The 57,671-nt window shown below is 64.4% G+C and carries 49 protein-coding genes and 1 pseudogene (2 of these 50 only partly in view); 26 read left to right on the top strand and 24 right to left on the bottom strand.

Features of this window, described 5'->3' with window-relative positions; translation table 11 throughout:
* Positions 1-2,177, top strand: partial view of an RND family transporter gene (locus K359_RS0127185; RefSeq protein ID WP_029082144.1) — the 3' portion only. It extends 208 nt beyond the left edge of the window; the window shows 2,177 of its 2,385 coding nt (coding positions 209-2,385); its start codon lies beyond the left edge, outside the window; its stop codon occupies positions 2,175-2,177.
* A gap of 93 nt (positions 2,178-2,270) precedes the next feature.
* Here K359_RS0127185 and K359_RS0127180 read toward each other — a convergent pair whose 3' ends face one another.
* Positions 2,271-2,774 (bottom strand): hypothetical protein, encoded by a 504-nt coding sequence (locus tag K359_RS0127180; RefSeq protein WP_029082143.1) that lies wholly within the window; start codon positions 2,772-2,774, stop codon positions 2,271-2,273.
* A 404-nt stretch (positions 2,775-3,178) separates the two neighbouring features.
* Between K359_RS0127180 and K359_RS0127175 the strand changes: the two genes are divergently transcribed.
* The 10 genes from K359_RS0127175 to K359_RS0127130 all read left to right on the top strand — a co-directional run bounded on the left by K359_RS0127175 (position 3,179) and on the right by K359_RS0127130 (position 13,795).
* Complete coding sequence (locus K359_RS0127175; RefSeq protein ID WP_029082142.1) at positions 3,179-3,415, top strand: hypothetical protein; 237 nt, start codon at positions 3,179-3,181, stop codon at positions 3,413-3,415.
* Between the two features lie 203 nt (positions 3,416-3,618).
* The gene (hpnC, locus tag K359_RS0127170) at positions 3,619-4,497 is read left to right on the top strand and encodes a squalene synthase HpnC (protein ID WP_029082141.1); all 879 of its coding nucleotides are present in this window, start codon (positions 3,619-3,621) and stop codon (positions 4,495-4,497) included.
* Positions 4,494-5,330 carry a presqualene diphosphate synthase HpnD gene (gene hpnD / locus K359_RS0127165; RefSeq protein ID WP_029082140.1) on the top strand — a complete coding sequence of 279 codons (837 nt, stop codon included), beginning with the start codon at positions 4,494-4,496 and terminating at the stop codon, positions 5,328-5,330. Before hpnC ends, hpnD begins: the two co-directional genes overlap by 4 nt.
* Positions 5,330-6,580, top strand: a complete 1,251-nt coding sequence (gene hpnE, locus K359_RS0127160) for a hydroxysqualene dehydroxylase HpnE (protein ID WP_029082139.1) — start codon at positions 5,330-5,332, stop codon at positions 6,578-6,580. The genes hpnD and hpnE overlap by 1 nt, the downstream gene beginning before the upstream one ends.
* Before the next feature lie 66 nt (positions 6,581-6,646).
* Positions 6,647-8,608: a squalene--hopene cyclase gene (gene shc, locus K359_RS0127155; RefSeq protein ID WP_029082138.1), complete on the top strand. Its 1,962-nt coding sequence runs from the start codon at positions 6,647-6,649 to the stop codon at positions 8,606-8,608.
* A gap of 26 nt (positions 8,609-8,634) precedes the next feature.
* Positions 8,635-9,339, top strand: a complete 705-nt coding sequence (locus tag K359_RS0127150) for a phosphorylase (protein WP_029082137.1) — start codon at positions 8,635-8,637, stop codon at positions 9,337-9,339.
* A 372-nt stretch (positions 9,340-9,711) separates the two neighbouring features.
* Positions 9,712-10,356: a TetR/AcrR family transcriptional regulator gene (locus K359_RS0127145; protein ID WP_029082136.1), complete on the top strand. Its 645-nt coding sequence runs from the start codon at positions 9,712-9,714 to the stop codon at positions 10,354-10,356.
* Positions 10,353-12,041, top strand: coding sequence for an acyl-CoA dehydrogenase family protein (locus tag K359_RS0127140; RefSeq protein ID WP_029082135.1), 1,689 nt, complete (start codon positions 10,353-10,355; stop codon positions 12,039-12,041). The genes K359_RS0127145 and K359_RS0127140 overlap by 4 nt, the downstream gene beginning before the upstream one ends.
* 126 nt (positions 12,042-12,167) lie before the next feature.
* The gene (locus K359_RS53140) at positions 12,168-12,896 is read left to right on the top strand and encodes a class II aldolase/adducin family protein (RefSeq protein ID WP_245284727.1); all 729 of its coding nucleotides are present in this window, start codon (positions 12,168-12,170) and stop codon (positions 12,894-12,896) included.
* A complete protein-coding gene (locus tag K359_RS0127130) occupies positions 12,893-13,795 on the top strand; it encodes a Rossmann-like and DUF2520 domain-containing protein (RefSeq protein ID WP_029082134.1) in 903 nt (300 codons plus the stop codon). Before K359_RS53140 ends, K359_RS0127130 begins: the two co-directional genes overlap by 4 nt.
* 60 nt (positions 13,796-13,855) lie before the next feature.
* On the opposite strand, the gene hpnH is transcribed toward K359_RS0127130, so the two are convergent.
* Positions 13,856-15,016: an adenosyl-hopene transferase HpnH gene (gene hpnH / locus K359_RS0127125; RefSeq protein WP_029082133.1), complete on the bottom strand. Its 1,161-nt coding sequence runs from the start codon at positions 15,014-15,016 to the stop codon at positions 13,856-13,858.
* Positions 15,017-15,061: 45 nt separating this feature from the next.
* Positions 15,062-15,988 carry a 4-hydroxy-3-methylbut-2-enyl diphosphate reductase gene (gene ispH / locus K359_RS0127120; protein WP_029082132.1) on the bottom strand — a complete coding sequence of 309 codons (927 nt, stop codon included), beginning with the start codon at positions 15,986-15,988 and terminating at the stop codon, positions 15,062-15,064.
* A gap of 452 nt (positions 15,989-16,440) precedes the next feature.
* Here ispH and K359_RS0127115 point away from each other — a divergent pair, with 452 nt between their 5' ends.
* Positions 16,441-19,056, top strand: coding sequence for an MMPL family transporter (locus K359_RS0127115; RefSeq protein ID WP_029082131.1), 2,616 nt, complete (start codon positions 16,441-16,443; stop codon positions 19,054-19,056).
* 171 nt (positions 19,057-19,227) lie between these two features.
* Here the strand turns inward: K359_RS0127115 and K359_RS0127110 are convergent, their stop codons facing one another.
* A complete protein-coding gene (locus K359_RS0127110; RefSeq protein ID WP_051346438.1) occupies positions 19,228-19,872 on the bottom strand; it encodes a DUF2147 domain-containing protein in 645 nt (214 codons plus the stop codon).
* A 102-nt stretch (positions 19,873-19,974) separates the two neighbouring features.
* On the opposite strand from K359_RS0127110, the gene hpnO reads away from it, so the two are divergent.
* Positions 19,975-21,366 carry an aminobacteriohopanetriol synthase HpnO gene (gene hpnO / locus K359_RS0127105; protein ID WP_029082129.1) on the top strand — a complete coding sequence of 464 codons (1,392 nt, stop codon included), beginning with the start codon at positions 19,975-19,977 and terminating at the stop codon, positions 21,364-21,366.
* A gap of 128 nt (positions 21,367-21,494) precedes the next feature.
* On the opposite strand, the gene K359_RS0127100 is transcribed toward hpnO, so the two are convergent.
* From K359_RS0127100 to K359_RS0127085, 4 genes are all read right to left on the bottom strand, one after another.
* On the bottom strand, positions 21,495-22,265 hold the full coding sequence (locus K359_RS0127100) for an anti-sigma factor (RefSeq protein WP_029082128.1): 771 nt from the start codon (positions 22,263-22,265) through the stop codon (positions 21,495-21,497).
* The gene (locus K359_RS0127095) at positions 22,262-22,819 is read right to left on the bottom strand and encodes a sigma-70 family RNA polymerase sigma factor (RefSeq protein WP_029082127.1); all 558 of its coding nucleotides are present in this window, start codon (positions 22,817-22,819) and stop codon (positions 22,262-22,264) included. The genes K359_RS0127100 and K359_RS0127095 overlap by 4 nt, the downstream gene beginning before the upstream one ends.
* 94 nt (positions 22,820-22,913) lie before the next feature.
* Complete coding sequence (locus K359_RS0127090; RefSeq protein WP_029082126.1) at positions 22,914-23,237, bottom strand: cupredoxin family copper-binding protein; 324 nt, start codon at positions 23,235-23,237, stop codon at positions 22,914-22,916.
* Positions 23,238-23,248: 11 nt separating this feature from the next.
* Positions 23,249-24,199 carry a metallophosphoesterase gene (locus K359_RS0127085; RefSeq protein WP_029082125.1) on the bottom strand — a complete coding sequence of 317 codons (951 nt, stop codon included), beginning with the start codon at positions 24,197-24,199 and terminating at the stop codon, positions 23,249-23,251.
* A 262-nt stretch (positions 24,200-24,461) separates the two neighbouring features.
* Here K359_RS0127085 and K359_RS0127080 point away from each other — a divergent pair, with 262 nt between their 5' ends.
* Positions 24,462-24,821 (top strand): GFA family protein, encoded by a 360-nt coding sequence (locus K359_RS0127080; RefSeq protein WP_245284726.1) that lies wholly within the window; start codon positions 24,462-24,464, stop codon positions 24,819-24,821.
* Between the two features lie 96 nt (positions 24,822-24,917).
* Here the strand turns inward: K359_RS0127080 and K359_RS61575 are convergent, their stop codons facing one another.
* The 4 genes from K359_RS61575 to K359_RS61570 all read right to left on the bottom strand — a co-directional run bounded on the left by K359_RS61575 (position 24,918) and on the right by K359_RS61570 (position 28,055).
* Positions 24,918-25,184: a hypothetical protein gene (locus K359_RS61575; protein WP_029082123.1), complete on the bottom strand. Its 267-nt coding sequence runs from the start codon at positions 25,182-25,184 to the stop codon at positions 24,918-24,920.
* A gap of 71 nt (positions 25,185-25,255) precedes the next feature.
* Positions 25,256-26,158, bottom strand: coding sequence for an alpha/beta fold hydrolase (locus K359_RS0127070; protein ID WP_029082122.1), 903 nt, complete (start codon positions 26,156-26,158; stop codon positions 25,256-25,258).
* 7 nt (positions 26,159-26,165) lie between these two features.
* Positions 26,166-27,797: a GMC family oxidoreductase gene (locus K359_RS0127065; protein WP_029082121.1), complete on the bottom strand. Its 1,632-nt coding sequence runs from the start codon at positions 27,795-27,797 to the stop codon at positions 26,166-26,168.
* A gap of 99 nt (positions 27,798-27,896) precedes the next feature.
* Entirely contained in the window at positions 27,897-28,055 is a 159-nt protein-coding gene (locus K359_RS61570; protein WP_156928687.1) for a hypothetical protein, read from the bottom strand.
* Positions 28,056-28,160: 105 nt separating this feature from the next.
* Between K359_RS61570 and K359_RS0127055 the strand changes: the two genes are divergently transcribed.
* Complete coding sequence (locus K359_RS0127055; RefSeq protein WP_029082120.1) at positions 28,161-29,495, top strand: amidohydrolase; 1,335 nt, start codon at positions 28,161-28,163, stop codon at positions 29,493-29,495.
* Positions 29,496-29,498: 3 nt separating this feature from the next.
* On the opposite strand, the gene K359_RS61565 is transcribed toward K359_RS0127055, so the two are convergent.
* On the bottom strand, positions 29,499-29,714 hold the full coding sequence (locus K359_RS61565) for a hypothetical protein (RefSeq protein WP_156928686.1): 216 nt from the start codon (positions 29,712-29,714) through the stop codon (positions 29,499-29,501).
* A gap of 28 nt (positions 29,715-29,742) precedes the next feature.
* Here K359_RS61565 and K359_RS0127045 point away from each other — a divergent pair, with 28 nt between their 5' ends.
* Positions 29,743-30,366, top strand: coding sequence for a pyridoxamine 5'-phosphate oxidase family protein (locus tag K359_RS0127045; protein WP_156928685.1), 624 nt, complete (start codon positions 29,743-29,745; stop codon positions 30,364-30,366).
* 16 nt (positions 30,367-30,382) lie between these two features.
* Here K359_RS0127045 and K359_RS0127040 read toward each other — a convergent pair whose 3' ends face one another.
* Complete coding sequence (locus K359_RS0127040; RefSeq protein ID WP_029082118.1) at positions 30,383-30,808, bottom strand: hypothetical protein; 426 nt, start codon at positions 30,806-30,808, stop codon at positions 30,383-30,385.
* A gap of 264 nt (positions 30,809-31,072) precedes the next feature.
* On the opposite strand from K359_RS0127040, the gene K359_RS0127035 reads away from it, so the two are divergent.
* Complete coding sequence (locus tag K359_RS0127035) at positions 31,073-32,245, top strand: M20 aminoacylase family protein (RefSeq protein ID WP_029082117.1); 1,173 nt, start codon at positions 31,073-31,075, stop codon at positions 32,243-32,245.
* Positions 32,246-32,393: 148 nt separating this feature from the next.
* Here K359_RS0127035 and K359_RS0127030 read toward each other — a convergent pair whose 3' ends face one another.
* From K359_RS0127030 to K359_RS0127020, 3 genes are read right to left on the bottom strand one after another with little or no spacing between them, the layout of a single operon-like run.
* Positions 32,394-33,083, bottom strand: coding sequence for an L-2-amino-thiazoline-4-carboxylic acid hydrolase (locus K359_RS0127030; RefSeq protein WP_029082116.1), 690 nt, complete (start codon positions 33,081-33,083; stop codon positions 32,394-32,396).
* A gap of 38 nt (positions 33,084-33,121) precedes the next feature.
* A complete protein-coding gene (locus K359_RS0127025; protein ID WP_029082115.1) occupies positions 33,122-33,508 on the bottom strand; it encodes a RidA family protein in 387 nt (128 codons plus the stop codon).
* Position 33,509: 1 nt separating this feature from the next.
* The gene (locus K359_RS0127020) at positions 33,510-34,379 is read right to left on the bottom strand and encodes a VOC family protein (protein WP_029082114.1); all 870 of its coding nucleotides are present in this window, start codon (positions 34,377-34,379) and stop codon (positions 33,510-33,512) included.
* 130 nt (positions 34,380-34,509) lie between these two features.
* On the opposite strand from K359_RS0127020, the gene K359_RS0127015 reads away from it, so the two are divergent.
* The gene (locus K359_RS0127015; RefSeq protein WP_029082113.1) at positions 34,510-35,139 is read left to right on the top strand and encodes a LysR family transcriptional regulator; all 630 of its coding nucleotides are present in this window, start codon (positions 34,510-34,512) and stop codon (positions 35,137-35,139) included.
* 50 nt (positions 35,140-35,189) lie between these two features.
* Here the strand turns inward: K359_RS0127015 and K359_RS0127010 are convergent, their stop codons facing one another.
* Complete coding sequence (locus tag K359_RS0127010; protein WP_029082112.1) at positions 35,190-36,371, bottom strand: cytochrome P450; 1,182 nt, start codon at positions 36,369-36,371, stop codon at positions 35,190-35,192.
* Between the two features lie 138 nt (positions 36,372-36,509).
* Between K359_RS0127010 and K359_RS0127005 the strand changes: the two genes are divergently transcribed.
* On the top strand, positions 36,510-37,418 hold the full coding sequence (locus tag K359_RS0127005; protein WP_029082111.1) for a LysR family transcriptional regulator: 909 nt from the start codon (positions 36,510-36,512) through the stop codon (positions 37,416-37,418).
* Positions 37,419-37,540: 122 nt separating this feature from the next.
* Here the strand turns inward: K359_RS0127005 and K359_RS0127000 are convergent, their stop codons facing one another.
* The gene (locus K359_RS0127000; protein WP_029082110.1) at positions 37,541-39,169 is read right to left on the bottom strand and encodes an inorganic phosphate transporter; all 1,629 of its coding nucleotides are present in this window, start codon (positions 39,167-39,169) and stop codon (positions 37,541-37,543) included.
* 452 nt (positions 39,170-39,621) lie between these two features.
* The gene (locus K359_RS0126995; RefSeq protein WP_029082109.1) at positions 39,622-41,085 is read right to left on the bottom strand and encodes a UdgX family uracil-DNA binding protein; all 1,464 of its coding nucleotides are present in this window, start codon (positions 41,083-41,085) and stop codon (positions 39,622-39,624) included.
* A gap of 257 nt (positions 41,086-41,342) precedes the next feature.
* Between K359_RS0126995 and K359_RS0126990 the strand changes: the two genes are divergently transcribed.
* From K359_RS0126990 to K359_RS0126980, 3 genes are all read left to right on the top strand, one after another.
* Positions 41,343-42,137 (top strand): ImuA family protein, encoded by a 795-nt coding sequence (locus K359_RS0126990; protein ID WP_029082108.1) that lies wholly within the window; start codon positions 41,343-41,345, stop codon positions 42,135-42,137.
* 136 nt (positions 42,138-42,273) lie between these two features.
* A complete protein-coding gene (locus K359_RS0126985) occupies positions 42,274-43,890 on the top strand; it encodes a DNA polymerase Y family protein (protein ID WP_371261189.1) in 1,617 nt (538 codons plus the stop codon).
* Positions 43,887-47,354, top strand: a complete 3,468-nt coding sequence (locus K359_RS0126980) for an error-prone DNA polymerase (RefSeq protein WP_029082106.1) — start codon at positions 43,887-43,889, stop codon at positions 47,352-47,354. The genes K359_RS0126985 and K359_RS0126980 overlap by 4 nt, the downstream gene beginning before the upstream one ends.
* A gap of 200 nt (positions 47,355-47,554) precedes the next feature.
* On the opposite strand, the gene K359_RS0126975 is transcribed toward K359_RS0126980, so the two are convergent.
* Positions 47,555-48,325 carry an SDR family NAD(P)-dependent oxidoreductase gene (locus K359_RS0126975; protein ID WP_029082105.1) on the bottom strand — a complete coding sequence of 257 codons (771 nt, stop codon included), beginning with the start codon at positions 48,323-48,325 and terminating at the stop codon, positions 47,555-47,557.
* Between the two features lie 217 nt (positions 48,326-48,542).
* Between K359_RS0126975 and K359_RS53135 the strand changes: the two genes are divergently transcribed.
* On the top strand, positions 48,543-49,079 hold the full coding sequence (locus K359_RS53135) for a heme-binding protein (RefSeq protein WP_051346436.1): 537 nt from the start codon (positions 48,543-48,545) through the stop codon (positions 49,077-49,079).
* A gap of 686 nt (positions 49,080-49,765) precedes the next feature.
* On the opposite strand, the gene K359_RS0126965 is transcribed toward K359_RS53135, so the two are convergent.
* Positions 49,766-50,053, bottom strand: coding sequence for a hypothetical protein (locus K359_RS0126965; protein WP_029082104.1), 288 nt, complete (start codon positions 50,051-50,053; stop codon positions 49,766-49,768).
* Positions 50,054-50,212: 159 nt separating this feature from the next.
* On the opposite strand from K359_RS0126965, the gene K359_RS0126960 reads away from it, so the two are divergent.
* The 3 genes from K359_RS0126960 to K359_RS0126950 all read left to right on the top strand — a co-directional run bounded on the left by K359_RS0126960 (position 50,213) and on the right by K359_RS0126950 (position 56,240).
* Positions 50,213-51,619, top strand: coding sequence for a CoA transferase (locus tag K359_RS0126960; protein WP_029082103.1), 1,407 nt, complete (start codon positions 50,213-50,215; stop codon positions 51,617-51,619).
* Positions 51,620-51,770: 151 nt separating this feature from the next.
* Positions 51,771-53,018 (top strand): efflux RND transporter periplasmic adaptor subunit, encoded by a 1,248-nt coding sequence (locus tag K359_RS0126955; protein WP_029082102.1) that lies wholly within the window; start codon positions 51,771-51,773, stop codon positions 53,016-53,018.
* Positions 53,019-53,105: 87 nt separating this feature from the next.
* The gene (locus K359_RS0126950) at positions 53,106-56,240 is read left to right on the top strand and encodes an efflux RND transporter permease subunit (protein ID WP_029082101.1); all 3,135 of its coding nucleotides are present in this window, start codon (positions 53,106-53,108) and stop codon (positions 56,238-56,240) included.
* Here the strand turns inward: K359_RS0126950 and K359_RS0126945 are convergent.
* Both K359_RS0126945 and K359_RS0126940 read right to left on the bottom strand, forming a co-directional pair.
* Positions 56,233-57,200, bottom strand: a pseudogene (locus K359_RS0126945) (amidohydrolase family protein). The gene K359_RS0126950 and the pseudogene K359_RS0126945 overlap by 8 nt on opposite strands.
* 138 nt (positions 57,201-57,338) lie before the next feature.
* A protein-coding gene (locus K359_RS0126940) for a TolC family outer membrane protein (RefSeq protein WP_029082099.1) crosses the window boundary here: on the bottom strand, positions 57,339-57,671 show its 3' portion. Its footprint extends 1,086 nt past the window's final position; 333 of the gene's 1,419 nt are visible here — the last part of the coding sequence; its start codon lies off the right edge, out of view; the stop codon is at positions 57,339-57,341.

Raw genomic sequence — 57,671 nt, 5'->3', positions numbered from 1 at the left:
TCCGTTCCAATTCCAAGGACTACAAGCAGTACGAAGCGGTCACCAAACGCTTCCCGGCAACCGAGTTCGACGTGCTCGTAGTGGTCGAGGGCAAGACGCTCCTTGCGCGCGAGAACCTCGAAAAGATCCGCGACATGGTCACCGACCTGCAACTGGTCGAGGGCGTGCGCGGCCTGGTCTCCCTTTTTTCGGCGCGCCAGGCGCCCGAGCCCGGCAAATTGCCGGCCGCCCTGTTCCCGTCCGAGCTTCCGCAAGGCGCCGCCTACGACAAATTCGTCGAGACCGTCAAATCCAACGAGATCATTCGCGGCAAGCTGCTGTCCGAGGATGGAACGCTCGCGCTGATCGTGTTGTCGCTCGAGCCCGAGGTTGTCGGCAGCAACAAGCTCTCCAAGGTCGTCGCGGACATGAGAAAGATCATGGCCGATGATCTCAGCGGTAGCGGGCTCAACGCCCAGCTCTCCGGCGTTCCGGTCATGCAGCTCGAAATCCGCAACGCGGTCAAGCGCGACGGGCTGACCTACAATATCCTCGGCATTCTGGCTGGCTGCATCATCGCCATCATCTTCTTCCGCAAGATATCGTTCATGGTGATCGCTGCGTTCCCGCCGATCATTGCGATCCTGCTCGCGCTCGGCGGCCTCGGCTGGGCCGGCTTCAATCTCAACATGTTCCTGAACGTGATGACGCCGCTCATCATGGTGATCAGCTTCTCCGACTCGATGCAGCTGACGTTTGCGGCACGCGACCGCCTGATCGCCGGCCAGGACAAATACACTGCGTTCAAGAACGCGGTGATGGTGGTCGGTCCGGCTTGCGTGCTTACTCATGGCACCGCCGGCATCTCGTTCATCGCGCTGCAATTCTCGAATTCCGAACTGATCCGCAAATTCGGCGAGGCCGGGCTCGCAGCTACCATCATCGCGCTGATCGCGGTGCTCTCGCTGGTGCCTGCGTTCGGAGTGCTTCTGGTACGCAACGAAAAAGTGTTCGCGGTCAAATTCCAGGGCGCCGACGCCGGTGTCCAGGCGCTGCGCAATTTCTGCTACTGGATCGCGGTGCGCATGGTGGGACGTCCCGGGCTGTTCAGCCTGCTCGCGCTGATCGTGGTCGGCGGCCTCGGCATCATCTACGCCAATCTCGAGCCGCGCTACCGGCTCGCAGATCAGGTGCCGGACAAGCGGCAGGCGGTGGCAGCCTCAAGCCGGCTCGACGCCAAGCTGACCGGCGCCAATCCGGTCGATGTGCTGATCGAATTCCCCAAGGGCCAATCGCTGTACTCGCCGGAGACCTTGAAGACGATAGCCGACGTCCACGCGATGGTCGAAACTGCGGCGGGCGTCGGCAACGTCTGGTCGCTGGAAACCTTGCGGCGCTGGCTCGCCGAAAAGGCCGGCAGCAATGACGTCGCGACGCTGAAGGAATATGTCGGCGTGATTCCCGAGCATCTGGTGCGCCGCTTCATCTCGGCGGATCAGGATGCGGTCGTGGTGTCGGGCCGGGTCCCGGATCTTGACTCGAGCGAGCTGCTTCCGGTGGTGAACAAGCTTGATAGCTCGCTGGACAAGGTGCGCGCCGAGCATCCCGGTTACGAGATCGCAGTCACCGGCCTGTCGGTGATCGCCGCGCGCAACAGCGCCAACATGATCGAAAAATTGAACCGTGGCCTGACCGTCGAATTTCTGCTGGTGGCGGTTTTCATCGGACTGGCGTTCCGCTCGGTCGTGGTGATGTTCTCCTGCATCCTGCCCGGCATCTTCCCGGTGGTGCTGTCAGGCACCGTGCTGTGGCTGCTCGGGGAGGGGCTGCAATTCGCCAGCGTGGTGGCATTGACGGTGTCGTTCGGCCTCGGGCTGAGCGCCACCATCCACTTCCTCAACCGGTTGCGGCTCGAGACCAAGCCGGGGGTCTCGCCGGAGCTTGCGGTGGAGCGCGCCACTGTGCTTGTCGGCCCCGCACTGATCCTCACTACGGTAGTGCTGGCCTGCGGCCTCGTCGTCACCGTGTTCTCCGACCTGCCGTCGCTCCGCCTGTTCGGCTGGCTCAGCGCGTTCTCGATGGTCGCAGCGCTGGTCGCGGACCTCTTCATCCTGCGGCCGACCTCGATGTTCCTGATCAACCTGTCGCAGAAGCTCCGCGGCAAGGGCGGGCAACCGGCGCCGATCGAAAAGGCTTGATCGGCGGACAATAAAAGGCCGCAACAAAAGGCCCGGTTCCGAGTGTTCGGAACCGGGCCATTTTTGTTCGCCGGAGAAATCGGTCGGGGAGCGTCAGCTCTTCGTCATCGTGATCGAGACGCCGCGGATCTCACCCTTGGAGTCGATCTGTACGACCTGCTTGGAGCCGTTGGTCTGCAGGTTCAGGTTTGCGGCAAAGCCGGACGCCTCGACGAACACGTCGATCCGCCCGCCGCCGGCGGTGCCCTGCAAATTGCCGAAGATATTGCGGCTGGCCTCGCTCCAATTGCCGGAGATCCGGTCGCCCTGGCTGGTGACGTCGCTGGAAAGGTCGAACTTGTAGCTGTCGCTCGCGCAATGCAGGCTCTGCTTCAGGCTCAGACCCGAGGGCGCGACCTTGTAATCCGCCTTGCAACGAATGCGTTCGGTGGTGCCGTTGGACAACGCCACCGTGCCGGTTCCGCTCCAGGAGCCGGCAAAACCGGCGAACGGGCCGCTGGCCTGGGCATGGACTGCGGAGGCGGACAGCATGAGTGCGGCGCCGACGCCCACAGCCCTGAGAGCCTGCCCAGAAAGGCTGGAACCAAACAGTGTCATTGTGAATTTTCCCATCAAAATCAACGCTTCCTTCGTAAGAAAGCGTCTCGCCGCATCGAAAGTTTAGTGTCACCGAAGAATGTTAGGTTCAAACGACAGAACGGCGTGCGCAACGCCGATATTGTCATCGAACAGAATCAGAAGCCTCCGGCTCGTGTGGCATCTAGCTACGCGCAAGCGCGATCCGCAATTGCCAAACGCGACAAAGTGATGGCACAAATCGTCGTTTGGAATCAATAGTTTATGCGGGGGTTTACAGCGCCGCAAATTTAGCCGCATTTAACAGTGCTTGTCGTCAATCCGTTGCCGCGTTACGTGGCGTCTGCAATCCCCAAAATCCGTCCCGGCCATGCCGAACCGCTTTTCGGGAACAGATTTTCTGCTGTCGGAAATGAAGGAATACGATGCGTAAATTTCTCCTGGCACTTGCCCTGTTGTCGATCCCGCTCTCATCCGGCGCCTCCGCCCAGCAGCAGCAGCGCGGTACGCCCGACGAGCAGAAGGCCTGCACGCGCGACGTGCAGCGTCACTGCCGCTCCGTGATCGATCAGGGCGATTTCACCATTCTCGCGTGCCTGCAGCAGAACCGCACCAAGATCAGCGCGGCCTGCGACCAGGTGCTGAAGATCCACGGCCAATAAGGTCCTCAAGGCCGCTTCAGGTCTCTTGGACCGCCGCAAGGCCCGTGAACGGCATTCCTGCCGGCCACGGGCCGGATATGCTGGCGGTCACAGATAGCATTGGTTTTGGTGGCGTATTCCCCTATATGGGGCTCGCAAATCCCCGCATGCGCCTGACCATTCGCGCCTGCGTCGTGCCATGACCAGTGTAGCCCAAATTTCCCATGACCACCGCGAGCGACCTGCGATCCGGAAAGACCCACCGCGACGAGAATTTCCCGGTCGCGTCGTGGATCATTCATCCGCGGCATCGCGCCCTGATTCTGGCCTTCTATAACTTCGTCCGCACCGCCGACGATATCGCCGATCACGCGACGCTGCCGGCCGAGGAGAAGCTGCGCTACCTCGACCTCATGGAGGCCGAGCTGCTCGGCAATGGCGATACCCAGAAGGAGGCGGTCAATCTGCGCCGGGCGCTTGCCGAGCGCGGCATGCCGCCGCGGCATGCGCTCGACGTGCTGGTGGCGTTCCGCCTCGATGTCACCAAGCTGCGCTACGAAAACTGGGATGATGTGATCGACTATTGCCGCTACTCGGCGATGCCGGTCGGGCGGTTCATGCTCGACGTGCACGGCGAGGACATTTCGACCTGGGCGGCGTCGGACGCGCTCTGCGCCGGTCTGCAGATCAACAATCATCTGCAGGACTGCGGCAAGGACTACAGGAATCTGAACCGCGTCTATCTGCCGCGCGACGCGCTGGCCGCGGCGGACGCGACCGTCGAGATGCTCGGCGAGGCGAAATCACCGCCGGCCTTGCTCGGATGCCTGCAGGCGCTCGCGGTGCGCACCGCGGCGCTGCTCGACGAGAGCAAGTCGCTCGCCGCCGAGGTGAAGGACTTCAGGCTCGGGCTCGAGATCTCGGTGATCCAGGCCTTCGCCGACAAGATCGTCAACATGCTGAAGGTGCGCGATCCGCTCAGCGAGCGGGTGCATCTCGGCCCGGTCGAACTGCTGCTGCAGAGCCTTGGCGGCGTCGCTGGCGAGACCACCCGGCGCGCGATCGGACGGCGTGCGGTCTCAAGGACGGCGGCAGGCGCATGAGTGTCGAGGCGGCGGCCAACGCAAATTACGGAAGCACCGCATCGGGCAGCTCGTTCTATGCCGCGATGCGCGTCCTGCCGCGCGCGCAGCGCGAGGCGATGTTCCAGATCTACAGCTTCTGCCGGCAGGTCGACGACATCGCCGATTCCGATGGCCCGCGGCCGGAGCGGCTGGCCGCGCTGCAGCAGTGGCGCGACGACATCGACGCGCTCTATGCGGGGCATCCCCCGGAGCGGCTGAAGGATTACGTGGCCTCGGTGAAGACCTTCGGGCTCAAGCGCGAGGATTTCGTCGCGATCGTCGACGGCATGGAGATGGACGTGCCGCAGGATATCCGCGCGCCGGATCTCGCGATGCTCGACCTGTATTGCGATCGCGTCGCGAGCGCGGTCGGCCGGCTGTCGGTGCGCGTGTTCGGCCTGCCCGAGGACGACGGCATCGAACTCGCTTATCACCTCGGCCGCGCGCTGCAGCTCACCAACATCCTGCGCGACATCGACGAGGACGCCGGCCTCGGCCGCCTCTATCTGCCGCGCGAATGGCTCTGGCACGCCGGCATCACCAATAACGACCCGGCCCGCGTCACCGCCGACCGCGCGCTGCCGAAAGTGTGCGCGCCGCTCGCCGAGCGCGCCAAGATGCATTTCCAGAAGTCTGACGAGATCATGAAGCGCAATTCGCGGCGCGCCGTGCGCGCGCCGCGAATCATGTCGAAATACTACCGCGCGATCCTCGATCTCCTGATCGCGCGCGGCTTCACTGCCCCGCGTGCGCCGGTGCGTGTGTCCAAGGCGGCCAAGATCGGCATTCTTCTTCGTTACGCGATCATCTGATGCAAAAGACCGTTCATATCATCGGTGCCGGCATTTCCGGCCTCTCCGCGGCCATGCGGCTTGCCAATGGCGGCTACAAAGTGTGCGTCCACGAGGCGACGCAGCAGGCCGGTGGCCGCTGCCGTTCCTATTTCGACGCCGCTACCAATCTGACTATCGACAACGGCAACCATCTCTTGCTGTCGGGCAACCGCCATGCGTTGAGCTACGCACGCTCGATCGGGACCGAGGCCGGTCTCGTGGGACCCGCGCGCGCGCAGTTTCCGTTCGTCGATCTTGCCGGCGGCCAGCGCTGGCAGCTCGACCTTGGCGACTCCCGCTTGCCGCTGTGGGTGTTCGACGAGGCGCGCCGCGTCCCGGACACTACCCTGCGCGATTATCTCGCATTGGCGCCGCTGGCCTGGGCCGGCACCGGGGCGCTGGTCGGCAACACCATTCCCTGCAAGGGCACGCTGTATGACCGCCTGGTGCAGCCGCTGCTGCTGGCTGCGCTGAACGTCGATCCGCCGGAGGGCTCGGCCGGGCTTGCCGGCGCCATCGTGCGCGAGACGCTGCTCGCGGGCGGGCAGGCCTGCCGTCCGCTGATCGCGCGCGACGGCCTGAGCTCGGTCCTGATCGAGCCGGCCGTGAAGCTGCTGCAGGAGCGGGGCAACAGCGTCCAGTTCAGTCACGAATTGCGTGCACTCGTCATGTCGGGTGATCGCGTCGGCGAGCTCGACTTCGGCGGCGGCGACAAGATCGCGCTGGCGGCCGGCGATGCCGTCGTGCTGGCGGTGCCGCCGCGCGCTGCTGCCACGCTGCTGCCCGGCCTGAAAACGCCGACCAAATTCCGCGCCATCGTGAACGCGCACTTCCGCATCGATCCGCCGCGCGATGCCGCGCCCATTCTTGGCGTGGTCGGCGGGCTCGTGGAATGGCTGTTCGCCTTCCCGCAACGGCTGTCGGTGACGATCAGCAATGGCGATCGCCTGGTCGACATGCCGCGCGAGGAGCTCGCGCAGGCGATCTGGCGGGATATCTGCAAGGCATCGGGCGTGTCCGGTGACCTGCCGCCCTGGCAGATCGTGCGCGAGCGCCGCGCTACATTCGAGGCGACGCCGGAGCAGAATGCCCTGCGTCCGGGGCCCGCGACGGCGCAAAAAAACCTGTTCCTTGCCGGTGACTGGACTGCTACCGGGTTGCCGGCAACCATCGAGGGATCGGTGCGATCGGGGGATCGCGCCGCCGATCTGGTTTTGGCCAGGCGCTAGATTCGACCTATTGGAGCGACGCCGGCCAGCGTGGGCCGGCCCGCGATGAAGAGGATATCGAGCGAAATGCTTTCGAGAGATCACAGCGTCGCAGTCGATCCGGTCGCGCTGGAGAAGAGTATCTCCAAGGCAACCGAAGCGCTGCTCGGCTATCGCCAGTCCGACGGACACTGGGTGTTCGAGCTCGAGGCCGACAGCACCATTCCGGCCGAGTACGTTCTGCTGCGTCACTACCTTGCCGAGCCGGTCGACGCCGGGCTCGAGGCCAAGATCGCCAACTATCTGCGCCGCACCCAGGGTGCGCATGGCGGCTGGCCGCTGGTGCATGACGGCCCGTTCGACATGAGCGCCAGCGTGAAATCGTACTTCGCGCTGAAGATGATCGGCGATTCCGTCGACGCGCCGCATATGGTGCGTGCGCGCGAGGCGATCCGTTCGCGCGGCGGGGCGTCGGGCAGCAACGTGTTCACGCGCTTCCTGCTCGCGCTCTATGGCGTCGTGACCTGGCGCGCAACGCCGGTGCTGCCGATCGAGATCATGCTGCTGCCGATGTGGTCGCCGTTCCACATCAACAAGATCTCCTACTGGGCGCGCACCACCATGGTGCCGCTGATGGTGCTCGCTGCGTTGAAGCCGCGTGCGAAGAATCCGAAGGGCGTCGGCATCGACGAACTGTTCCTGGAAGATCCGAAGTCGGTCCGGATGGCGCCGAAGGCGCCGCATCAGAGCGCGGGCTGGTTCTATCTGTTCCGCTCGCTCGACGCCGTGCTGCGCGCGATCGAGCCGATGTTTCCGAAGCGCCTGCGCCGGCGCGCCATCGACGCCGCGCTCGCCTTCACCGAAGAGCGGTTGAACGGCGAAGACGGCATGGGCGCGATCTATCCGCCGATGGCCAACATCGTCATGATGTATGAGGCGCTCGGCATGGACGAGAATTTCCCGCCGCGCGCCATCACCCGCCGTGGCATCGACAAGCTGCTCGTGATCGGCGACGGCGAGGCCTATTGCCAGCCCTGCGTCTCGCCGGTGTGGGACACCGCGCTGGCCTGCCACGCGCTGCAGGAGGCCGGCGGCGACGACACCCTTGCCAAGGCCAAGCAGGGCCTCGACTGGCTGAAGCCGCGCCAGGTGCTGGAGCTGAAGGGCGATTGGGCGGTCAAGGCGCCGGACGTCCGTCCCGGCGGCTGGGCGTTCCAGTACAACAACGACCACTATCCCGATCTCGACGATACCGCCGTGGTCGTGATGGCGATGGATCGCGTGCGACGGCAGAGCGGGACCAGGGAATATGACGAGGCGATCGCGCGCGGCCGCGAGTGGATCGAAGGGCTGCAGAGCCGCGACGGCGGCTGGGCCGCGTTCGATGCCAACAACCTCGAATATTACCTCAACAACATCCCGTTCTCCGATCACGGCGCGTTGCTCGATCCGCCGACCGAAGATGTCACCGCGCGCTGCATCTCGATGCTGGGCCAGCTCGGCGAGACCGCCAAGAACAGCAAGGCGATGGCCGACGGCATCGCCTATCTGCGCCGCACCCAGCTGCCTGAGGGCTCCTGGTACGGCCGCTGGGGCCTGAATTACGTCTACGGCACCTGGTCGGTGCTCTCAGCGCTAAATGTCGCAGGGATCGATCGCAACGACCCGATGATTCGCAACGCGGTCGACTGGCTGGCGTCGGTCCAGAATCAGGACGGCGGCTGGGGCGAGGACGCCGTCAGTTACCGGCTGGATTACAAGGGTTATGAAGCTGCGCCATCGACTTCCTCGCAAACGGCATGGGCTTTGCTTGGATTGATGGCAGCCGGAGAGGTCGAAAATCCCGCAATTGCGCGGGGGGTGGAGTACCTAAAGGCAACACAGACGGAAAAAGGGCTGTGGGACGAGCAGCGATACACCGCTACGGGGTTTCCGCGGGTATTTTACTTGCGATATCATGGCTACTCGAAGTTCTTTCCGCTCTGGGCGCTGGCGCGGTATCGGAATTTGAGAAGCACCAATAGCAGGGTGGTAGGGGTCGGGATGTGATTGTTGAGGCGGGGGCCGCCGAGACCGTGGGCAATAGAATTGATCCTCGGCCGGTATTGATCGTGACTGGATTGGTGCAGGAGGCCCGCATCGCGGCGGGGCCCGGCATGATCGTGATCTGCAGTTCGAGCGATCCGCAGCAGCTGCGTGCATTGCTGGCGACGCTGGATCCCATGACGTTCCGCGGCGTGATCTCGTTCGGCGTGGCCGGCGGGCTCGATCCGTCGCTCAAATCCGGCGATGTGGTGGTCGCGACCGAGGTGATGGCCGGCGATACCCGTTTCCTGGCGGCATCCGCGCTGAACGAGGAGATGATCGCCAGCGCCGCGCTGAAGCGCCGCAGGATCGTCCGTGGCGGCCTCGCTGGTGTGGAAGAGGTGATTGCGGCGAAGGCCTGCAAGGCCGCCCTGCGCTCGATTACGGGTGCGGCTGCGGTCGATATGGAGAGCCATATCGCGGCAGCCTATGCCGCAAAGGCAGGCATTCCGTTCGCCGCGCTGCGCGTGATCAGCGATCCCGCGCACCGGGCGCTGCCAGAGCTTGCGAAATCCGCGGTGAAGCCGAACGGCGACATCGACCTGCGCAAGGTGCTGAGGGGCATTGCGCGCAATCCGCGGACGCTGCGGGCGCTGGTGTCGACCGGTATCGACTTCAACCGCGCGCTGCGCTCGCTGCGCAGCTGCCGCGGCTTCCTGCTCGGCAGCGACGTGCTGGTGCCGGTGGAGGCCTGACAAGCCCCGGCAAGGCCTCGCCAGACACGGCGGGCCGCACTGGACCAATGCTGACAACAAAGAGGCCCAGTCGCATCGCGATCGGGCCTTTTGTTTTGGGTGCGCCTGATGACCGGCTTGGTGCCGGGCCGGTCCCGTGCAGTCAGCGCCGGGATTTGCCAGCCACATAGTTGTGAGCTGTGGGTGGTGCCCCCCGCGCGTCCGAGTTCCTGCCGGTCGCGTGCGGCGCTGGCCTCCGACGACGCGGCATGTGCAGCGTCCGGGCGGCCGAGGCCCTGCTGCGGGCGCAGGGCGCCCTCGTGGACGCTTGACAGTCAGGGCCATTCAACCGAATATGAATTATGATCCTGTATTCATGAATTAAGGTTCACTATGGCAATCGCTGCGGTTCGCCTCAATCAGCTCGTCGAAACCAAGGCGCGCATCCTGGACGCTGCCAGGGAGGCGGTGGCGCTGAGTGGCTGGAAGGATGCCCAGATCGCCCTGATCGCCTCACGGGCCGGCGTGGCCACGGGCAGCGTGTACCGCTACTTCGACTCGAAGGCGGACCTCTACGCGCAGGTGCTTGGGCTCGTTTCCGAGCGCGAAGTGGCCGTGGTCGCCGCGATCGTCGAGGCCGAAGGATCTGCGTCGCAGTGTCTGGTGGACGCGATCTACACCTTCTCGGTCCGGGCGATGCGCGGCCGCCGTCTGGCCTACGCGCTGATCGCCGAACCCTGCGAACCCGAGATCGACGCGGCGCGCCTGAAATACCGCGCGGCGCTGGCCGACCAGATCGCACGGCTGGTCCGGCGCGGCATCGCCAGCGGTGAGTTCGTCGAGATCGACGCCAACGTCGCAGCTTCCTGCGTAACCGGCGCTTTCATGGAGGCGCTGGTTGGTCCTCTGGCGCCCGAAGCGGCCGCGGATTCCGACGCGGCCAAGGCGATCGCGCAATCGATCGCCGGGCTTTCCGCGCGCATGCTGTTTCGCCACGCCACGCCTGAATTGACCCCTGTATCGCGAGTCTCCGCATGAATGCGCGTGTCCAGCCGGTTGCCGTCGCGGCAACGAAAGCCAGTTCGTTTGCGACCCACGAAGTCCGCAATCAGGCGCGGCCGGCGACAGGCTTCAACGCGTTCGACGATGATCGCGCGTTGAGCGGCCTCATCGCAACGTTCACGCCGTGGGCAAAGGATAAGCTCTCTGCGCTCGGAGCCCATGCCGGCTGCGAAGCCGTGCAGGAGGCGGCGAGGCTTGCCAACGAGCACGAACCAAAACTCTTGACCCATGACCGGTATGGCAACCGGAACGACTGGGTCGAATTTCATCCGGCGTGGCATCAGTTGATGGCGCTGGCGTTCCAGAGCGAGGTCCACAGCCTGGCCTGGTCGACCAGTGAACCGCACGGACATCTTGCGCGCGCGGCGCTGAGCTATCTCTGGAATCAGATCGAGAACGGCGTCGGTTGCCCCACGGGAATGGCTTACGCCGCGATCGCGGGGTTTACCGGCAAGCCGCAATTCAGCCTGTGGCGGGAACGCACGCTGGCCGCCGACTACGATCCGCGGCGGCTCCCGATCGAGGACAAGCGAGCGGCTGTCATCGGCTATGCGATGACCGAGAAGCAGGGCGGCTCCGATCTGCGCGAAACCCAGACCACCGCGCGCCTCGTCGAGCGCGGCGCGCATGGCGAGATCTATGCGATCACCGGCCACAAATGGTTCTTCTCGGTGCCGGTCGCCGATGGGTTCTACACGCTGGCGCAAACCCAATCCGGTGTCAGCTGCCTGTTCGTACCGCGCCTGCTGCCGGATGGGAGCGCCAACCGCCTCCACATCCAGCGCCTGAAGGACAAATGCGGCAACCGTTCCAACGCCTCGAGCGAGATCGAATATCACGACACCTGGTCGATCCTGGTCGGTGAAGAAGGACGCGGCATCCGGGAAATTCTTTCGCATGCGCATCTGACCAGGCTGGATTTCGCGGTCGGCTCCGCCGGCCTGATGCGGCAGGCGTTGAGCCTGGCCTTGAACCACGCGCAAACGCGAACGGCGTTCGGCAAGCCGATGGCCGAGCTTCCGATGCAGCGCAACGTGCTCGCCGACCTCGCGCTCGAGAGCGAGGCGGCGATGCTCGGCGCATTCCGGGTCGCGCGTGCGACCGACGGCCTGCAAACAAGCGACCACGAACGGCTGCTGGCGCGGGTTGCCACTCCGGTGGTGAAGTTCTGGAATTGCCAGCGCGCCCCTTCTTTCACCTACGAGTGCCTGCAGGTGCATGGCGGCAACGGCTTTATCATGGAGAACCCGATGGCGCGGCTCTATCGCGAGGCGCCGCTGAACTCGATCTGGGAAGGCACCTCGAACATGATGTGCATGGACGTGCTGCGGGCCATGCAACGCGATGCAAACTGCCGCGACGCATTCGTCGACGAACTGCGCGCGAGCAGGGGCCTCAACCCGATCTATGACAAGAGCACGGACGATCTCGCCGATCGACTGCGCGCGCGATATCCTGACGACGGGCATGCGCGGGCACTGGTCACCCGCATGGCGCATGCGTTGCAGGCTGCCGAAATGTTGCAGCATGGCGACGCCGCTGCCGCCGATCTGTTCGTGCAATCCAGGCTTGGCGCAGACGGCGCGCACGTGTTCGGCGCGCTGCCATCGTCGGAAGCCCTCAGCCGTATCGTCGCGCGCGCCTCCGTCATCCATCACTAGGGAAGCCCAGTCACATGCGTCAGAGCGAAGTTTGTGCCGTCAACGACATCAGGGCCGTTGTGGGCGAAGAGGAATGGGCGACCCGGGTCGATCTCGCCGCGTGCTACCGTGGTCGCGCTCTATGGAATGACCGACCTGATCTACAACCACATCAGCGCGCAAATCCCGGGGCATGACGATCAGTACCTGATCAATCCGTATGGCATGCTGTATGAGGAGATCACGGCGTCGAGCCTCGTCAAGATCGACATCGAGGGCCGCACCCTGTTGCAGCCCGATCACGGCTACAATGTCAACGTCGCCGGTTTCTATCTGCATGCTCCGATCCATCGCGCGCGGCCCGACGTGAAGTGCGTTCTGCATACCCACACCAGGGCGGGCACGGCGGTCAGCACGCTGGCCGAGGGGCTGCTTCCACTGTCGCAGACGGCGATGCGGTTTCACGGGCGGATCGGCTATCACGATTTTGAGGGGCCGGCGATCGATCGTGACGAATGCGATCGGGTCGTCGCCGATCTCGGCCGCAACAACGTGCTGGTGTTGCGCAATCATGGCCTCTTGGTCTGCGGCAACACGATTCAGCAGGCGTTCAACGCGATCTACTGGCTGGAGCAGGCCTGCCGGATCCAGGTCGATGCGCTCGGTTGCGGCCGGCCGCTGCACACGCCCACCGAACTTGCGATCGATAACACGGTGACCTGCTTTGCCGGCACCGAGATCACGCTCGACAATGAGCGCGACACCAATCCGGTGCTGAATGAAACAGCGCAAAATCTGCAAGCCGGTTACGGCCTGCTGGAATGGCCGGCGCTGCGGCGCAGGCTCGACCGCATCGACGGGAGCTATGCGCAATGAGCACGTCGCTAACGGCGCTGCGGATCGGCTTCATCGGTGCCGGCCGCGTCGCGCAAACGCTCGCGCCGGCGTTCGCCCGCGCGGATCTGAACGTTGCGGCCTTCTACAACCGCGGCGGTGATGCCGCGCAGCAGCTCGGATCCCGCGTGCCGTCGGCACGGCCGATGACGCACGCGCAACAGGTCGTGGACAGCTGCGATATGGTTTTCCTGACGGTGAGCGACGACGCGATCCTGCCGGTCTGCCGCGATTTGCGCTGGGAGCCGCGTCACCGCGTGGTCCATTGCAGCGGCGCGACCGAGCTTTCGGCACTCGATCATGCGAAAGCCGCGGGCGCAGCAACCGGCGGATTTCATCCGATGCAGATGTTTGCCAATCCCGACGTCGCGCTCGAGGGGTTGCGCGGATGCACCGTCGGCATTGAGGCAGAGCCCGATTTCAGGCGCGACCTCGAACAACTCGCTGTCAGCATCGGCTGCGAACCGCTGGCGCTGCCGGCCGGCGCGCGGGCGCTCTATCATGCCTCGGCCTATTATGTCGGTCCGTTCCTGATCGCGCTGCTCAAGGAGGGCGTCGAGCTCTGGAAGAGTTTTGACGCCAGCGAGGCCGACGCACTGCGTGCGATGATGCCGCTGCTGCGCGGGACGGTCGCGGCCGTTCTCGACGGTGGCCTCGCCAACGGCATGGGCGGCTGCGTGGCGCGCGGCGACGTTGGAACGATCCTCAAGCACCTCAAGGCCCTGGACGAGCGTTTTCCTCCCTCGGGCGCGTTGTATCGCGAGCTCGCCCTGCGCAATGTCCCGCTCGGGATCGAGCGCGGCACACTCAGCGCACCGCGCGCGGCAGAGATCGAGAAGGTGCTTCGACGGAGTAGCCGGGAAGAGCAGGCGGTCCCCTGATCGAAAAAAGGCCCCGGTTCGCTGAACCGAGGCCTTTCATCATTCTGCTCACACAAAGCCTTAGGCCGCAGTGGAAGCCTTCTGCTGCTTCTTGGCGGCGGCAGCGTCCGCCTCGTCGCGGCGGATCTCCGAGAGCTTCTTCTGGACCTGCTCGGCGAAGATGTACTGCGCTGGACGCTGCTTCGACATGTCGATCTCCGGCGCCATCGGGCCGGTCGTCCTGATGCCGCGCAATGCCACCCACATCGCCTTCAGCGGATTGTTGATCGCAGCGGTCGCTGCGGTCGGCTCGTAGCCGCAATGCGCCATGCAGTCGGCGCACTTCTCATACTTGCCGGTGCCGTAGGTCTCCCAATCGGTGGTGTCCATCAGCTCCTTGAAGGTCTTGGCGTAGCCTTCACCGAGCAGATAGCAGGGCTTCTGCCAGCCGAAGATGTTGCGTGCCGGCATGCCCCAGGGCGTGCACTCGTATTCCTGGTTGCCGGCGAGGAAGTCGAGGAACAGGCCGGAATGCATGAAGTTCCACTTCTTGCCCTTGCCGAGCGCAAAGACGTCGCGGAACAGCTTCTTGGTCTTGGTGCGGTTGAGGAAGTGCTCCTGGTCGGGCGCACGCTCATAGGCGTAACCCGGCGACATCGAGACGCCGACGCCGAGCTCGGTGGTGAAGTCGAGGAACTTTGCGATCTCCTCGGCCGGATGGCCGTCGAAGATGGTGGCGTTGACGTTGACCGTGAAGCCGCGGGCCTTCGCCGCCTTGATCGCGGAGACGGCGCGATCGAACACGCCCTTCTGCGACACTGCCTTGTCGTGATGATCCTTCAGGCCGTCGAGATGCACCGAGAAGAACAGGTAGGGCGACGGCTCGAACAGATCGAGCTTCTTCTCGAGCAGCAGCGCGTTGGTGCACAGCGAGACGAACTTCTTGCGCGCGACGAGGCCGCGCACGATCTCGCCGATCTCCTTGTGGATCAGCGGCTCGCCGCCGGGAATTGCCACCATCGGCGCGCCGCATTCATCGGCTGCGTCCCAGCATTCCTGCGCAGTCATGCGGCGATTGAGGATCGCATCCGGATAGTCGATCTTGCCACAGCCGACGCAGGCGAGGTTGCAACGGAACAACGGTTCCAGCATCAGCACGAGCGGATAGCGTTTGCGGCCAAGCAGCTTCTGCTTGATCAGATAACCGCCGATACGCATTTCCTTGAAGAACGGTATAGCCATTAGACGATTTTCTTTCTGCACTTATCAAAGGGAAGTGGGTTCAGATCAGCCCGCAGTCAGTTCGGCCGGCAGCCGGAATTCGATATTCTCTTCGCGGCCCGGAACGACCGAGACCGACACCGGTCCGATGCGCCGCAGGGCCTCGATCACATCGTCGACCAAAACCTCGGGCGCTGAAGCGCCCGCGGTGATGCCGACGGCCTTCGCATCCTTCAGCCAATCCGGGTTGAGCTCGCTCCCATCGGCAATCAGATAACTCGCGACGCCGACCTCGGTGCCGATTTCGCGAAGTCTGTTCGAGTTGGAACTATTGGCGGCCCCCACCACCAAAATGACGTCCACCAGCTTGCTTAGGTCCCTTACCGCAGATTGGCGGTTCTGTGTCGCATAGCAGATATCCCTGATGTCCGGGCCTTGAATATCTGTAAATTTTGCCTGAAGAGCCGCGATTATGTCCCTGGTGTCGTCCACGGACAACGTGGTCTGGGTGATGTAGGCAACCGGGGCGTCGGTCGGCAGCCTCAGTTCCGCCACATCCTGAACGCTCTGGACCAGCAGGACCGGCCCCGGAACCTGCCCCATGGTGCCCTCGACCTCGGGGTGGCCGGCATGCCCGATCAGGATCAGGGCGCGGCCCTTCGCGATATAGCGTTTGCCCTGGTTGTGGACCTTGGTGACAAGCGGGCAGGTGGCATTGAGCACGGGCAAGTCGCGCTCGGCAGCCTCCTGCTCGACGCTCCTCGCCACGCCATGGGCGCTGAAGACGGTCACCGCCTTGGCCGGCACTTCCGACAGGTCCTCGACGAAGATCGCGCCCTTCTTCTTCAGGCTTTCGACCACGTATTTGTTGTGAACGATCTCGTGGCGGACATAGACCGGCGGGCCATACTTCTGCAACGCGCGTTCGACGATCTCGATCGCGCGTACAACGCCCGCACAAAAGCCGCGCGGCTGAGCAAGAAAAACTTCCATCGGACTTTCGCTACGCAAATTGCACCAATCTCATTCAATGCCCTGCGGCCGTTTCGGCAACGCACTCCACACGTCGGACGCCGCAACGTCAGTTGCAATGTCCGCACCATCACAGGTCCTGCACGGGATCCGTGCCCCAAACGCATGGAAATACAGGCTTTTGTGGCAAAAAGGTAGCGCCTCGCGCGGGTGGGCGGTCAACCAGGAGGGGTGTATGAGGTAATATGGTGTGGATTTCGGGCCCTGCGACCCTCAGTCCCCCTCACTTGTTCGTCACTTTATCGCCCTCTGATGCGGTTTATACCGGCCACTCGTGGCCGTTTCCTGTCGTTTGGAACCTCCTCGCCATCGCGTCGAGGAAGGTAACCAAAACAACATTAGATCGGTCCCGGGAACTCCGCTACAGAGCGGGCGTTTTCGGCCATGCTTCCCCGAGATTAGAAAGAAACGAAGTGCTGACAAATATTGTCGTCTCCGTTGTTCGAACCTGTACGCGTTTTGCCCTTCCGGTTGTGATTTTCGCTGTGCTGCTGTCGATCGGCGCCGGCTTCTATACGGCCCGCAACTTCTCGATCAACACCGACATCAACAAGCTGATCTCGCCCGATCTGGATTGGCGCAAGCGCGACAACCAGTTCGAGGAGGCGTTTGATCGCGAGCGGCTGATCCTGGCCGTGGTCGAGGCCGCGACGCCGGAGCTGACCAGCTCGGCCGCGAAGGCGCTCACCGCGAAGCTGCAGGCCGACAAGAAGAACTTCGAGGCGATCACCGCGCTCGGCTCCGGCGAGTTCTTCGAGAAGAACGGCTTGCTGTTCCTGCCCACCGAAGAGGTCGGCAAGGTCACGGGCCAGCTCGGATCGGCCGCGCCGCTGATCGAGATCATGGCGGGCGATCCTTCGATTCGCGGGCTGACCGGCGCGCTCGAGACCGGCCTTGCCGGCGTCAAGCGCGGGCAGGTCAAGCTCGACAATGCCGCTCCGCCCTTCAACCTGATCTCCCAGACCGTCGAGACCATCCTCGCCAAGGGCAACGCGACCTTCTCCTGGCGCGAGCTCACCAGCGACACGCCGCTGACTGATTCGGACAAGCGCGCCTTCATCGAGGTCAAGCCGATCATCGACTATTCGGCGCTGGAGCCGGGCAAGGCCGCAACCGACGCGATCCGGCAGGCGGCCGCCGATCTGAAATTCCCGACCGAGTATCACGCGCGCGTCCGCCTGACCGGACCCGTGCCGATCGCCAACGAGGAATACGCCACCGTGCAGGACGGCGCGATCACCAACGGCATCGGCACCGTGGTGATCGTGCTGGTCATCCTCTGGCTGGCGCTGCATTCCGGCAAGATCATCTTCGCCGTGTTCGTGAACCTGTTCATCGGCCTTGCGCTCACCACGGCGGTCGGTCTGATGATGGTCGGATCGCTGAACCTGCTCTCGATTGCCTTCGCGGTCCTGTTCATCGGTCTCGGCGTCGACTTCGGCATCCAGTTCAGCGTCCGCTACCGCTCCGAGCGCTTCAAGAACGATAATCTCACGCTGGCACTTGAGAACGCGGCGCGCCGCTCGGCGGTGCCGCTGTCGCTTGCGGCGATGGCGACCGCCGCCGGCTTCCTGTGCTTCCTGCCGACCGACTACAGGGGCATCTCCGAGCTCGGCAAGATCGCCGGCGCCGGTATGCTGATCGCATTCCTCACCAGCATCACGGTGCTGCCGGCGCTGCTCGATCTGCTCAACCCGCCGGGCGAGAAGGAGCCGGTCGGCTATGCCTTCCTGGCGCCCCTCGACCATTTCCTTGAAAAGCACCGCATCCCGATCATCGTCGGCACGATCTTGATCTCCGTCGCTGGTCTGCCGCTGCTCCACTGGATGAAGTTCGACTTCAATCCGATCAACCTGCGCAGTGCGAAGGTGGAATCGATCGCGACGTTCCTCGACCTGCGCAAGGACCCGAACACCGGCGCCAACGCCATCAATGTGATGACGCGCTCGGAAGCCGACGCCAAGAAGATCGAGGCCAAGCTCGAGAAGCTGCCGGAAGTGTCGCGCGTGATGTCGCTCGACAGCTTCGTGCCGGACGACCAGCCGGCCAAGCTGAAGCTGATCGCGCAGGCGGCCAAGACGCTCAATCCGGCGCTCAATCCGGATTCGGTCGATCCTGCGCCGTCCGACCAGGAGAACATTGAGTCGCTGAAGAGCTCGGTCGACAGCCTGCGCAGGACCGCCGGCGACAACAAGGGGCCGGGTGCGGTTGCGGCGCGCCGGCTGGCCGACGCGCTGCAGAAGCTTGCCGATTCGAACCAGGCGACCCGCGACAAGGCGCAGGAGGTGTTCGTCGCGCCGATGAAGATCGTGTTCGACCAGCTCAAGAACACGCTGCAGGCCCAGACCGTCACGCTGCAGAGCCTGCCGCCGGAACTGGTCGCGAGCTGGAAGACCAAGGATGGCCTGATGCGCGTCGAGGCGGAGCCGAAGGGCGATCCGAACGACAACGACAATCTGCGCCGCTTTGCCGACGCTGTGCTCGTTGCCGAGCCGACCGCGATCGGTGGACCGATTTCAATTCTGAAATCTGGCGATGTCGTCGTGGACGCCTTCATTCACGCCGGCATTCTGGCGCTTGTGGCGATCAGTGTGCTGCTGTGGCTGGCATTGCGCCGTGTCGTCGACGTGCTGCTGACGCTGGTGCCGCTCCTGGTCGCCGGCATCGTCACGCTGGAGATCTGCGTGCTGATCGGGCTGCCGCTCAACTTCGCCAACATCGTCGCGCTGCCGCTGCTGCTCGGCGTCGGCGTGGCGTTCAAGATTTACTATGTCACGGCGTGGCGCCAGGGCAGAACGAATCTGCTGCAGTCGAGCCTGACGCGTGCGATCTTTTTCAGCGCGCTGACCACGGCGACCGCGTTCGGCAGCCTGTGGCTGTCCAGCCATCCCGGCACTGCGAGCATGGGCAAGCTGCTGGCGCTGTCGCTGGTCACCACGCTCGCCGCGGTGTTGCTGTTCCAGCCGGCGCTGATGGGCAAGCCGCGCGAGGTCGGCAAGGAGGAAGATATCGCCAACGACGTCACCTGACGTCTTCGGCGCCTGACGCCCTGGCGGTCTGCTTTCGATCAGGCTCCGGCGGCAGCGCCGCCGAGCCCGTGATTTCGGCGCTAAGCGCGCCAGTCAATCCTGGCGCGCTCGAGCATTGGAGTGCTCTCGCGCGCGACCACACCGCTTGACGGTGTGGCCGGCTCGCTGCCGCTAACGCGTCGGCTTTGCGATGTCCGGGAGCAGGCAGATATCGCCCACGAGATCGGCCGACGCATTGGCGTTGGCTGGCGGGTTGACCGCCTGCTTTTGAGCCGGCTTGGTGGCAGGCGCCACGACGCCGGTGGTTTTTGGCGCTTGAGGCGCTGCCGATTTGGGCAGGGCGCCCTTCGCAGCAGGGTTGCCGGCGACGCTGACCGGGATCGGCGGACTGACGCGGGTCCAGGTCTCGCCGCCGCACAGGAAGCCGAGCACGCAGCCCTGGATCTCGAGCTGATCGGTGCCGACGGGCTTGATGGTCGAGCTGTAGAGCTGGCCATCCTTGGCGTTGTAGACCTGACCTTCCCACGCATCGACGCCGGCCTTCTTCTTCATGTCGATCAGGATCGGCATGCCGAGCGTCGGCCGGCTCTGCTTCGCGGGATCAGGATTGTTCTTATCCTTGCCGCCGGGGGTTTTTTCCCAGGACACCGCACCCCACATGCTGCCATTACACTGGGCGACGCGGATGGTTGCGACACCGTCTGCGACCTTCCAGTCGCCGGTGGGGTCCGCAGCAAGTGCCGGTGATAATACGGTGGCCAAAAATAAACCTGAAAAGGCTATTGTACGCGCGAAAGTTCTTGGGCAGTGCAACATGGTCCAAACCTGTGCTTAACTGGACGATCCGAGCGGGGGTCAAAACGCCGCGAGCGAGCGTTTTAAGTTGACGAGATGGCCATCAACCGACGTATGTAACGAATGGTAAGTTCCAATTTAGACGTTTCCGAGATTTTTGTGGAGCGGGAGGGGCAGCGCGGTGCCATGCACACGCGTCACCTCAACGAGCAGCTCGTTCGCGTCCTCAAGACCATCGGCTACGACGTCGGCTTCCAGAAGGGGCAAGGCCAATACCTCTTCGATCGTCAGGGGGCTCGTTACCTCGATCTATTGAGCGGATTTGGCGTTTTTGCGATCGGCCGTAATCATCCGGACCTGCGCAAGGCGCTGAAGAGCGTGCTCGACGCCGATCTGCCGAATCTGGTGCAGCTCGACGTCTCCACGCTCGCCGGCGTCCTCGCGGAACGGCTTCTGGAATATGTTCCATATCTGGACAAGGTGTTTTTCGCCAATTCCGGCGCCGAAACCGTCGAAGCCGCGATCAAGTTCGCGCGCGGCGCCACCGGCCGTCCCGGCATCGTCTATTGCGGGCATTCGTTCCATGGCCTGTCCTACGGCGCGCTGTCGCTGACCGATGATTCGAATTTCCGCAGCGGCTTCGAGCCGCTGCTGCCGGGCTGCACCCCGATACCCTACAACGATCTCGAGGCGCTGGAGAAGGCGCTGTCGTCGCGCCAGGTTGGCGCGTTCATCGTCGAGCCGATCCAGGGCAAGGGCGTCAACATGCCCACCGACGAGTTCCTGCCCGGCGCGCTGGCGCTGTGCCGCAAATACGGCACGCTGTTCATCGCCGACGAGATCCAGACCGGCATCGGCCGCACCGGAAAGTTCCTCGCAGTCGAGCACTGGGGCATCGAGCCCGACATGGTGCTGCTGGCGAAGGCGCTCTCCGGTGGTCACGTGCCGATCGGCGCGCTGCTGACGCGCAAGAACATCTTCGACAAGATCTTCAACCAGATGGACCGCGCGGTCGTGCATGGCTCGACCTTTGCGAAGAACGATCTGGCGATGGCCGCCGGCATCGCCACGCTCGACGTCATCAAGGCCGAGAAGCTCGTCGAGAACGCCGCCAAGCGCGGCGCCGAGCTCCGCCTTGCGCTGACCCGCATGGTGCCGGGCTACGAATTGATGAAGGAAGTCCGCGGCAAGGGCCTGATGATCGGCGTCGAGTTCGGGCCGCCGAAATCGCTGCGCCTGAAGGCATCGTGGAATCTGCTGGAGACCGCCAACAAGGGTCTGTTCTGCCAGCTCATCACGGTGCCGCTGTTCAAGGATCACAAGATCCTGACCCAGGTCGCCGGCCACGGCCTCCACACCATCAAGCTGCTGCCGCCGCTCGTCATCACCGAACAGGACTGCGCCTGGATCGAGAAGTCGTTCGACGAGGTGATCGCCGGCAGCCACAAGGTGCCCGGCGCGATCTGGTCGCTCGGCAAGACGCTGGTCGACAACGCGGTGCGCAAGTCGGCGTAAGCCTGAAGCTGACTCATCCGACATTGCGAGCTGGGTAAGGCGGATTAGCCGAAGGCGCAATCCGCCGACGGTTGCAACCGACGAGGGACTGACGGCGGGTTACGCTGCGCTAACCCGCCCTACGTATCTCACCCCTCCTTGTTGGCGCGCATCGCGCTCTCGAACTTGTCGCCGAATTCGGTCAGCTCGTCGGCGCCGAGATCGCTGACGGCCCAGTAATTCAGGCCGCGGTCGCTCCAGCGGCGGATGTTGAAGCCCTGCAAGGTCGAGATCTTCGCCGGGTGCCGTTCGGTGTTCGCCGTCTGCGCCACGAACAGGTTGATGACGTGCTGGCGCCGCTTGTAGACCACGGCGCCGATCTCGCGGGTGTTGACGTAGTCGAGCCGGCCGCCGATCAGGGTGAAGCCCTGCGCGGTGAGGTCGATCACCGGTGGCGAGACGTCGAGCTTGCCGTTGAACCAGGGCTTGACCGTGTGCTGATCGGTCGAGATCACGTCGGTGAGGTGGCCGGCCTGCAGCGAACGCAGATGCGCCGACACCACCTCGCTCTCGATGCGCTGCTCGTCGTCATTGCGCAGCACGACCGCGACAAGGCCGGTCGCGGCCATCGCCGATACCGCGGAGCCGAGAGCGAAACCACGCAGCACCGAGCGCCGGCTCGGCGCCGCCTGCACCTGCACCTGCGGCAATGCCTTCTCGATCTTGCGGCGCAGCTCGAGCGGCGCCTTGTAGCGCACGTCGCTCTCGGCGATCGCCTGGCGGATCTCCTGATACTCCTTCATCAGGGCGGCGCAATGCGCGCAACCCTCGATGTGGGCTTCCACTTCGCGTGCATGGCCGGCGTCGAGTTCACCGTCGATCAGCGCGTGGACCAGCACTTCGGCTTCCTCGCAGGTCATTTCACTTGCTCCTGTTCCGCAAGCCAGGCCGATCGCAGCATGGCGCGGGCGCGCGCGAGGCGGGACATCACGGTGCCGACCGGCACCGCGGCGACATCGGCGATCTCGCGGTATGAAAGATTCTGGATTTCCCTGAGCACGAAAGTCTCGCGGAACGGTTCGGCGAGCGCCGCGACCAGCTTGCGCACGGTGTCGCCGTCGAAACGGCGCAGCAGCTGCTTTTCCGGTGTCTCCGGGGCTTCGTTCCAGAGCGGGGTCTGCTCGCCGCCTTCGGGCAGCTCCTCGACCGCGGTGGGGGCGGTCTTGCGCCTTGCATATTCGGCGCGGCAGACATTGCGCAGGATCGCGAACAGCCACGGCTTCATGGCAGGTCCCCGGTAACTGTCGAAATGCTTGTAGGCGCGCAGATAGCATTCCTGCACCGCATCTTCGGCGTCGGCGGCATCGCGCAGCAGGTAGCGCGCCAGCGTGTAGGCGTCGTCGAGATACGGCAGCGCGGCCTCGCGGAAGCGCCGCGCCTTCTCGGGATCGTCTTGCGACGCTTTGACAACCATCGTGTCCTGTCCGGCTGGTCGAGAGACGGCTTGTGCCCGGCCGGGGGCGGAGGGCCACCGGCCAGGTATGGCTGTGATTGTACGGGTGGTCACGTTACCCAACCTTGATATTGCCTGTCATGTGCGGATGCAGCGAGCAGAAATACTTGTACTCGCCGGCTTCCGTGAAGGTGAACGAGAAGGTGCCGTCAGTATCCATGGTCTTGGAGCGGAATTTGCCCGCACACACCACGGTGTGCGGGATGTCGTCTCGATTGGTCCAGGTCACGGTGGTGCCGACCTTCACGTCGAGCGGGTTCGGCGTGAACGAAAAGTTGTCGATATGGACCGCGGTGTCTTCGGCGCGGGCCGCCGTGACCGGCAGCAGCATGGTCGCGACCACGGCTATACCGAAGTCGCGTCGATTGATCGAACTCATCGGTCTCTTCCTCAACCCTGCAGCGGCGTGTCGATGATCGCCAGCGGCTGGCTGTTCTGCTTGAAGTTGATGCTGGCGACGCCGAGCATGCTGCGCAGCTTGGCATCCTCGACCTTCATCGGGCCGGGCGAGGGCGCGGAACCGGGCGCCGGCTGCGGGAAGGCGGTCGAACGCGCGGTGTGGAAGGTGACGTTGCCCTCGACCTTCTGCATCACCTGGTGGATGTGGCCGTTGAGCACGGTGACCGAGCCGAAGCCCTTGACGTATTCGAGCGCGCGGGCGCCGTCCTCGGTGCCCCAGCCCCATTGCGGATAGACCGTCCACAGCGGGATGTGGGCGAACAGCACGATCGGCGTCGACTTCGAACGGCCCTTGAGGTCGTTCTCCAGCCATTCCAGCTGCTCGTTGCCGAGATTGCCGAGGCCGCCGCCCTTGAGGTCGACGACGTTGACGAGGCCGATGAAATGCACGCCGCCGGCATCGAACGAATAGTAGCCCGGACCCTTGGTGCCGCGGCCGTAACGTTCCTTGTAGAGCTTGACCTCCTCGTCGATGAAGTCGTGCTCGCCCGGCACGTAGTGCACGTCGAGCTTGGCCTGCGAGATGATGCGATCGGCGTCATCGAATTCGGACGCCTTCGACAGATGCGTGATGTCGCCGGTGTGGATCATGAAGGACGGCTTGACCTGCATCGCGCGGACCTTGTTGATTGCCTCTTCCAAGGTGCCGATAGCGTTCGGGTTGGCCGGCTTGTCGAAGCCGACATGGCTGTCGCTGATCTGCATGAAGGTCATGCCGGTGGGCTCTGCAGCCTGGGCCGAGCCGATGATGCCGAGCGAATGCGGCACGCCGCCGGTGACGGTCCACAGCACGCCGGTTCCGGCCCAGGTCATGCATTCCAGTACCTTGCGTCGGCTGACGCCTTTTTCCTCATCGTGGTGGTCGTGATCGTGTCCGCTCATGGCAAGTCTCCCGTGGGCCCCAGGGATTGGGTTTCCGGGTAGGTGATCAGGGGTGCCGGGGCTTTATTCCCGGGGCTGCGGCGGTGCGTCGGGACGCGATGACGATTTCGTGAGGGCCCGCGCGACAGGTGGACGCAAGGGCAAGATGCGTCATTGCCGCCCAACGGCTTGCGGCGCTATCGACCCATCAAACCACTGATCGGCCGGAGGAAACCATGGCGACGTGACCGGCGGCTGTCACTGCGGCGCGATTCGTTATGAGGTGACCGGGGAACCGATCGTCCATGCGCTGTGTCATTGCAGCGATTGCCGGCGTCATGCCGGCGCGCCGATGGTCGGCTGGGTGATGGTCGCCGAGGACATGGTCAAGCTGACCAAGGGGCAGCCCAGGATCTACCAATCCTCGGAGCACGGCCGGCGGCACTTCTGCGCGGATTGCGGCACCGGGCTTTTCTACACCAATGGCAACATGTTGCCCGGGTTCATCGACATTCAGAGCGGCACCTATGACGACCCCGGCGGGGTGCCGGCCGTCGTGCATATCCAGGTCGCCGAGCGGCTGCGCTGGATGGAAGATGCGCATGAGCTGCCGACCTTCGACCGCTTTCCGCCGCCGGCATGACCGGCGATCGGCGATGATGCGTGCCGCAACATGGAAACGCTGCGCAACATAGATGAACGGCCGCAACAAAGCTGTTTTGCAGCCGTCAGCATAATGTCAGCGCTGCTGCGTAATGATGCCGGACTTCATTCGCCACACCGGGAGATCACCATGAGCGACCACGCAGGCGTTGAGCATCACCACAAGGCAGCTGAACATCACGAGCACGCGGCGCGTCATCACCGCGAAGCCGCCAAGCACCACGAAGCCGGCGACCATCACAAGGCGGCGCATCACGCCCACAGCGCCCATGGTCACGCCAGCCATGCCCAGCATCACCACACCGAGGCGAGCCGGCATCACGCCGAGCACCACGGCAAGCACTAATAACCGTTCCAGTACTGCGTGCGTGGCTTCCGCCGTCCCCGCCAGGGGACGGCGCTTTTCTTTTTGATCTACTCCGCGCGTCTTGCAAACGTCCTGACCGCGGCAACCTTCAGCTCCGGCGCCTCCTGCGCGACGCAATGCCCGACGCCGTCGAACGTCCAGCGGCTCGCGTGCGGGATCAGCGCCGCGGCTCGGTCGGCCATCAGCTTGTAGACCGATCCTGACTGCTCGGTGGTGGCGATGCAGACCGGGCAGGTGATCTCGGAGAGCCACGGGAATGGATTGCCGCGGGCATCGCCGGTGTAAATCTGTTCCATCGCCTGGACGATCGGCAGCAGCAGCGCGGACTCGATCTCCGGCGTGCAGCGCAGCCGCACGCGGCCGTCGTCGAGCTTAGCAAACCCGTGATGGACATAGGCCCAAAGCGATCGCTCGGTCCATGGCGCGAACGCGGGCGCGGTGCGCAGCCGCTGGAACAGCGCATCCGCGCTGTCGAACTCGGCCCGGCGGCGCAGCGCGCCCTGCACGGACGCGCTCGACATCTCGCTCAAGCCGGCGGTCCGCGGCGCGTGCGGGTCCATCACGGTCGGCTCCGTCACGAACAGGCGTGCGAAGCGGTCCGGCATCAACTTCGTGGCAAGCAGCAGGTCGGTCGCGCCGGCGCTGTGGCCTATGCCGTAGATGTTATGCAGGTCGAGGCGTTCGGCCACCATGCAGATATCTTCGGCGAAATCCTGGAAGTGATAGCGATCGGCTGATGGCTTGTGGCTCAGGCCGTGGCCGCGACGGTCGAGCGCATAGACCGTATAGTCGGCGGCGAACGCCTCGGCCACTTCGGTCCAGACCTCGGCGACGAAGCCGGTGCCGTGCAGCAGCAGCGCGGGCGGCTTGCCGGAAGCGGGCTCGCCCCATCGCGCCACCGCGATCGCGGTGCCGGCATCGCCAACGAGAATTCGCTGCGGCTGCGTCATCGTCGCTCTATCGCGCATCCTGCAAAATCATCGTGGCGGCCTTCTCGGCGATCATCGCGGTCGGCGTGTTGGTATTGCCCGAGGTGATGGTCGGCATCACGGAAGCATCCGCGATGCGCAGGCCGTTGAGGCCGTAGAAGCGCAGGCGCTCGTCGACCACGGCCATCGGATCGCTGGCCATGCCCATCTTCGCGGTGCCGACGGGGTGGAAGATCGTGGTGCCGATGTCGCCGGCGGCCTTGGCCAGCGAGGCGTCGTCGTCGCCGACCGCCGGACCGGGCAGGAATTCCTCGGGCTGATATTTCGCAAGCGCCGCCTGCTTCATCAATTTGCGCGTGGTGCGGATCGCATCGGCTGCGACCTGGCGGTCATCTTCGGTCGACAGATAGTTCGGCGCGATCGACGGCTTGTCGTCGGGCGCGGTCGATTTGATCCGCACGGTGCCGCGCGAGGTCGGCTGCAGATTGCAGGCGCTCACCGTGATCGCCGGGAAGCGGTGCAGCGGATCGCCGAACTTGTCGAGCGACAGCGGCTGCACATGGAACTGGATGTTGGCGCGCGAGCGCGTCGCGTCCGAGCGGGTGAAGATGCCGAGCTGCGACGGCGCCATGGTCAGCGGCCCGCGGCGGCGGAACGCATAGTCGAGGCCCATCAGGCCGCGGCGGACCAGGTTGTAATAGGTCTCGTTCAGCGTGCGCACGCCCGACACCTTGTAGATCGCGCGCTGCTGCAGATGGTCCTGCAGATTATGGCCGATGCCCTGCACATCGGCTACGATGTCGACGCCGAGCGGCGACAGCCATTCGGCCGGGCCGATGCCGGAGCGCTGCAGCACCTGCGTGGTTCCGATCGAGCCGGCGCAGAGAATCACTTCGCCCTTGGTGCGGGCCTCCACCACCTCGTTGCCTTGCTCACTTCCCTGGCGGAACAGCACGCCGGCGGCGCGGCCGCTCTCGATGATCAGGCGGTCGACCAGCACGTCAGTCTCGAGCCGCAGATTGCTGCGGTTCAGCACCGGCTTGAGGAAGCCGCGCGCCGACGACCAGCGCCGGCCGCGCTTCTGGTTGACGTGGAAATAGCTGGTGCCCTCATTGTCGCCGGTGTTGAAATCGGGAATGCGCTTGATGCCCATCTCTTCCGCGGCATCGCCGACGGCGTCGAGGATCTGCCATGACAGCCGCGGCGCCTCGATGCGCCAGCCGCCGCCGACACCGTGATGCTCGCTTTCCCCGAGAAAATGATCCTCGAGCCGCTTGAACGCCGGCAGCACGTCGCTGTAGCTCCACCCCGTGAGGCCGAGCTGCCGCCAGTGATCGTAATCCGCGGCCTGGCCGCGCATCGAGATCATGGCGTTGATCGCCGACGAGCCGCCGATCACCTTGCCGCGCGGATAGGCGAGCGCGCGGCCGTTGAGGCCGGGCTCCGCCTCGGTCTTGAACATCCAGTCCGAGCGCGGATTGCCGATCGCAAAGAGATAGCCGACCGGGATGTGAAACCAGATCCAGTTGTCCTTGCCGCCGGCTTCCAGCAGCAGCACGCGCTTCTTCGGATCGGCCGACAGGCGGTTGGCCATGATGCAGCCCGCCGTGCCTGCGCCGACGATAATGTAGTCGTAATCACCCTCGAGCCTTCGCGGCATGTCCTCGTTCCCGGCAAGCGTCTCTTGTTGGTCCCTATTAGTCAGACGCAGCCGGTCGAGACAAGCCCGGCGAATGACGCCGGGCATGCGCTGGATTGATCAGGGACGGGTGGGTTCGGCGAGTGTGACCTCGGGGCCGGGCCGCGGCACACAGAGGATGAGGGTCAGCATACCGATCGCGAGCAGCGCGCCGACGAGCGCGAGCGGTGCGTAGATGCTCCCGGTTGCCCACTGACCGACGCGCTCCGGATAGGCCATTGTTTCCGGTCGCCTTGCCTGCTTAGATCGTGCAGCCGAGCCCGGCCGGGCGATGCAGCAAGTTCCTCGGGATGCCGTATCCGGATTTCGGCTGGAGCGATTGCCATGAACAAAATTGTTCTAACGCTGCTTGCCTCCGCGGCGCTCTGCGCTTCGCTGCCGCACAGCGCGCATGCTGAACTTGATGTCGTGAAGCTGAAGGGCGCGATCGAGAAGTCGGTCGAGACCGACTATCCGAAGCTCGACGCGCTTTACAAGGACATTCACGCCCACCCGGAGATCGCTTTTCAGGAGGAGAAGACCGCGGCCAAACTGGCTGCCGAAATGCGGGCGCTGGGCTTCGACGTGACCGAACACGTCGGCAAGACCGGGCTGGTCGCGATCTACAAGAACGGCGAGGGCCCCGTCATCATGGTGCGCACCGAGCTCGATGCGCTGCCGATGGAAGAAAAGACCGGCCTTCCCTATGCCAGCCACGACAAGACGATCTGGCAGGGACGGGAAACCTTCGTGGCCCATAGTTGCGGCCACGACATTCACATGGCGAGCTGGGTAGGGACGGCCAAGGCGCTGATCGGCCTGAAGGACCAGTGGCGCGGTACGCTGATGTTCATCGCCCAGCCGGCTGAAGAGATCGTGGCGGGCGCCAAGGCCATGCTGGCGGATGGCCTCTTCACGCGATTTCCAAAGCCCAATTTCGGCTTCGCCTTGCACGACCCGTTCGCATATGGAAACGTGCGCTATCGCGTCGGGATCGGCTCATCGGCTGCCGATGGCCTCTATGTCAAATTCCGTGGCCGCGGCGGGCACGGCGCGGTGCCGCAGGCGACCATTGATCCCGTGATGATGGCCGCGCGCTTCGTCGTCGATGTTCAGAGTGTGATCAGCCGCGAAAAGGACCCGACCGAATTCGGCGTGGTCAGCATCGGCTCAATTCACGGCGGCACCGCGGCAAACATCATCCCCGACGATGTGGTGCTGTTCGGCACCATTCGTACCTTCAAGCCCGAGGTGCGCGCCAAGATGCTTGCAGGCATCGAGCGGACGGCAAAGGCGGTCGCCACCATGTCGAATGCGCCGGAGCCCGAGATTACGATCAGCGAAGGGACCAAGGCCGTAATGAATGATCCCAACGTGGTCGGCATGGCCGAAAAGGTGCTGAAGGCGGCGTTTGGCGACAAATTCGCAACTTCACCGCCGGGCACGCCCAGCGAGGACTATTCGGAATTCGTCAATGCCGGGGTGCCCTCGATGTTTTTCAACATCGGAATCTACGAGCCGGAACGCGTCGCCGCGGCCCGCGAAGGCAACGGCCCACCATTGCCGTCCAACCACTCGCCCTTGTTCGCGCCGGTGCCGGAGCCGACGATCAAGACCGGCGTGACGGCCATGACGCTGGCCGTGCTGAGCGCGTTCGACCAGCAGGCGCGGGGACAATAGCCGTCAGCGGCGGCCCGATGCGCGCTGGAAATTCCTGTTGCCGCGGCGCTGCACCGCGCAGGTGAACTGCAGCCAGATGCTCACATCGGGCCAGGGCACGGCCGTCATCGACGCCTTTTCAGCCGATTCGGACCTGGATGGCTTTTCACGCCGATGCCGAATGAATAGGCTTTCTTTATTGGCCGGCTGAATTGCCAGGAAATATTCCGGCCGCGTCAAACGTTGCTCAACTTGCTGGAGGATTCCCGTGGCAGACCCGGTCCGCGCCCCTTTCTACCACGACGGAATGCGTGAGTTGCAGGACCGCTTCGACGGTCGTCGTGTTGCCGACGGCCTCGAGAAGCATCGCCTCCACTTCGAGTTCTGGGAACAGGACCGCAAGCTCATCGAAGAGGCGCGGTTCTTTTTCATTGCGACGAGCTATCAGGATAACGTCGATTGTTCGATGCGTTCCGGCGATCCCGGCTTCGTGAAGATCACTGGGCCCGACACGCTGGAGTTCCCTGAGTACGACGGCAACAACATGTACCGCACGCTCGGCAATATCCACCGCAACCCGAACATCGGGTTGCTGTTTGTACGCCTCGACGGCAAGACGTTTCGTACGCGCATCCGGGGCAAAGCAACGATCCATGACAGCGCGGAAGCGCTTGCCGGGCATCATGGCGCGAAGGTTGTCGTGCGCGTCACATGCGAAATCTTTCCAAATTGCCCGCGCTACGTTCCGGACCTGATGGGTGCTTCAGCTGATGTGCCCGCGAATCTGTTCGTTCCCCGGCCAGGCTACGAGCCGCCCGCACCGGAATGGAAAAGCCGGGATTATCTCAAAGACGTCCTTTCGAAATACGACCCGCACCGGAGACGTGAATAGGGGAGAAAACCCGCGATCAGGGCAGCGGCGCCATGTAGGGAATGCTGGCGACCAGCGCGAACACCTGAACCGCGTTGCACAGCATGCCGCCCCAATGCAGCCGGCGCAGCCGCCGCACCGCGGTGGGATCACCTGAGTCCCGCGCGTTCGCCTCGGCGTCGAGCCGCTGCAGAAACCAGCGGCGCGCCAGCACCGCAAATCCCGCGATCAACGCGATGCCGAGCGCGACGGCTGGCCGGCCGGCCGCGGCAAAAGCCAGTGTCCCGATCACACCCGAGACCGTGAGCACGAGGAAGTAGGCATTGAACATGCCGCGCATCAGGCGGGTGACGGGCGGGACGTCGAGCTTCACAAGCAGGAACGCCGGCGCCGCCAGCAGGAAATAGCCCATCGGCACCAGCAGGATGATGGTGGAGAACAAGACCGCCTGATCCGGCGTCATGCAGCCGCCCCTTTTTTGAAGGCCTGAGGATTCTCGGTGCGGAAACCTGAGGTAGTATCCGCGCGGGATATCTCCGGCACTATTAGGCTTTGGTCGGATGCGATCGTATCAGGCCTGACGTCCGCGCAAAGTGCCGCGAGAAGCATTCTGCCTCCCATTTGCGAATGCTGGCCCCAGCCGCAGGCAATGCCACATCTGTTGGGTGGACCGGCTCTTGCATGCTAAACAGGCACAAGTCGTGCAACCTTCGAGGCCAGAATTCTCATGCCCATCGTCAACCGCGTCGCCGATCTGCAACCCGATATTCAGGCCTGGCGCCGCAACATCCATGAAAACCCCGAGCTGCTCTATGATGTGCATCGCACCGCATCATTCGTGGCCGATCGTCTCAGGGAGTTCGGCTGCGACGAGGTCGCCACCGGCCTCGGCAAGACCGGCGTGGTCGGGGTCATCAAGGGCAAGAAGGGGCCGGCCAAGGGCGACGTCAAGGTGATCGGCTTGCGCGCCGATATGGACGCGCTGCCGATCCATGAACAGACCAACCTGCCTTACGCCTCAAAGACTCCGGGCAAGATGCACGCCTGCGGCCATGACGGCCACACCGCGATGCTGCTCGGCGCGGCGCGCTATCTCGCCGAGACGCGCAATTTCGCCGGCGATGCGGTCGTGATCTTCCAGCCCGCCGAGGAGGGCGGCGCCGGTGCCGCCGCGATGATCAAGGACGGCCTGATGGATCGCTTCGGGGTCGAGCAGGTCTACGGCATGCACAATGGCCCGGGGATTCCGATCGGCTCGTTCGCGATCCGCTCCGGCCCGATCATGGCCGCAACCAACGCGATCGACATCAAGATCGAGGGCCTTGGCGGGCATGCCGCCCGGCCGCACAAATGCATCGATACCGTGCTGGTCGGTGCGCAGCTGATCACGGCGCTGCAGCAGATCGTCTCGCGCACCGTCGATCCGCTGGATTCCGCTGTCATCTCGATATGCGAATTCCACGCCGGAAACGCCCACAATGTGATCCCGCAGACCGCAGAATTGCGCGGCACCGTGCGCACGCTGACCAATGAGGTTCGCCAGCTCGTCGAGAAGCGCGTGCGCGAAGTCGTGGATGGCGTCGCCAAGATGACCGGCGCCAGGATCGAGCTCAACTATGAGCACGGCTATCCCGTCACCGTCAATCACGGGCCGCAGACCGAGTTTGCCACCCGCGTTGCGCGCGAGGTCGCCGGCGCGGCCAATGTGCACGAGATGCCGCCGTTGATGGGCGCCGAGGATTTTTCCTACATGCTGGAAGCGCGGCCTGGCGCCTTCATCTTCTGCGGCAACGGCGACAGCGCCGGCCTGCATCACCCCGCCTACAATTTCAACGACGAGGCAATCGTCTACGGCACCTCGTATTTCGTGAAGATCGTGGAGAACGCGCTGGCGGCGTGATGCCGCCGTCCGCGTCACCTTGGTTCAACGAACGCGTCATGGCCGGGCGAAAGCGCGAAGCGCGTCTTCGCGCTGGATGTCCCGGCCATCCACGGGTTTCCTTACATCGAACCGAAGAGGTGGATGCGAAGCGCACACGTGTGCGGTTCTAGTCCGTCGGGAGCCGCGAGAATCGGAAATTGCAGTGGCTCGCGCCGCTAGCCAGCGTTTGGGTCCTTTGCAGGTGGATGCCTCGGGTTGCATAGGCGTCGAAATCAAGCCCGCAAATGTTCGGCAGGATGTCTTTATCGCCATGGCGAGCCGCGAATTTGCAAAAGCCGCAAGCCTTGTAGTCGATGCCGAATTCGAAGCTGTCACCCGGGCCCGGCTCGACGAAATCGTAGACGAAATCTTCCGGAAATTCCTTCTGATGGCTTTTTGTTGCGCTTTGTGTCGCCTGCTCGCGCAGCAAAGCCTGATTCTCAGATGACATGAATTGACGCCCCGAGGCGAGACGTTCTGCTTCGGGCACCGTGAGCAGTTGCGCCTTGTAGGTTTCTCGCTCGATTTCGCCGATCACCGAGAGCGACACGCCGTGTCGCCGAAGCACGCGGCTGATAGCCATGAATCCGATCAGACGCATGAAGAAATCGCTCATGCGACTTGCGGCGCCTCCGACATAAGGCATTTGGGTGAGCACGATTTCGAATTCGTCCATCACCTCCTGCCTGATCCCGGCAATTCCGGATAGATGCGCGCGCTCGCGCAACATCGCCTCCGCAAGGTCGAGGCGATGGCGCATGGCGACCTCCATTGCACCGCGATGCGACTCGTAAAACGGATGGATGATCTCAGGCATTGGACATCCTCTCTCATCAAACCCTCGGCATCCGCGCTTCACTCGGCAGCGATCGCCTCGATCTCCAGCAACCATTTGCCGTCGACGGTTTCGGCGATCATGACCGTCGATGCGGGTTCGTTTCCATCGAGCATCTTGCGGCGAATGGCGCGGTTGGGGACCAGCTGGCTCTTGTCAGTCAGGAACGTGTTGATCTTGACCAAATGCTCGACGCCGAGGCCGGCGGAGGTGAGCACTTCGATGACATTGCGCCAGGACTGCTCGCATTGCGCCTCGAACCCTTCGGGCACGCTGCCGTCGGAATTCTCCGGCACCTGGCCGCTGATGAACAGCAGCCGGCGGTGCTGGCCAACTTCCAGCCCCATGCTGTAACCGCTGGAGGGAGCGTGGACGGCAGCGGGATTGTGACGGACGAGATGAGCCATGTCAGATTTCCTCATGTTCGACGAATTCCAGAGCCAGGCCATGCGACGCGGCGGGTGCAATCAGTAACGCATTGTCGATCAGCTGGAACGCGACGCCGTTATTCTTCAAGAGCCGCCTGGTCGCATCCAGATCGGTGACCGCCACGCGCGCCGCGCAAAAGCGCGGCGAGCCATCGGCGACGACGTCAGGTAGCCGGCGCGCGATCTCAGACGGACCGAGCACGGTGATCCGATTGCCCCTCTCGCCGACCGTCAGTTGTCCGGGCGCGTGCTCGGCCGCACTCTCCGTCAGGCTTTCGAGGAACGCGCGATGTTGCTCAGGCTCCGGCGCCGACATGACGACCTCGATCACGCGCAAGGCGCCGTTGGGATGGTGCTGGTATTCCGCCTTCCAGAACAGTTCTGGCGGATGGCGTTGCTGGCAGGTAAAGAAGGCGATCCCGGGCATCGCGGCATCGGTGGCAAAGGCCAGTGAGAATGCGACACGGGCAGTGCCGCCGCCCGGCAGCACCGCGTCACGGCCGAAATCGAATGGTGCATAAGCGCCGATGCGCATCGCGCGGAAGCGTGCTGCGTCGGCGTGTGCGTCGGTGCTGTGCAAGGCCAGCATCGACATCCCTTCAGCGTTCCTGAGAAAATCCTGCTGATGTGCGGCAAAGTTGAAGTGGCCGCTCTCGGCCGGTGGTATCGCTGCGACATTGGTGACGGCCAGCAATTCCAGAAAATTGTTCCCGAACATCGCCAGGCGGTTGCTGGTTCCGAAGGGATGGACACCAGTTGGCGTCAGGTTGAAGCCGAGCGTCTGCCAGTCCAGCGCGGCCTGCGCCAAATCGTGGACACAGATAACCAGATGATCGAGGCGGTGAGGCATGGGATCTCCGCAAATGCTGCAACCCAACCGTAGCTGCGGCCACCAAGCCGGCGCAAACCATGTTTCCTTCGGTCCAGCACAAGAAAATCTATTGCAAGGTCACGGCCCATCGGTGTCAAACTGCAGTGCGATGACCTACGCCCTTCCACCACTCAACGCGCTCCGCGCATTCGAAGCCGCCGCGCGGCATCTCAGCTTCAAGCTGGCCGCGCACGAGCTGCACGTGACGCCCGCCGCCGTGGGGCAGCAGGTGAAAGCGCTGGAGGCGCGCCTCGGCGTGCACCTGTTCGAGCGGCTGCATAAGCAACTCATCCTGACGGCGGCCGGCCAGGCCTACCTGCCCGGGATATCCGATGGTTTCCGTCGCATTGCGGAAGCGACCTCGCAAATGAAACCGGCAGGTGCAGTGCTGCTGCAGTTGGGGGTCCATGGCAGCTTCGACCTGCGTCGCCTCGAACTGGCGGAGTTTCGCAGCGCGCATGCGGAAATCGGTTTGCGGGTGCTGCAGCCCGCCGGCTTGCACGAGTTGGTCGAGGGCAAGGTCGACCTGCTGATAGCCCGCGGTCTTGGCCACCATCCGGGCTATCGCTGCGACCGGGTCAATGAGGGATCCGGTTTGGGTGATTGGCTGATTGCGCCCGAAGGCACCGCGGATTGTCCCGAGGTCATCAGCTTCCGCCAGTGGCTGCGCGCCCTGGCGGCCGAGAAGGGGCTCGCAAACCACCGCCGCCCTCGTCTGGTCGGCAGCATCGGGAGTTGAGGCGACCGCAAGAGCGCGTTCGCAGCGCTACGCTGACGCAGACGCGTTCGTCACGAATCCCACCGCACTGGCAACGACACCGGACCGCGGAACACCCAGCCGCGGACAACCGGCGGAGCCTCCTCGCGGAGGCGCAGATTGCGCAGGCGTTCGAACAGCATCGGCGCCACGATCTTGCCGACGGTGAGCCGCGACACCCAGGTGCCGGCGCAGAAATGCGGTCCGGCGCCGAACGCCAGATGCGATTGCTTTGGCCGCGTCACGTCGAAACGATCGGGATCGGCGAAGCGGCTGCCGTCGCGGTTCGCTGCGCCGACGCAGAGGCCGATCTGAAGGCCCTCGGGCAGCGCGGCGCCGGAGAGATCGACGCTGCGGGTGACGCGGCGCGGATACATGCCGATCGGCGAGATCCAGCGCACCGCCTCCTCGAGCGCTGACGGCCATAGCTCCGGCTTCGCCAGCACGCTGTCCTTCTGCACGGGATTTTCCAGCAGGCCGAGCACGAGGGTCAGGATCGCGTCGCGCGGCTCGTTCAGTCCGCCGCCGATGATCACCTTGATGTTGGCGCGGATGGCTTCGATCGGCATCTGCGGATCGGCATTGACCATCGAGGACAGGATCGAGGGATTTGGATTGCTGCGGTGAAGTTCGAGCGCCGCGTCGATCGCGGTATCGACATCGGCGCTCGCCTGCATCGCCTTGCGCTCGATCTCGGCATCTGCGGCATAATTGCCCGCGCCGTCGATCAGCGCCTGCGACCACTCGGCCAGGATCTGCCACGGCATCTCGCGAAAGCCGATCATCGCCAGCAGGCTGAGCGAGGCCATCGGCGCCGCAAGCGCGGCGAACAGATCGGCCTCGTCGGCCGCGGAGAGGTCGCCGATCAGTGTCTCCGCGATTGCGGTGAATTTGGGCGCCCAATACTCCTTGATGGTGGCAGGACGAAACGAGGGCTCGATCGCCTTGCGGCCGATCGCGTGCTCGGCACCGTCCTTGCGCATGAAGGTCGGCCCCATCACTCTGTTGACCAGCGAGGCGGGATTGTCGGCCGAGTAGGTCGCGGGGTCACGCTCGATCCGCGTGATGTCATCGAAGCGCGTCACCAGCGTCAGGCGGGCGGATTCGACGAAGACCGCCGGCGCCATCTCGCGCAGGCGGCGGAAGACCGGGTAGGGGTCGTCGAGCAGGTCCTGATACGCGATGTCGGTGACGACAGGCACGGTGCTGGTCATTGGTCTTCCCGGGAACGCCTCTTCGCCAAGGCTAGCGTCGGGTGCGCAATCGCTCAATTCGATGGGGTCGATCAGGCCAATCGAAATCTTGCATGACCTCGTGATAGGCTTGGCCGCCAGCAATACGGGAGGTGCAGCGTGGTGGCCAATTCCTCGATCGATCCGATCGACATCGGGACCTTGCGGACGCTGGTGCTGGTGTACGATTTGCAGTCGTTCTCTGCGGCAGCCAAGCGGCTCGACGTCAACCAGTCCACGATCAGTTACGCGATCGAGCGGCTGCGTGGCGCGCTCCGTGACCCGCTGTTCGTCCGCAACGGCAACGGCGTGACCGCCACGGAGCGCTGCGCGGCACTGGTCGGCTCGGCGCGGGACATGATCGGCGAGATCGACGGGCTCGCCGCACCGGCGGAATTCGATCCGGCGACGGCCGAGGGGAGCGTGACGATCTCCTGCAACTACCACGAACGCCAAACCTTGATCCCGCAATTCAGCGCGCGGCTGCGGGCCGGCGCGCCGCTCGTTCGTCTTGTCCTGCTCGACGCCGCCGGCCACGGCGACGTCCATCTCAAGCAGAACCAGTGCGACATCGTGCTCGGCCCGGTCGGGATCGTCGGCGAGAGCTTCTTTAGGCGCCACATCCTCACCGATCACTATGTCTGCGTGATGGATCCGGCCAATCCGCTGGCGCGCGGCCGGATCGCGCTGTCGGCCTATGCGAAGGCCGAGCATGTCTTCATCACCCACAGCGGCGAGTGGCAGCCGCTTTATCTCGAGGCACTGAAGGCGAAGCAGATCGAGATCGAGCCGTTGGTCAGCCTTCCGAACCATGACAGCCTGGAGCGCATCATCGCCGGCACAAAGCTGGTCGCGACCACCCCGCATCATCTGGCGCGGGCGATGCGCGGCGGCCTGCATGTCGCTGCGCTGCAGTTCCGCGTGCCGATCTCGATCGACATGTACTGGAGCGCCAGGACGGCCAAATCCGGCCTGCACAAATGGGCGCGCGGCCTGCTCGCCGAGGACGCCCGGGCTTGTGCTGCCTGAGCCGCAGTCTTTGAAGACGGCCGTCGCGAAACGTCCTCCATCACGCAGCAAGGCCCGCGCTGGCGGCGCGGGCCTTGCGTGTTTCTTGCGTGTCTTGCCAGAGCCGCCGCGGCTCTCGCGGGTCAGAACACCCGCGAGAAGATCACGTAGAGGCAGCCCGACAGCAGGATCGCGGCGGGGAGCGTCAGCACCCAGGCCATCACCATGTTTCTGATGGTGGCGACCTGGAGGCCGGAGCCGTTGGCCGCCATCGCGCCGGCGACGCCTGACGACAGCACGTGTGTGGTCGAGACCGGCAGGCCGAACATGTCGGCGGCGCCGATGGTGGCGGCGGCAACGAGTTCGGCCGATGCACCCTGTGCGTAGGTGAGATGGGTCTTGCCGATCTTCTCGCCGACCGTGATGACGATGCGCTTCCAGCCGATCATGGTGCCGAGGCCGAGCGCGATCGCGACCGCAACCTTCACCCAGGTTGGGATGAATTTGGTGGCGCTGTCGAGCGAGGCCTTGTAGGCGTTCAGGGTCGCGACCTCTTCCTTGCTGAGGTCGTTTTCCTTGTCCTTCATCAGGAAGCGGATCGCCTCCGAGGTCAGGTACATGTCGTTACGGGTGTTGCCGACGACTTCCGCCGGCACCTTGTTCAGCGAACCGTACTTCTGCACCTGGTCGCCGACGTCCTTCACCAGCACCGACAGCGAGGGATAGGTGCCTTCGCTGATGTGGTGCGACGAGACGTATTGGGTCACCGCCGGGCGGGGATCGCCGATGATGCTGTGGCCGGCGCCCTTGGCCGCGACCACCTTGGAGGCGGCCTCCGAGGTCTTCTGGAACTGGGCCACCTGGCTCTCCGGCAGCGCGCGGTTCAGCGCGTAGGCGGTCGGCACGGTGCCGATCAGGATCAGCATGATCAGGCCCATGCCCTTCTGGCCGTCGTTGGAGCCGTGGGCGAAGCTAACGCCGGTGCAGGTCAGGATCAGCAGGCCGCGGATCCAGAGCGGGGGCGCCTTGTTGCCTTCCGGCGCGGCGTAGAGCGCCGGGTTCCTGATGATCATCTTCAGCAGCAGCAGCAGCCCGGCGGCGCAGATAAAGCCGACCAGCGGCGACAGCAGAAGCGCGTAGCCGATCTCGGTGGCCTTGCCCCAATCCACGCCCGAGGTGCCGTCACGGCCGCGCAACAGCGCGTTGGCGACGCCGACGCCGATGATCGAGCCGATCAGCGTGTGCGAGGAGGAGGCGGGCAGGCCGAAATACCAGGTGCCGAGATTCCACAGGATCGCGGCGATCAACAGCGCGAACACCATGGCAAAGCCGGCGCCGGAGCCAACCTGCAGGATCAATTCCACCGGCAGCAGCGAGACGATGCCGAACGCCACCGCGCCGGTCGAGGTCAAGACGCCGAGGAAGTTGAACAGGCCGGACCACATCACCGCAGCTTCCGCCGGCAGCGAGTGGGTGTAGATCACGGTGGCCACCGCATTGGCGGTGTCGTGGAAGCCATTCACGAACTCGAAGCCGAGCGCGATCAACAGCGCGACCAGCAGCAGCAAGTAGGGCAGGTAGGAGGTGACCCTGGTGCCGGTGGCGTCGACGTCCGAATAGATGCTGTAGGCAACGTACAAAAGTCCCGCGGCAAGGATGCCGAAGAAGATGATCATCGTGAGCGGGTTAAAACCCTTGTCGAGATTGGGCCGCGACGCCGGCTGTATCGGCGCTCCATCGGCCAGCGATGAATTGAGTGTAATGTCGGTCATTTTGACGCCCCTCGTAGTTGGAGGGGCATTTTTGACTGATGGAGTTGAAGGTTAGATGACAAGCTCAACGTTGTTTTGCGCAGCGCAAGCAGGTGCTTGAATCCGCGCCATGCGTCATGCGCTGAATCTTGCTGCTTCTCTTTGAAATCGTTTGAACAGTCCCGCGAATACGGACACGACGGGACTGGCGCGCGCGGTGGATATCGCACGATCATTCGTGCGCATCGTCGGTCCAGGACGGCTGTTTCGGGAGTGAGGATGAGGTGGCGCGCCGCACGATCGGGGCTAGCAAACCGCGCAGCGCGCCCGCCTCAGGGTACGTCATGGCGTGAACATGACGCCCGATGCCCGTAGACACGTGAGGGTATCACGGATCAATTCAAGGTTGTAGGGATTTATCAGCGTTTTGAACAATTTCACGTTGAAGTGTGATCCTGCAGTTCCCCCGGAACTCAAGCCGCGTGGGCTGAATTGCGCAGCTGATTTGCGGCGATTTTCAGATCGTCGATAAAGCGTTGATATTCCAGCGCCTTGGCTTTCTCGTCGGGCAGCCGCAATAGATAGGACGGGTGTACGGTGACCAGCACCCTGGTTCCGTCATGCTCGATCAGCTGGCCGCGGTTCCTGTGGATAGGTGTGATCTTGCCGAGCACGCTCTGCGCGGCCGTGGCGCCGAGCGCCACCACCAGTTCCGGCTTGATGGCGGCGAGCTCGCGCTCATACCACTGCCGGCAGGCGCGGATTTCCGGCGTGCCCGGCTTCTGGTGCAGGCGGATCTTGCCGCGCGGCACGAACTTGAAGTGTTTCACCGCATTGGTGATGTAGACCTTGGCGCGCGCGATGCCGGCTTCCTCAAGCGCGCGATCGAGCATCTGCCCGGCGGGACCGACGAAAGGATGGCCGGCGAGATCTTCCTTGTCGCCGGGCTGTTCGCCGACCAGCATCAGCGTCGCGCCTTGCGGTCCTTCGCCGAACACGGTTTGCGTCGCGTCCTTCCATAGCGGGCAGGCGCGGCAAGCGGCGGCCTCGTCGCGCAAGGCTGCGATCGCGTCGTGAGTTTGCTCGTCTTGAGTTTGCTTGTCTTGGGTATGCGCGTCGCGAGTTTGCTTGCGGGGCATCGGCGTATCCTGCCGCTGCTGCGGCGCGGCCGCCTTGCGGGCGATGAAGGGGCCGCTGGTCATGCGCATGGCGTCTTCGATCAGAGGTTTAATGATCGAGTCCTCGGGCAGGTTCCTCCAATAGGCTTGCGGGATCTCCATCACTTTCAGCCGCGCGGGATTGAAGCGGCCGTTGTCATGCCGCCGCCAGGCCTCCTCGAGCCGGTCCTCGCTCGGCACCTCGGATTTGGCGACGCCCGGCGTGATCGAGATCGCGTGCCCGTCCCAATGTGCGCAGAGGTCGGGGGTCAGGATCGACCACGGCATGTCGGCGAAGCGGCCGGCGAAGAACGGTGCGGCATGCTCGACGATGCGATGCTCCGGCTCGAACCAGGCGACGTAATGCGCCTTCTGCTCGCGGCCGATCTCGCGGAAGCGCAGATGCGCGTGCATCCTGTCGATATCGCGATAGACCGCGCGCGCCATCGCGTGGACCTCGGCGACATCAGGATCATCAGTCGCGCTGAGCAGATCGTGATGGCTGCGCAGCCGCCACAGCAGGCGATAGAGCAGGGCGATGCGCTCGTCATTGCGATGCAGGATCGCGGTCCTTGCCAGCTCGACGAATTTCGCTGTGACGTTGAACTGCGTCTGCGGCGTGTCGGGCAATTCATTCACGCAGGATGCCGACAACAGTTCGTCGTCGCTGCGTACCGTCCACGTGACATCCGACGGCTTCACATCATTCAGCGCCAATCGCCGCGCGGCCTTGCGCCAGCCTTCGAAATCGGTGTCGTTGTCGAGCACGATGATACGCATGCGATTGCTCCGTTTCCGTCACGCCGCCATTTTCCGGGCCGGCGCGCCCGAGGCTGCGGGCGAACCGGCTAACGTTCGGGTTGGACGCTACTGAATCTCATTGATTCTACTGGTGAATCACGAAACTCACCAATCCGATTGACTCCGCCGGCCCTGTTAGCTTTATATTAGAACATACCATGAACAATTGAGCCAGTCTCTGGTTCGTTGTTCAGGCAGTGACGGCCTCAAATTTTCAAGTTGAAGGAGCGGCGCATATGAACGGCGCACGCACGGGTACGCTTGCGTCTCTGCGCGGCAGCATCGCGCGCATCGAGGCGCCATCGGAGGCGGCGATGCCGAACCGCATCGCGCTCGGTCACGCCAGCGCGGACGCCATGCTGCGCGGCGGGCTTGCGGCGGCAACGTTGCACGAGGTGTTCGCCGCCGGCCATCAAAGCGGGGCGGCGACCGGCTTCATCGCGGGGCTTGCCGGACGGCTCTCAGCGCGCAAGCCGCTGGTCTGGGTGCGGCAGGATTTTTCCGATCGCGAAAACGGCGCGCTGTCGATGCGCGGGCTCGCCGAGCTCGGTCTCGATCCGCGCCTGCTCGTTACGGTGCGCGCCGCCGATGTCGACAACGGCTTGCGCACGGCGGCTGATGCGCTCGCCTGCGATGCGCTCGGCGCCGTCGTGCTCGAGATCTGGGGCCATGCGCGCCAGCTCGACCTCGTCGCCAGCCGCAAATTGACCCTGGCCGCGCAAGCCTCCGGCGTCACCGCGCTGGTGCTGCGGATCGCGGCAACGGCGATCCCCTCGACCGCGGAGACGCGCTGGATCGTGCGCGCGGCGCATTCGCCGCCCGGCAATGCCGCAAGCGTCTGGGGCGCGCCGCGCTTCGACGCCGAACTCGTGCGCAATCGTCATGGCCCGGTCGGGCGATGGATCATGGAATGGAAATGTGATGAGTGCCAATTCAGTGAACCGTCGGCGTATCCTCAGCCTGTGGCTGCCACGCCTGCCCATCGACCGCATCAAGCGCAAGCTCGCGCAGGACATCGCCTCGCAAGCTGATGCTCGGGACATTCGGCAGGTGGCAGGGCTCCCTCTCCCGCTTGCGGGGGAGGGTTGGGGTGGGGGTGTTTCCACGAGTCCCACTCTTCGTCGGAAGGAAGTTTCCACACAGGAGATGGCAGGGCTCTCTCCCCACTTGCGGGGGAGAGTTGGAGAGAGGGGTACCACGGATGCCGGCGTATGCGGCTTACCCCTCTCCCTAACTCTCCCCCGCAAGGGGGGAGGGAACCCGTCCGCTCATGCGTCCCTTACGAATGAAGTAAGCAACTGCCTCCCCAGCGTCGTCGTCGCAAAGGACCACAACGCCATCCTGCTGCATGCCATCGACGAGGCGGCGGTGCGCGCCGGGCTGTCGATCGGGCTGCCGCTCGCCAATGCGCGCGCGATCTGTCCGGAGCTCACGGTCTACGACGCCGATCCCGCCGCCGATCTGAAGACGCTGAACGACATCGCCGACTGGTGCGACCGCTTCACGCCGCTGGTGGCGCTCGATCCGCCCTACGGGCTGTTCCTCGACATCACCGGCTGCGCGCATCTGTTCGGCGGCGAGCGCGCGCTGCTGCAGATCGTGACCAATGCGCTGAGCCGGCGCGGCTTCGCCGTCAGCGCTGCGATATCAGGCACCTCGATCGCGGCGCGCACGCTGACGCGTTACACTTCCGGGCAGATCGTCGCCAGCGGCGCGGAAGCAGAGGCGGTCGGCCCGCTGCCGGTGTCGGCGCTCGGCGCCGATCCTGCCATCACCACCGGCCTGCGCCGCGCCGGCTTGAAGACCATCGGCGATGTTGCCTCACGCGCGCCGCACGAGATTTCCGCGCGGTTCGGCGCAGCCTTCACGACCCTGCTCAGCCACGCGCTTGGGCAGGGCGATGCCCCGATCAGCCCGCGCAAGCCGCTGCCCGATTACATCGTCGAGAAGCGTTTCCCCGAACCGGTCGCGACCGACACCGTGATCGCGCTGACGTTACAAAGCCTCGCCAGGATGCTTGTTGCGGCGATGGACAAGCAGGGCAAGGGCGCCCGGCAGCTGGAGGCGAGCTTCTTCCGCACCGACGGCGCGGTGCGCGCGATCATGGTCGAGACCGGGCGTCCGGTGACGCGGACCGAGATGATCGACCGCCTGTTCCGCGAGCGGCTCGATGCGCTCAATGATCCGCTCGATCCCGGCTTCGGCTTCGATCTCATTCGCCTTGCTGCCGGCCGCACCGAGATCGTGGTGCAGCAGCAGCGCGATCTCGACACGTCAGTGCACGACAATGACGAGATCTCGGCGCTGATCGACCGCATCGCCGCCCGCATCGGGGGCAAGCGCGTCGTCGTGCATCTGCCGCTGGAGAGCCACATCCCGGAGCGCGCTGCGCTCGCGCTGCCGGCGCAGCATCATCTGACTGCTGCCAGCGCCGCCGCCTGGCCGGAACGCGCCGCCGGCGAGCCGCCGCTGCGACCTTTAAGGCTGTTCGAGCGGCCCGAACCCATCAAGGTGCCATTCGCGACCGTGCCCGACGGTCCGCCGCATCAATTCACCTGGCGGCGCGCGCAGCACGATGTGGTGCGGGTCGAGGGCCCCGAACGCATCGCGATGGAATGGTGGAAGCAGGATGGTGCGTCGCTGACCCGCGATTACTTCCGCGTCGAGGACGCCGAGGGCCAGCGCTTCTGGATATTCCGCGACGGTCTCTATGAGAGCGAGCTGCGGGACGAGCAAGGCAAGCCGCTGCCCGCCAACTGGTATGTGCACGGGCTGTTCGCATGACGACGCCAACGCCCGATTATGCCGAGATCGGCATCACCAGCAATTTCTCCTTCCTGCGCGGCGGCTCCGATCCGCGCGCCTATGTGCATCAGGCGAGCGAGCTCGGTATCCCCGTGATCGGGCTCGCCGATCACAACACGCTGGCCGGCGTGGTGCGCGCCTGGAAGGAGCTCGACAGCGAGAAGGTCGCCCATCCGCCAAAACTTTTGATCGGCGCCCGCATCGTCTTCATCGACGGCACGCCCGACATCCTGGTCTATCCGCGCGACCGCGCCGCCTATGGCCAGCTGTGCCAGTTGCTGACCCGCGGCAAGCGCGGTGGCGGCATCGAGCGCATCGAGAAGGGGGATTGCCGGCTCACCCTGTCCGATCTGCTCGATTTCGCCGAAGGCCAGCTCTTGGTGCTGGCGCTGCCGCATCGTTTCGAGGAAGCGACAGCGCTCGATATTATCAGCCGATTAAAGGTGAGCCGCGCCGATGGCGTCTGGCTTGCCGCAAGCCTGCTCTATCGCGGTGACGACAAGCGCCGCCTCGCGCGGCTGCATGGTCTCGCCACTGATGCCGGCGTGCCGCTGCTCGCCACCAACGAGGTGCTCTATCACCATCCCGCGCGCCGCCCGCTGCAGGACGTGCTGACCTGCATCCGCGAAAAGACCACGATCGAGGCTGTTGGCCGCAGGCTCGAGGCCAATGCCGAGCGGCATCTCAAGCCGGCGCATGAAATGATCAGGCTGTTTCGCGATCTCCCTGATGCGATCGCGGAAACCATGCGCTTCGCTGCGCGCATCTCCTTCGCGCTCGACCAGCTCAAATACCAGTATCCCGACGAGCCGGTGCCGCCGGGCAAGACCGCGCAGCAGCATCTGGAGGACCTGACCTGGGCCGGCGTCGACAAATATTTCGGCGGCAACATCGATGAAAAGCTCCGCAGCACCCTGAACAAGGAGCTCGCGCTGATCGCCGAGCTGAAATACGCGCATTACTTTCTCACCGTGCATGACATCGTGCACTATGCGCGCAGCCAGAACATCCTGTGCCAGGGGCGGGGCTCGGCGGCGAATTCGGCGGTCTGCTACGTGCTTGGCGTCACCTCGGTCGATCCGACCAAGGTCGATCTGCTGTTCGAGCGCTTCATCTCCAAGGAGCGGCTGGAGCCGCCCGACATCGACGTCGATTTCGAGCATTCGCGGCGCGAGGAGGTGATGCAATATGTCTATCGCCGCTACGGCCGGCACCGCGCCGCCATCATCGCCACCATCATCCATTATCGTCCGCGCAGCGCGATCCGTGACGTCGGCAAGGCGCTCGGGCTGACCGAGGACGTCACCGCGGCGCTCGCCGACACCGTCTGGGGCAGCTGGGGCAAGGGCCTCAACGACATGCAGGTGCGCCAGGCCGGGCTCGACCCGAAAAATGCGATGATCAACCTCGCGGTCGAGCTCGCCACCGAGCTGATCGAGTTTCCGCGCCATCTCTCGCAGCATGTCGGCGGCTATGTGCTGACCCAGGACCGGCTCGACACCTATGTGCCGATCGGCAACGCCGCGATGGACGACCGCACCTTCATCGAGTGGGACAAGGACGACGTCGACGCGCTTCACATGATGAAGGTCGACGTGCTGGCGCTGGGCATGCTGACCTGTATCCGCAAATGTTTCGACCTGATCGATGACCACAAGGGCAAGCGCTGGGAGCTCGCCTCGGTCCCGCAGGACGACAAGAGGGTCTACGACATGCTGTGTTGCGGCGAGTCGCTCGGCGTGTTCCAGGTCGAGAGCCGCGCCCAGATGAACATGCTGCCGCGCCTGAGGCCGCGGACCTTCTACGACCTCGTCATCGAGGTCGCGATCGTGCGCCCCGGTCCGATCCAGGGAGACATGGTGCATCCTTATTTGCGGCGGAGAAACAAGCAGGAGCGGGTGACCTATCCATCGCCGGCGCCGGACCAGGGCGACAAGAACGAGCTTTACAATGTGCTGCACAAGACGCTCGGCGTGCCGCTGTTCCAGGAGCAGGCGATGCGGATCGCGATCGAGGCGGCAAAGTTCACCTCCGAGGAGGCCAACGGCCTGCGCCGCTCGATGGCGACCTTCCGCAACCTCGGCACCATCGGCAGCTATGAGGAGAAGCTGGTCGGCAACATGGTGGCGCGCGGCTACGATCCGGACTTCGCCCGCAGCTGCTTCGACCAGATCAAGGGCTTTGGCAGTTACGGCTTCCCGGAAAGCCATGCCGCGAGTTTCGCCCAGCTGGTCTACATCTCGTCATGGCTGAAACACCATCATCCCGATGCGTTCTGCTGCGGCCTGCTCAACTCGCAGCCGATGGGCTTCTATGCCCCGGCGCAGATCGTCGGCGACGCCCGCAAGAACGGCGTCACGGTGCGCGAGGTCGATGTCTCCTTCAGCTTTGCGCAGAACACGCTGGAGGAGCGCGACGGGGACTATTGCGCGGTGCGGCTCGGCTTCCGCCAGATCGACGGGTTTCATTGGCTCGATGAGGATGAGGAGAGGTTGAAGGCCCAGCAGTCGCTGCGGAGTGCGCAAAGCGTAAACGTGCATGAGTCAGGGAGGCACGAATGGATGGGCTCTCTCCCCCACAAGGGGGGAGGGAACCCGCCCACCTCCTGCGCGGCCTTGGACGGGGAGAAAGACTGGGCCGACCGCATCGTCGCCGCGCGCAACCGCCGGCCCTTCACGTCGCTGGAAGATTTTGCCCGCGACACCGCTCTGCCCAAGCGCGCGCTGATCCTGCTCGCCGACGCCGATGCGTTCCGCTCGCTCGGGCTCGACCGCCGCGAGGCGCTGTGGGCAGTGCGGCGGCTGCCCGACGACGTGCCGCTGCCGCTGTTCGAGGCCGCCACCGCGCGCGAGCAGCCGGATGAGGGCGCAAAACCGCTGCCGGAGATGCCGCGCCCGGAGCAGGTGGTCGCCGACTACCAGACCATCCGCCTGTCGCTGAAGGGCCATCCGATGGAATTCTTGCGCGAGATGTTCACCAGGGAGCGCGTGGTCGCCTGCCACGCCATCAACCAAAGCAACGACCGGCGCCGCGTCAGCTGTGCCGGCGTCGTCCTGGTGCGGCAGCGGCCGGGCAGCGCCAAGGGCGTCGTGTTCATGACGCTGGAGGACGAGAGTGGCATCGCCAACATCGTGGTGTGGCCGAAGGTGATGGAGCAGTATCGCAAGGAAGTGATGGGCGCGCGCCTGATCCTGGTCGAGGGCTATATCCAAAGCAGCCCCGAGGGCGTCACGCATCTGGTGGCGCAGCGCATGACCGACCGCTCCCACGATCTGATCGGCCTCGCCAATGAATCCCTTAGTCGCAAGCATCCGGTGCCGGCGGGACCCGCATTGATCGAGCCGCTGAACGACGACCGCCGCGATCACGGCGACAACACGCCGCAAAAGATCCGCCACCCCCGCAACGTCCGCATCCTGCCGCCGTCACGCGATTTCCATTAGCCATTGCGCGATGACGGCAGCCGTTGAGCCTGCCATCTCCCCAACGTCGTCCTGGCGAAAGCCAGGACCCATAACCACCGGCTTTGTTGTTTCAGGGAGCATGGCCCCAGCGTCGCGCAACAATTTGCAGTTGGGGTAATGGGTCCTGGCTTTCGCCAGGACGACATCAAATGGGCGGCGAAGCGCCCGCTCGCGTGCCCCTAAAAATTCACCCGGTTCGAGATCGCGCCGTCGACGACGAGGTTCGAGCCTGTTGTGAACGAGGAGATCGGGCTCGCCAGGAACACCGCTGCGCTCGCAATCTCCTGCGGCGTCGCCATGCGGCCGGTCGGATTGCGGGCCAGTGCGTCCTGGTACATCTTGGGCGCGTTCTGCTCGACCATGTTCCAGACGCCGCCCTTGAAATACACGGTGCCCGGCGACACCACGTTGACGCGGACTTTCTTCGCCGCGTATTGCCGCGCCAATCCCTTCGCCATATGCACCAGTGCCGCCTTGATCGGGCCGTAGGAGCCGGCGCGATCGGCTTGCGCAGCCGAGATCGACGAGATGATGACGAAGGCCGCATCGCCGGTCTTTTCGCCGCTCGCCTCGAGGAACGGACGCGCCGCCTCGAAGGCGTTCACCGCGCCGAGCACGTCGAGCCGGAAATTCTGCTCCCACGATGCCGGATCGCCGCCCTGCGCCATGGCGCCGGCATTGGAGAACAGCATGTCGATGCCGCCCAGCTCCGCCGCGACGTCAGTGATCCACGATTTCAGCGCCACGCCGTCGGTGATATCGACGGCGGTGCCGGTGGCGCGCACGCCCGCTGCCTTCAATTCGGCAACGCTGGCCGCAACCTGCTCGGCATTGCGGGCACACACCGCCACGCCTGCGCCTTCGCCAGCCAGCGTCGCCGCGATCGCCCGCCCGATGCCGCGCGTGCCGCCGAGCACAACGGCGTTTCGTCCCTTCAAACCCAGATCCATTTGTATGTCCCTTGCTGATGCGCGCGGACTGTAGCCTCCATCGCAGCACGGCGCGACCTCGATTATTCCCTCGCGTCACGCGATTTTCATTGTAGCCAGGCGAATATCGCGGTGCACCCAATCCGATCCCGCCTTGTACGCCACAACTCAATTGCTATCGTCCCGCCGCCCGGACGATCGATCCGGGATCTGAATAACAACCATTCGGGAGCACTCCATGCGTTATTTCACTGCGCTCATCGGCGCGGCCTGCGTCGCGTTCGCTACCGCCACCGGCGCGTTTGCCCAGGTGGCGCCCAATCCCGACAATCCGAACGACGTCGTCGCCGATGCGCTCGCGCCGCCGCCCTATGGCGAGCCGATCAGCCTCGAAACCGCCAAGAAGGTTGCCGCCGCGGCGGTGGCCGAGACCCAGAAGCGACACTGGAATGCGTTCTGCATTGCGATCGTCAATCCGGCCGGCGAGTTGGTCTATTTCGAGAAGCAGGACAACTGCCAATTTGCCTCGATCGGTGTCTCGCAGCATAAGGCGCGCACCACGACGCGCTATCGCCGGCCCACGCTGGCGTTCGAAAACCTGATGGGCAAGGGAGCATACTTCTCCTATCTCGCGACGCTCGACGACGTGGTCGCCTCGCGCGGCGGCAATCTTCTGATCGTCGGCGGCAAGGTCGTCGGCGCCATCGGCGTCAGCGGCGGTTCGGGCTCGCAGGACAATGTGATCTCGCTCGCCGGCCAGGCCACGCTGGAGTGAGAGCAACGACGTGATGCTTCTGCCGGGCTTCGGTCTGGCAGAAGTCCTCCAGCGTATGAATTGAGCGGGAATGTAGGATGGGTAGAGCGAAGCGAAACCCATCGACTTATGCCCGCGGCGCAAATGATGGGTATCGCTTCGCTCCACCCATCCTACAAGGCCGTCGATTATTTTGTTCGGCTTTTCAGAATTTAACTTGACGCCTGACCCAATTCAGATGTTCAATGCGTCCGTCTCACCCGGCACGAGGGGCGCTTCGCGGTCGTCACGAACGTGGGTCGAGATGCGGTGGACGCGGATTGCGCAACTGACGAGTGCGTATTAGGCGGACGGTGAAGTCGTGTGGTCCTGACGCCCTAGTGGCAGGTGTCCCCAAGCAGAACGCGAAAGCGTTCTTGCGGAGGCGGTGACAAACAAGCCCAGTCTCGCCGGGGAGAGCACGAAATAAGCCGTAAAACCATCGCGCAGGGAAAGCCGGATTGCTCCGGTTACACCTGTGGTCCTACCTCCCGTGCTTTTTGTTGCACGGGGCCCATGGGTGCGATCGGCACCCGGCTTTCCCTGCGCCCTCTGTTCGAGAAGAGGGCACGACAAGACGCAACGCTCGGACAGATCATGTCGCGAGAATGCTGACGCCTGCCTTACACAAGAATGCTGACGTGAAACTTACAAGCCGTCCGAAATAGCTACTCGACCGCCGCACCGACCGGCGGTCCGCCCGGCGGACGGTGCAGGAAGGTGATCGAGGCATAGGCGCCGATCCACGAGCCCGCTGCAGCGAAGGCGACATACACCCAGTTTTCGGTGTAACTGATCACCGCATAGGAGGAGAGCAGATACCAGATGCTGCTCCAGGTCGCCGCCGGCACGCGCTTGCGTGCCACGACCGCCGAGGTGAACATGACATAGACCGCGTCGGTGGCCGCGGTCGCGATGAAGACCGCGCCGGCGGTGAGGGGATCGATGGCAGCCATTGCAACTCCTGTTTGGGTCGGGCAGAGCTAAGGCATGATCCGGAAAAGTGTGAAGCGGTTTTCCGAAAAGATCATGCCCAAACAAGGTGACGGTCGGGATCGGGCACCGCCTTATTGTCATCATGCGCAGGCATAGAATAATCGCAAAGAGGAATGCGCATGCAGGGCATCCGTGAAATCCTCGCCGATATCTGGACCGGCGCCGGCGGCGCGCCGTCCGCGCTTGACGCGGTCCGGCTTACCGGAAGCGAGCCGCAGCTGCCGTCGTCGTTTCGGGTCGCAGCCGCGGCGCAGGCGCCGATCGCCGCAGCCGGGCTTGCCGCGGCCGAGATCTGGCAGGCGCGCAGCGGCGAGCGGCAGGAGGTCGCGGTCGACATGCGCCACGCCGTCGTCGAATGCCGCAGCGAGCGTTATCTGCGCGTCGACGACACGCCGCCGCCACCGGCCTGGGACAAGATCGCCGGCGTCTATCGCGTCAGAGACGGGCGCTTCGTCCGTCTCCACACCAATTTCCCGCATCACCGCGGCGCCGTCTGCAAGGTGCTGGGCTGCAACGCCGAGCGTGACGACGTCCAGGCCGCGCTGATGCAGTGGGATGGCGAGGCGTTCGAGACCGCGGCCTATGCCGCCGGCGGCGTCGTTGCCCTGATGCGCTCGCACGACGAATGGTCGGCGACGCCGCATGCAAAAGAACTCGAAAAACTGCCGCTGATCTCGATCGAGAAGATCGGCGAGGCCGCGCCAAAGCCGTGGCCCGCCGGCGACCGCCCGCTGGCCGGCATCCGTGTGCTCGATCTGTCGCGCGTGATCGCAGGTCCCGTCGCCGGCCGCACGCTCGCGGCGCATGGCGCCGACGTGCTGCTGATTTCCGGCCCCGATCTGCCTGATATCCCCTGGCTCACCATCGACACCGGCCGCGGCAAGCTCACGAGCTTCGTCGAGCTGAAGAGCGAGGAGGGACGGCGGGTGATGCGCGGTCTGGTGGCGCAGGCCGATATTCTGTCCCAGGGCTATCGTCCGCTGGCGATTTCGCGTCTCGGCTTCTCGCCGGAGGACGCCGCGCGCATCAACCCCGGGATCGTCTATGTGACACTCTCGGCTTATGGCCATGCCGGACCGTGGGCCGAGCGCCGCGGCTTCGATTCGCTGGTGCAGACTACGACCGGCTTCAATCATGCCGAGGGACAGGCGGTCGGCATCGAGGGCCCGAAGGAATTGCCGGCCCAGATGCTCGATCACGCCACCGGATATTTCATGGCGTTTGGCGCCATGATGGCCAGGGCACGCCAGGCGCGCGAGGGCGGCAGCTGGCACGTTCGGGTGTCGCTGGCGCAGACCGGGCGCTGGCTGTGGAATCTCGGCCGCCTCGAAGCGGGCCTTGCGACCGCGGACCTGAAGGTGGATGCGGTGCAGCCCTTCATCGAGCAGCTGCCGTCCGGCTTTGGCACGCTGAGTTCGGTCCGGCACGCGGCCGTCCTGTCGAGGACCCCGGCCCATTGGTCCCGTCCGGCCATGCCGCTCGGCAGCCATCCTCCGGAGTTTCCTGCCCCGGAGTTTCCCGGATGAGACATTCAGCAGCCGTTCAGGGTATCCAAACTTTAACGACAGGCACCGCCGAAGTGCGATTTTTAGGTTGTTTGAAACGCCAATTCGGCACTATTAGCGCACCGCTGGGGCTGTCCCGCCGGAAGCTGCAACGATCGACCCCGCGGACCGCATGCTGAGAGAGTTTACCAAGAGAATGCAGAGCTTTAGCCGTCCGCGCCTGCTCGTGGCCGCGGCGGTGCTGGCGGCCGCCTGCGCCGGCGCCTATGGCTACACGCATTTAGGCTCGGAAAAGCAGTCGTCGTCGGAAGTCTCCAGCCAGTCCCGCAAGGGGGGGACGCGTTATGCGCCGTCGCCGGCCGAGTGGGCCAGCCTGACCTTCCAGAACGTGACCGAGCACACCTTCCGCTCCGAACTGGTGACCGAGGGCAAGATCGGGATCGATGAGGACCGCTCCACCCCGGTCTACTCGCCCTACACCGGGCGCGTCACCCGCCTGCTGGTGCGGCCGGGCGATGCCGTGGTGAAGGGGCAGCCGCTGTTCGTGATCGAGGCGGCCGACACCGTGCAGGCGCAGAACGATTACGTCGCGGCGATGACCGGCCTCAACAAGGCGCAGTCGGCGCTCGACCTCGCGCAGATCCAGGAAAAGCGCGCCAAGGACCTGTCCGAAGGCAAGGCGATCCCGCTGAAGGATTATCAGCAAGCGCAGACGGCGCTGGTGCAGGCGCAGAACGATGCGCGCTCGGCGCAGACACTGCTGGAAGCGGCGGAAAACAAGCTCCACATCCTCGGCTTCGCCGATGACGCCATCACGACGCTGCGGCAGAAGGGGCGCCTCAATCCGGAGACGACGGTGTTTGCGCCGATCGGCGGCACCGTGGTCCAGCGCAAGGCCGGCCCCGGCCAGTATGTCTCGACCGGCGCGAGCGACCCGGTCTACGTGATCGGCGACCTCTCGACGGTCTGGCTGATCGCCTTTGTCCGCGAATCCGATGCCGACAATGTCGCGGTCGGGCAGGATCTCAATTTTAGCGTGATGGCGCTGCCGGGCAAGGTACTGAACGCCCGGGTCAACTATGTCGCCACCGCGATCGACGCGACCTCGCGCCGGCTCCTGGTCCGCGCCACCATCGACAACGCCGACAATCGGCTGAAGCCCGAGATGTTCGCCAATGTGACGCTGTATTCGAAGGGCGACCATCCGGCGATCGGCGTGCCGAAGCAGGCGCTGATCTACGAGGGCGACCAGGTGCGGGTCTGGGTCGCGAGAGCCGACGACAAGACGATCGAGCTGCGCCAGATCAAGCCCGGGCTCATCAATGGCGACCTCGTCGAGGTGGCCGGCAATCTCAAGCCGGGCGAGCAGATCGTGACGAAGGGAAGCCTCTTCATCGACCGCGCCGCGTCCGGCACTTAGAGCATGATCCGGAAAAGTGTGTAGCGGTTTTCCGAACAGATCATGCTCAATCGAAAAAGTCCCTTCCAGTTGAAAGCGCCGATCTGAATGGATCGCCTCGTCGCCCTTGCCGTCAATCGCCGCTACTTGATGGTGGCCATGTTCGTCGCCGTCTTCATCGGCGGCATAATTGCGTTCAAGCAGCTCAACATCGAGGCCTATCCCGATCCGACCCCGCCGATGGTCGACATCGTGACGCAGAGCCCGGGCCTCTCGGCCGAGGAGATCGAGCGCTACATCACGATCCCGATCGAGACCCAGGTCGCAGGCCTCAAGAACCTCAAGACCATCCGCACCATCTCGCTGTACGGCCTCTCCGACGTTAAGCTGCAGTTCTCCTTCGACTTCACCTATGACGAGGCGCAGCAGCAGGTGCTCAACCGCCTGTCGCAGCTCGCGCCGCTGCCCGGCAACGTGCAGCCCGGCATCTCGCCGCTCAGCCCGATCGGCGAAATCTTCCGCTACCGGCTGAAGGGGCCGCCGAACTACAGCGTGCTCGACCTCAAGACGCTGCAGGACTGGGTATTGCAGCGCCGCTTCCGCGCGGTGCCCGGCGTGATCGACGTCACCGGATGGGGCGGCAAGACCAAGACCTATGAGATCCAGGTCGACTTCAACAAGCTGGTCGCCAACGGCCTGACGCTGCCGCAGGTGCTGCAGGCGGTTTCCAACGCCAACATCAATGTCGGCGGCAACACCGTGAATATCGGCTCGCAATCGGCCGTGGTGCGCGGCGTCGGCCTGATCCGCTCGATCGACGACCTCGCCAACACCATGGTCTCGCAGTCCGGCGGCAATCCGGTGCTGGTCCGCGACATCGCCCATGTCACGATCGGCGAGAAGCCGCGGCTCGGCATTGCCGGCCTCGACAATGACGACGACATCGTGCAGGGCATCGTGCTGATGCGCCGCGGCGAGCAGAGTTCGCCGACCATCACCCGCGTCGAGCAGCTCGTTCACCAGATCAACAATTCCTCGATCCTGCCGCCGGGCGTGAAGATCGAGCGCATCTACGACCGCAAGGACCTGATCGAGCTCACCACCCACACCGTGCTGCACAACATGGTGGTCGGCATCCTGCTGATCGTGCTGTTGCAGTGGATCTTCCTCGGCGATCTGCGCAGCGCGCTGATCGTCGGAGCCACGATCCCGTTCGCGCTGTTCTTTGCCGTGATCATCCTGGTGTTGCGCGGCGAGTCCGCCAATCTGCTGTCGGTGGGCGCGATCGATTTCGGCCTGATCGTCGACGCCACCGTGATCATGGTGGAGGCGATCTTCCGCCGGTTGTCGCAGACCACTGCGCTGTCGGAAGCCGAGCAGGCGCACATCTCCGAAGACACGGTAATGGGGATGAAGAGCCACGCAATCCTGTCGGCGGGGGCCGACGTGTCGCGCTCGATCTTCTTTGCCGCGGCGATCATCATTGCCGCGTTCCTGCCGTTGTTCACGCTGAGCGGCGTCGAGGGCAACATCTTCGGCCCAATGGCGCGGACCTACGCCTATGCGCTGGCTGGCGGACTCCTGGCGACTTTCACAGTAACTCCGGCGCTGAGCGCGATCATCCTGCCGGCGCATATCCACGAGACCGAAACCTGGATCGTCAAGAAGCTCGACGCGATCTACCTGCCGGTGCTCAACTGGGCGATCGCCAACCGCAAGATGGTGATGGCCGGTGCGGCCGGCCTCGTGGTCATGACCATCATCTTCGCGCGCTTCCTCGGCCTCGAATTCCTGCCCAAGCTGGAAGAGGGCAATCTGTGGATCCGCGCCACGCTGCCGCCGACGATCTCGCTGCAGGAAGGCAATGCCTACGTCAACGAGATGCGGAAACTGATCAGCAGCCGTCCCGAGGTGGTGGCGGTGGTGTCGCAGCACGGCCGTCCCGACGACGGCACCGACGCGGCCGGCCTGTTCAACGCCGAATTCTTCGCGCCGCTGAAGCCGGCCGGCGAATGGCCCGGCACCCACGACAAGGAAGTGCTCACCGCGCAATTGCTGGCGCAGCTGCAGGACAAATTCCCCGGCGTCGAATTCAACTTCTCGCAATATCTGCAGGACAACGTCTCGGAAGCGGTGTCCGGCGTGAAGGGCGAGAACTCGATCAAGCTCTACGGCAACGATCTGCAGGCGCTGACCGACACCGCCAACAAGATCAAGTCGGTGCTTTCGACCGTGCAGGGCGTCACCGACCTTGCGGTGTTTACCTCGCTCGGGCAGCCGACGATCCAGATCGACGTCGATCGGGCGCGCGCCGCCCGCTATGGCCTGTCGCCGGGCGACATCAACGCCACGATCAGGGTCGCGGTCGGTGGCGACACCGCCGGCGATCTCTATGAGCCCGGCAGCGACCGGCACTTCCCGATCATCGTCCGGCTTGCGCCGGAATATCGCAAGAGCGCGGAGGCGATCCAGAACCTGCGGATCGGGGTGGCGAACGCCAATGGCGGCATCACCCAGATCCCCCTCTCCGAGGTGGCCTCGATCAAGCTGATCTCCGGCGCGGCCTACATCTATCGCGAACAGCAGGAGCGTTACCTGCCGATCAAGTTCTCGGTGCGCGAGCGCGACCTCGGCAGCGCGATCCGGGAGGCGCAGCAGAAAGTCGACGAGCAGGTGCAGCTGCCACCCGGCTCGCATCTCGAGTGGGTCGGCGAGTTCGGCAATCTGCAGGACGCGATCAGGCGGCTGTCGATCGTGGTGCCGATCAGCCTGGCGCTGATCGCGGTCTTGCTGTTCTTCAACTTCGGCTCGATGGTCGACACCCTGCTGGCGATGAGCGTGATCCCGATGGCGATCTTCGGCGGCGTGCTCGGGCTTCTGATCACGGGCATTCCGTTCAGCGTCTCGGCAGCGATCGGCTTCATCGCGCTGTTCGGCATCGCCGTGATGGACGGCATCATCATCCTGTCGCAGTTCAACCAGCTGATCGACGAAGGCTATGACCGGATGCGCGCGGTGATCCGCACCGGCGAGCTGCAGCTGCGGCCGGTGCTGATGACCTGCGTCGTGGCCGGCGTCGGCCTGCTGCCGGCGGCGGTGTCGGAGGGCATCGGCTCCCAGGTGCAGAAGCCGCTCGCCATCGTCGTCGTCACCGGCATGATGCTGGCGCCGCTCGTCATCCTGATCACGCTGCCGGTGCTGATCTCCTATTTCTCGCGCCGGCCGAAGGACAACGTCAGGTGAAGCCGTAGAGCCGGGCCGGATTGTCGACCAGGATGGTCTTGCGGACCGCGGCGTCCGGCGCCCAGACCGGCAGCTGGTTGAGGAGACGGCCGTCGTCGATCTGGTACAGCGGCGTCACCTCGGTGACCTTCTTGCCTTGCGGCGTCACCGAATCCGGGTGCGGCCAGTCGGTGCCCCAGACGATGCGCTCGGCGTTGGCCGCGATCAGCGCCTGCGCCAGCGGCGTGGCGTCGGCATAGTCCGGCGCGAGCTTGGAGGCGCGGTAGGCGCCGGAAATCTTGACGTAGGCCTTGCCCGACTTGACGAGCTCGAGCAGGTCGGCAAATCCCGGCTGGCCGGTGCCGAGCGCGGCCTCGGCGCCGCCGAAATGGTCGAACACGACCGGCACCGGGGCTGTCGCGACCAGGTCCTTGATCGCGGTGATCATGGCGAGGCTGGTGAACAGCTGCACGTGCCAGCCGCGCGCCTTCATCCGCTCGATCGCGGCCGTGAAGCGCTGCCGGCCGACATTGGGATCGTTGACGCCGCCGGTCGCGAGGTTGAGGCGGATACCGCGGAAGCCGGCCTTGTTCATGGCGTCGAGATCGCCCTCGCTGATCTTGTCGTCGATCACCGCGACGCCGCGCGCCGTCGGCCCGCGGGCGGTCATGCCGAACAGCGACGACGAATTGTCGGGGCCGTAGACGCTCGGCGTCACGATCACCACCCGCTCGATATGCAGCGCCTTGTGCAGCGCGCTCATCTCCTCCGGCGAGGCCAGCTCCGGCGTATAGACGCGGCCGGCGAAGAACGGGAACTTGTCGGGATCGCCATGGATGTGGGTGTGGCAGTCGCACGCACCGGCAGGCACGTCGAAGTTGACCGGGGTCGATGGTTGCGATGGCTTGGAAAATGCGTTGCTGCTGGTCATGGTCACTCCGGCGCGATGGAAGCCAGCATCATATCGCGTCGCGTCAGCATTGGACGTCTCCCTGCGTGCTCGGCTGTTATGCGCGTGATCCGCGCGACGGCATTATCGGTTGCCGGCGGGGGCGGAGGTTATCGGCGGAGAGCGCGGGCGGGAAGGGCTGGCTCGCCGTGCGAACGGTTCCGCAACGCCTATTGTCCCGACGGCGTGCGCAGGCCGTGCCAGGCGTCGCGGACCTGGTGGTAGTGCACCTCGGGCAGATAGTCCGGCGTCTTGAGATTGAGCGTCTTGACGTCGAGCCGTCCGGTCGCGCTGAGCAACGTGTAGGAGGCGATCACCCGGTCGCGCTGCGCGCCGATCAGGCGGGCCCTGGCAGTGATCAAATCCTGCTGGGCGTTGAGCACATCGACCGTGGTGCGCTGGCCGCCGGCGGCTTCCTTCTGCACGCCGGCCAGCGCAACCTCCGCAGCCTTCACCTCGGATTCGGAGGCCGACACCGCGATCTTGGCGCCTTCATTGGCGAC

It is taken from the genome of Bradyrhizobium sp. th-b2 (genome assembly GCF_000426785.1).
In the GTDB taxonomy this organism is placed as follows: Bacteria; Pseudomonadota; Alphaproteobacteria; order Rhizobiales; family Xanthobacteraceae; genus Bradyrhizobium; species Bradyrhizobium septentrionale.
This window is presented reverse-complemented; position numbering and strand designations above follow the sequence as displayed.

Coding starts and splice junctions, on each gene's coding strand:
- K359_RS0127180 (WP_029082143.1), bottom strand. CDS start 2,774: ATGACACTGTTTGGTTCCAGCCTTTCTGGGCAGGCTCTCAGGGCTGTG.
- K359_RS0127175 (WP_029082142.1), top strand. CDS start 3,179: ATGCGTAAATTTCTCCTGGCACTTGCCCTGTTGTCGATCCCGCTCTCA.
- hpnC (WP_029082141.1), top strand. CDS start 3,619: ATGACCACCGCGAGCGACCTGCGATCCGGAAAGACCCACCGCGACGAG.
- hpnD (WP_029082140.1), top strand. CDS start 4,494: ATGAGTGTCGAGGCGGCGGCCAACGCAAATTACGGAAGCACCGCATCG.
- hpnE (WP_029082139.1), top strand. CDS start 5,330: ATGCAAAAGACCGTTCATATCATCGGTGCCGGCATTTCCGGCCTCTCC.
- shc (WP_029082138.1), top strand. CDS start 6,647: ATGCTTTCGAGAGATCACAGCGTCGCAGTCGATCCGGTCGCGCTGGAG.
- K359_RS0127145 (WP_029082136.1), top strand. CDS start 9,712: ATGGCAATCGCTGCGGTTCGCCTCAATCAGCTCGTCGAAACCAAGGCG.
- K359_RS0127140 (WP_029082135.1), top strand. CDS start 10,353: ATGAATGCGCGTGTCCAGCCGGTTGCCGTCGCGGCAACGAAAGCCAGT.
- K359_RS53140 (WP_245284727.1), top strand. CDS start 12,168: ATGACCGACCTGATCTACAACCACATCAGCGCGCAAATCCCGGGGCAT.
- K359_RS0127130 (WP_029082134.1), top strand. CDS start 12,893: ATGAGCACGTCGCTAACGGCGCTGCGGATCGGCTTCATCGGTGCCGGC.
- hpnH (WP_029082133.1), bottom strand. CDS start 15,016: ATGGCTATACCGTTCTTCAAGGAAATGCGTATCGGCGGTTATCTGATC.
- ispH (WP_029082132.1), bottom strand. CDS start 15,988: ATGGAAGTTTTTCTTGCTCAGCCGCGCGGCTTTTGTGCGGGCGTTGTA.
- K359_RS0127110 (WP_051346438.1), bottom strand. CDS start 19,872: ATGTTGCACTGCCCAAGAACTTTCGCGCGTACAATAGCCTTTTCAGGT.
- hpnO (WP_029082129.1), top strand. CDS start 19,975: ATGGTAAGTTCCAATTTAGACGTTTCCGAGATTTTTGTGGAGCGGGAG.
- K359_RS0127100 (WP_029082128.1), bottom strand. CDS start 22,265: ATGACCTGCGAGGAAGCCGAAGTGCTGGTCCACGCGCTGATCGACGGT.
- K359_RS0127095 (WP_029082127.1), bottom strand. CDS start 22,819: ATGGTTGTCAAAGCGTCGCAAGACGATCCCGAGAAGGCGCGGCGCTTC.
- K359_RS0127090 (WP_029082126.1), bottom strand. CDS start 23,237: ATGAGTTCGATCAATCGACGCGACTTCGGTATAGCCGTGGTCGCGACC.
- K359_RS0127085 (WP_029082125.1), bottom strand. CDS start 24,199: ATGAGCGGACACGATCACGACCACCACGATGAGGAAAAAGGCGTCAGC.
- K359_RS0127070 (WP_029082122.1), bottom strand. CDS start 26,158: ATGACGCAGCCGCAGCGAATTCTCGTTGGCGATGCCGGCACCGCGATC.
- K359_RS0127065 (WP_029082121.1), bottom strand. CDS start 27,797: ATGCCGCGAAGGCTCGAGGGTGATTACGACTACATTATCGTCGGCGCA.
- K359_RS61570 (WP_156928687.1), bottom strand. CDS start 28,055: ATGGCCTATCCGGAGCGCGTCGGTCAGTGGGCAACCGGGAGCATCTAC.
- K359_RS0127055 (WP_029082120.1), top strand. CDS start 28,161: ATGAACAAAATTGTTCTAACGCTGCTTGCCTCCGCGGCGCTCTGCGCT.
- K359_RS0127040 (WP_029082118.1), bottom strand. CDS start 30,808: ATGACGCCGGATCAGGCGGTCTTGTTCTCCACCATCATCCTGCTGGTG.
- K359_RS0127035 (WP_029082117.1), top strand. CDS start 31,073: ATGCCCATCGTCAACCGCGTCGCCGATCTGCAACCCGATATTCAGGCC.
- K359_RS0127030 (WP_029082116.1), bottom strand. CDS start 33,083: ATGCCTGAGATCATCCATCCGTTTTACGAGTCGCATCGCGGTGCAATG.
- K359_RS0127025 (WP_029082115.1), bottom strand. CDS start 33,508: ATGGCTCATCTCGTCCGTCACAATCCCGCTGCCGTCCACGCTCCCTCC.
- K359_RS0127020 (WP_029082114.1), bottom strand. CDS start 34,379: ATGCCTCACCGCCTCGATCATCTGGTTATCTGTGTCCACGATTTGGCG.
- K359_RS0127015 (WP_029082113.1), top strand. CDS start 34,510: ATGACCTACGCCCTTCCACCACTCAACGCGCTCCGCGCATTCGAAGCC.
- K359_RS0127010 (WP_029082112.1), bottom strand. CDS start 36,371: ATGACCAGCACCGTGCCTGTCGTCACCGACATCGCGTATCAGGACCTG.
- K359_RS0127000 (WP_029082110.1), bottom strand. CDS start 39,169: ATGACCGACATTACACTCAATTCATCGCTGGCCGATGGAGCGCCGATA.
- K359_RS0126995 (WP_029082109.1), bottom strand. CDS start 41,085: ATGCGTATCATCGTGCTCGACAACGACACCGATTTCGAAGGCTGGCGC.
- K359_RS0126990 (WP_029082108.1), top strand. CDS start 41,343: ATGAACGGCGCACGCACGGGTACGCTTGCGTCTCTGCGCGGCAGCATC.
- K359_RS0126980 (WP_029082106.1), top strand. CDS start 43,887: ATGACGACGCCAACGCCCGATTATGCCGAGATCGGCATCACCAGCAAT.
- K359_RS0126975 (WP_029082105.1), bottom strand. CDS start 48,325: ATGGATCTGGGTTTGAAGGGACGAAACGCCGTTGTGCTCGGCGGCACG.
- K359_RS53135 (WP_051346436.1), top strand. CDS start 48,543: ATGCGTTATTTCACTGCGCTCATCGGCGCGGCCTGCGTCGCGTTCGCT.
- K359_RS0126965 (WP_029082104.1), bottom strand. CDS start 50,053: ATGGCTGCCATCGATCCCCTCACCGCCGGCGCGGTCTTCATCGCGACC.
- K359_RS0126960 (WP_029082103.1), top strand. CDS start 50,213: ATGCAGGGCATCCGTGAAATCCTCGCCGATATCTGGACCGGCGCCGGC.
- K359_RS0126955 (WP_029082102.1), top strand. CDS start 51,771: ATGCTGAGAGAGTTTACCAAGAGAATGCAGAGCTTTAGCCGTCCGCGC.
- K359_RS0126950 (WP_029082101.1), top strand. CDS start 53,106: ATGGATCGCCTCGTCGCCCTTGCCGTCAATCGCCGCTACTTGATGGTG.